Raw genomic sequence first — 57671 nt, 5'->3', positions numbered from 1 at the left:
CTCCACGGTCCAGGATACGCACGTTCTTCCGATCACTGCGGCGCCTCCGCTCACGGTTGCGGTTACCGTGATCCCCACAGCTGAACCGACCGTTGCCCCGCCGTACCGGCTCTTTTACAACAGCAGCCCGTTCTCCTATCCCCGGTTCAAGATGCCAGATAACATCTATATCTATGGCGCCGGGGATATCCCGTTCCGCGGACGCGAGATGGTGACCTTTGCCTACATCAACGAGTCAAGGGGGGGACTGACCCAGAGGTTCAGTGTTCCCTATCCGGTCTGGTCCCTGAATGCAACGGTAACGGCCGAGCGGACGCCCCAGTACGGGAACTTCAAGATGGTTCTCTGTTATGCGAACAATGGTACGGTCATCGATGGCATGGAGATCCTGAACCGGGGATCGATGACCCGGGTTATCCAGACCTACGGGGTGGACGTGTACATGATCATAACGACTGCGTATATAGACAGTTACCAGATCGATCTGGAAACGCCGCGGGACTATTATATCCAGTACACTAATCGGTAACCTTCAGTAACAGTGCTTTTTGGGATAGTCAGGATCCCTCCCGGAACACCCGGAGGTCAGAGTTTTTCAACCGTGATCCGGACCCGGTCCCCGTTTTTCAGGAAATGCCCTTTCGGGATATCGATGTTGAACCAGAGTGCTGCCGGATTATCCTGGTTTGAGTCCTGGGACATCAGGCAGTCCTTGTGTTCATTGATGTTTGCAATAAACTCGATTGCGGATTCAAATTCCAGTACTTTGGTCATGATAAAAGGAGAGATGGGTGTTCACTGACCTAGATGGCACGCGAGGTGACCATCCAGGTAGTGCTGTTCGAGTAGCTCCACCGGATAATATCCAGTTCCTTACAGATCTCGGCAAGGATTGCCATGTTGGTACCCACTTCCTTGGGCGAGAGGCCAAGGTCTTTTGCAATGTATTTCGATTTGAAATAGTGCTTGCCCTTGGTGATGCCCGAGTTGAGGTACGTCACGATCTTGTGCTGGGTCTCGTTGTACGTCTCACGTAATTTCTTAGTGGTTGACATGTTGTGCCTCAGCATTAAAAACTCATATAGATCAACTGCTATATATATATATACCTAATTCTCTTGACAAAAATGCGGTCTTCTTTTTTTCACCCGGCTGAAATTTCGACCAGAAAGATTATATTTCGCCCGACATGGGCGTGGTTTTTCAAAGATTGCTGATACGCGCGTCTTCTGTCTTTCCGGATAAAATCCATTGAGATCCCAAAAAGGTGAAGGGGTTTATTTTGGTGCCTGGACCTGGGCATCGGCTATCTTTGTGATGAGTGCCTCAAGGACAACATCGCGCATGCCCTCAACGAACTTTATGCTGCCCACGACAAGGTGCCCGCCCCCGCTGATGCCGCCTCCCGGGATCTCGACACGGAGTTCACGTACCATGCGGGGAATGTTCATGAGAACGCCCCGGGACCTGAGGACGGCAAAGTCGGGACCAAAGCCGATCGTGATAACCGGTTTTCCTGCATGCTCCCGGCAGAGCCGGTCGTGCACCTCGCCGCTGGTCTTGCCCGGGGGCGGGAAGGTAAACTTGTGCGCATGGATCTCGACATCGATGAGGAAGAGGCGGGCGTCGTTTTTCAGGACACGGGGAACAACATGGGGCATGCAGGCGCTCATCTGGTCCTCGATCATGGTGTTTGCACCGTCAACGAGCAGGGCAACGAGCTTCTTGTGGCGCTCGGTTTTGCCCGTGATGTTTAAGATGTCCTTGATGATCTCCCGGCCGTCATTGAACCGGAGCCAGAACTGCTCGTAATCAAGGGCAAGGGCGATGTCCCTGCAGGCCTCTTCGGGGTACTGGTCGCGGACAAGGTCAAGGAAGAGGACACGCTCCGGTGCCTCGCTCCGGTCGCCGACACCGGCAATGGCCGGGAGGTGGCGGATCAGGGGTTCGACTTTCGGGTTGATCAGCCGTGCAACTTCTGTCCCCAGCATCCCTGCCGTGATCCCGAAATCCCCGCCAACATGGTACGGGTTGACATGGGCGACCAGGTACTTGTCGATGGTTGTATCGGGATGGTGGTGGTCGATGACCACGAAGGGGATCTCGTATACGCTCGCGATCTTGTACGAGGGCTCATCCTCTTCGGTTGAACCGTTGTCGGTCAGGAGGACGAGCGGCATCTTCTGGCCGAACCGGACATGGTCCTTTAACGAGAAGTCGAGGTCGCGGGTGATGTCCTCGATCTCGTAGAACGGGGCCTTTGACGGTGCCCGCTTGAAGAGGAAGTAGTCGGCATCGAAGTCGCCGCCAGACTCCCGGATGAGCGAGACAACGGCCTGCTCTATCGCGACCGCGGAGCAGATGCCGTCAGCGTCGGCATGGTGCCGGAGGATGATAGGCTGGGAGGTGAAGACGGCTTTCCGGATGATCTTTGCGACCTTTTTCATGTCGGGACGGAGTTTCTCCAGGACCTCGCTCTTCACAAGGAGCGGGATGTCTTCCGGCTCGGAGCGCTTGTCGAGTGCCTGCTCGATCCGTGTTTTCACCGCGTCCGCGTCTTCCCCTTTGAGCGCGGATATGAGATCCGCCTCGATCTGGAGCTGGTTGTTTCTCCGCATCACTTCCCCGATGACCTTGACGATGTGACCGAGTTCGATCTCCGGGAATGCCCGCACGCCAGCCTCGATGAATGCAGCTGCGTTCTGGGTTCCGGTCTCATCAACGATGGTGAAGATGGTCGGTCCGCTGGTCTGCTTGATCTGGGCAACTTCGCCTTCGATGGCAACGGTCTTTCCGATCTTTCCGGCAAGATCCGCAATCCGGACGGTCGTGGACTTCCGTTCGATGTTCTGCACCTGGTAGACCTGGATCTGCACCTCTTCAAGGTCGATGTTGCCATTGGGGCGGATCTGACGGACCCGGACAAGGATCGAATCGCGTTCCTTGTGTTCGGCCTTCATGTTGCTCTTGTGGACAAGTCCTTTGATCCGGTCGTTCAGCTGGACGAACATCCCGAAGTTGGCAAAGCCCTGGACCTTTCCCTGGTACACGTTCCCTTCCTCAATGTCGGCAAGGTCGCAGCCTGCGCCAAGCCGGTACACGAGGATATCATCACTGGTATTAGACATGGTTCTCTCTCACCACACACGACGTACGGAAAAATGGTTGCGATTATGGTATGGATCGTCAACGCTCCGCGAAATGGTTGATATGATATCAATGGGTGCCTGAAAGGTTAATTTACTTGTTATCAGGATAAGGGAAAATCTGTAAAAGAATTTTTTACGGAATGCGTTGTTTCAGTCCCGGAACGGGACCTCGATCATGTCCAGGTCATTGGGAACAACAATGGTGCCGGCATACCTGCTCCGCGCTTCGGTGACATGAGTCTTGGCATCCGGGTACCGTGAGCTGGTGTGGATGAGGACGAGCGTGCCGGCATTGAGCGCTGTTGCGGCCTCGCCGGCCTGGGCAGCGGTGGCGTGGTAAAACTCGGCAGCCCGTGCGGACTCCGCCTCGTCATAGGTTGCATCGTGGATGAGAAGATCGGCATTGGCAGCGACGTCTGCAATGGTCTCGTGGATGGCGCGGGTGTCCCCCGTATAGACGATCTTCCGTCCCGGCCTCTGCGGGCCCATGACCTGGTCCGGCCTGACTTCCGTACTTGTCTCCCCGGCTTTTACGGTTACCGTCTCCCCCCGCTGGAGTTTCCCGAACAGCGGGCCCGGGGGCACGCCAAGGGCGATGGCCTGCTCGCGGTCGAACCGTCCCGGCCGCGGATCCTCTTCGAGAATGTAGCCAAGCGTGGGCATGCCATGGGAAGCGGCGAACGCGGTGACGGTATACCCTTCGAAGCGCACCCAGGATCCGGGAGCCAGCTCAACCGATTCCATCGGGAACTTCAGGTTGAAGCGTGCAACATGCCGGAGGGTCCTGACGAACTCGTGCACCCAGTCCGGGCCATAGATGGTCAGTGGCTCGGTCCGGCCGTTGAAGGACATGGTCTGGACAAGGCCGAAGATCCCGAGGAAATGGTCCGCATGCCAGTGGGTGACAAAGATGGCATTCACGGTGAACCCGCACCGGGCCCGCATCATCTGCTGCTGGGCACCTTCCCCGCAGTCGAAGAGGAGCGTATCGGAGCCCCGCCGCACCATGATGCAGGGCGGGTTGCGCGAAGGCGTGGGAAGGGCACCGGCCGTCCCGAGGAAATAGACCTGCAGGGTCTCGCCGCTCATGTGGCAACCCCCGTCACGCGAACTCCCTCCTGTAGACGGCAAGGCTCTTTTTTGCCTCCTCGATCGAGCGTCCCTCAATCACGATCCGTTTTCCCTTGTATCCGGAAGCGATTGCCCGGCCGGTACTCTTCCAGTCGATTGTCCCGTCGCCAAGGGCAAGGTGTTCGTCGGTCACGCCATGGTTGTCATGGATGTGGATATGGTCAGCCCGGTCTACGTACCGGAGGAACTCGCCGACCTTTCCTACGGTGTTTGCGTGCCCGAAGTCAAAGGTCATGCCAATCCCGTCAATCCCTTCGGTCATACCAATCAGTTCCTCGGGGAACCGGCAGAGGAACTCCTTGTAACTGATCATATTCTCGAGGCAGGCAAGCACCCCGTGTTCGCAGGCGCACTTCCCGATCTCGCGGAGTGCCTCCTTCTGGAGCGCCCACACCTTCTCCGGCATCATCTTACCGACCGGTGAGATGTACCCGGGATGGACGGTGACGCGATCGGTCAGCGGGGCAGCGTGCCTGATGCAGGTCTTGATCTGCCGGACCGACTCCCTCCAGATGGGGTCGTTGAGGGTGGCGAGGTTCAGGTCGCCATACGGGGCATGGACGGATGCCAGGAGCCGGGTGGTGGACAGGACATCCTGCACGTTCCGGAAGGAGTCCGGGTTCTCCAGCCGGTAATTGCCGTCGCTGACGATCTCCCAGCCGTCGAAGCCCGTCTCTTCGATCCCGTAGACCCATGCAATGTCTTCCCAGACCTTTGCTGATGAGGAGAAGAAGAGTTTTGCGTTCACGGATCACCCCGCAGTTCTCCGAGAAGGTGCTTCACATCCCGTTCGAACTCCTCCAGGGTTCCCTCGTTCCTGATCCGGATATCGGCCTGTTCCAGGGCTTTGCCAAGACCCCACCCCAGTTCCCGCTGGTCGCGGTTTTTGAGCGCATCAGCTGTCGTGAAATCGTCGGAGCGGGCCCGGGCAGCGATCCGATCGAGGCGCTTTTCAAACGGCGACTCGATGCTGATTAAGGTAAAGCCTTCGAAGTATTTCCGGAACAGGGCAACTTCGGTATCCCCCCGGATGCCATCCACCAGGGCGAGGGGTGCATTGAGCCGGCGGATCTCCGGGACGCAGAGCTGGGCGATGGCGTCCATGCCCCGCTCGGCCCGGAGACGGTTTGCCGTTGCCCCGAAGTTTGTATCGTTCGGTTCGAGTCCGGCCTCGCGGACGGCCTTCCTTATCATGTCACCCATGACGATGACCGGGATCCCCGCTTCCTGCGCTATCCGGGAGAATTCACCTTTTCCGCTTGCCGGCATTCCTACGACGCCAATCACTTTCATACGATATCTCCCCGATCTCCCGTGTCCGTATCCGCACTGTCCGCCCCAGTTCATCGGCGATAGCCTTGAGCTCAGGTAAGGTCAGGGGCGGATGGTTGTCCTGTAGTGTTCGACGTTTACAGATATATTCCCCATTGGTCATGTCCGGTGCGGTCTTTTGCATTCGGATGATCTTATGCTCTCCCTGCTGGAGGACGAGCGGGGTGGTCCCGATCTCCGCCGAGATTTTTTTGATGTAATCGGCATTCTCGTAGAATGCGGTGATGACAACCTCGAATTCAAAGAGAGGATTATCCCGTGCAGCGCTTTTGCAGAGACTGATGGATTGTTTTAAGCATTTCTCATAATTCTCGGCAGGCATGGAACTGTATCCTCCCTGCAGGCCGGAGAACCCCTCCCACCGCGTCTTGTAATCGATGGCAACGCGGTCCAGGAGTTTTTCTTGGAAGAGGCTCTCCAGAGTCCCCGGGAAGAGGCCGTTTGTCTGGAGGCCAACCTTCAGGTTCCGTGACCGGGCATGACGGGCAATCTCGACAACGGCCTCCTTCTGGAGCGTGGGCTCGCCACCGGAAATGACGATACCACTCACGAAGGGGGCGGACCCGTCAATCATCTCCCGGATCTCGTCCATTTCCCTGAGATCCTGCCCGGTCTGGATGGCTTCGTTCTGGCAGTAGGAGCACCGCAGGGGGCATCCCCGCAGAAAGACCGTGCAGACTGCCCGGCCCCGCCAGTCGATTGTCGAGATGGGGACAAAGCCGCCGAAGTTCACCCTGATACTATCACCGTGCCGGAATATTTATTGCCGGGGTTATTTGAGTGTATTGAGCTTGTCGATGAATGAGGCTTATTGACAGGAATAAAAAAAAGTGCGTGGCAAAATGGGGGAGGAGATCAGAACTTGAAGTGGCGGCTGACAATCTTGAGTGCGCAATAGTCGCCGCACATGGTGCACCCGTCGGTATCTGCGGGCATCCGCTCCGACCGGATCTTCTTTGCCCGGGCCGGGTTCATGGCAACGGCGAACTGGCGCTCCCAGTCCAGGTCGCGGCGGGCATGGCCCATCTCGAGGTCGAGTTCGCGGGTCTTCTTGAGCTTGATCATGTCGCCGACATGGGCAGCGATGCGGGAGCTCATGACACCCTCGTATACTTCCTCGGGGGTCGGGAGCGCGAGATGCTCGGCAGGGGTGACATAGCAGATGAAGTCCGCTCCGCAGGACGAGGAGATAGCGGCACCGATGGCAGCGACACGATCGTCATATCCGGGAGCGATATCGGTGACGATGGGGCCGAGCATGTAAAACGGCTTGTTGTTGGACATCCGCTTCATCAGGGTGACATTTGCCGCAATCTCATCAATCGGGACATGGCCCGGGCCTTCGACAATCACCGGCACGTTCTCCTGGTGCGCCTTGTCAGCGAGTTCGGCATTGATGACCAGTTCCTGGATCTGTGCCCGGTCGGTGGCATCATGGATGGCGCCGGCCCGCATACCGTTGCCCATCGAGAGGGTGACCTCGTGCTCCTTCATGATCTCGAGGAGGTAGTCGAACTCCGTGTAGAGCGGGTTCTCTTTTTCATTGTGGAGCATCCATGCGGTCATGAATGCGCCGCCCCGGGAGACAAGACCCCCGTGCCGGCCCTGGTGTTTCAGGCGCTTGACTGTCTCCCAGTTGATGCCGGTGTGGATGGCCATGAAGTTGGTCCCGAGTTTTGCCTGCTCGGCGGTGATGCGGAAGAGGTCGTCTTCCTTCATGTGGACAACGGCGCCGTCCTTGATTGCTGCCTCAATGAAGGCCTGGTACAGGGGAACACATCCGACAGAAAGCTTAGTATTTGCGATGACCTGTTTGCGGATCTCGACAAAGTCCCCGCCGGTGGAAAGTTCCATCAGGGTGTCGGCACCGGCAAGCTCGGCCTGCTTTGCCTTCTCGATCTCCTCGGGAATATTTACGATATCGGTCGAGGTCCCGATCGATGCGTTCACCTTGGTCCGGAGCCCTTCGCCGATACCGCAGATCTTCACTTTGCGGTAGGGGGAGGTCGGGATAACGATATGCCCGCCGGCAACGCCGCGGCGGACGAAGTCTTCGGTGACCCCTTCCTGCTTTGCGACGATCTTCATCTCTTCGGTTACGATGCCCTTCTTGGCATCTGCGACAATACTCATGGCATACTGGTTGCGGTAAAGACCAGATAAAGGCTTGTTTTTTCAATTCTGGACTAAATCTGGCTTGTTATGTAAACAAGTAAAGTTGAATTGGGATAACGCAGTTTATTTTGTGTTCCATCCAGCCCTCAAAATGGCATGAATGGCCGGGCTTCCCCGTATTTTCCTGCGTTGGGGGGACCCGGTTTTTACACAATCTTTATATGGTGTAAAGCACTAACTAATGGTAAACCTTGAATGAACGAGGTGCTTTACGATGACAGATAAGGATTATTACGATGTTACGGTGAAGGAAGCAGCCCACGACGACGCCGGGCGCGGCATTGCACGACTGAGTATCGAGGTGATGAAGAAGATCGGTCTCGTCTCCGGTGACGTGATCGAGATCCAAGGGAAGAAGAAGGCCGCTGCCATTGTCTGGCCGGGTTTCGCCCAGGATACCGGCTTTGGCATCCTCCGCATCGATGGCAATATCCGAGGGAATGCAGGGACCGGTATCGACGAGAAAGTCAGGATCAGGAAGTCGGAGGCAGAATATGCGAAGAAGATCGTTGTCCAGCCTACCCAGCCGATCCGTCTCGTCGGGGGTGAGCAGTACCTTTCAAGGGTGCTCCGCGGGCGGCCGGTGATCGAAGGCCAGGCCGTCCGCGTTGACGCGATCGGGAACTCCATCACGCTGGTCATCACGAAGGTGGCCCCCAAGGGCATGGTCATCGTTACCGATGACACCGAGATCGAGCTCAAGGAAGAGGCCTACAAGCCCGAAGAGGGCAAGAAGGAAGTCTCCGACATCCATTACGAGGATATCGGCGGCCTTGGCCGCGAGCTCCAGCTGGTCCGCGAGATGATTGAGTTGCCGCTGCGTCACCCGGAGATCTTCGAGCGCCTGGGGATCCAGCCTCCCAAGGGTGTGCTGCTCTACGGGCCGCCCGGCACCGGCAAGACCCTGATCGCAAAAGCCGTTGCAAATGAAGTCGATGCCCACTTCATTACGCTCTCCGGCCCGGAGATCATGAGCAAGTATTACGGCGAGAGTGAGAAGGGCCTGCGCGAGAAGTTCGAGGAAGCTGAGCAGAACTCCCCCGCGATCATCTTCATCGATGAGATTGACGCGATCGCTCCGAAGCGTGCTGAAGTCCAGGGAGAGGTGGAGCGGCGTGTCGTTGCCCAGCTCCTGGCGCTCATGGACGGGCTCAAGGGCCGTGGCCAGGTCATCGTCATTGCAGCAACCAACCTTCCGGACTCCATCGACCCCGCGTTACGGCGTGGCGGCCGGTTCGACCGGGAGATCGAGATCGGCATCCCGGACAAGAAAGGCCGGATGGAGATCTTCCAGGTACACAGCCGCGGTGTTCCCCTTGCCGAAGACGTAAAGATCGAGGAGTTCGCCAACACCACCCACGGCTTTGTCGGCGCCGATATCGCCCTGCTCGTCAAGGAAGCTGCGATGCATGCGCTCCGGAAGATCATCCCCCAGATCAAGATCGACGAGGATATCCCGGCAGAGGTACTGGATGCACTGCGGGTCACCAACGAGGACTTTGCAGAAGCCCGGAAACATGTTGAGCCATCGGCCATGCGCGAGGTGCTGGTAGAAGTACCCGATATCACCTGGCAGCAGGTGGGCGGTCTTGAGGATGTGAAGCAGGAGCTGCGGGAGGCTGTCGAGTGGCCGCTGAAGTTCCCCGATGTCTTCGAACGGCTCCAGACCAAGCCGCCGAAGGGTATCCTCATGTTCGGGCCGCCCGGCACCGGCAAGACACTGCTCGCAAAGGCCGTGGCAAACGAGAGCGAGTGCAACTTTATTGCCGTGAAGGGCCCCGAGCTCCTCTCGAAATGGGTCGGCGAATCGGAGAAGGGCGTGCGGGAGATCTTCCGGAAGGCCCGGCAGGCATCCCCGTCGATCATCTTCTTCGATGAGATCGATGCCTTGGTCCCCAAGCGCGGTAGCTATCAGGGCTCCTCTCACGTGACCGAGAGCGTTGTATCCCAGATACTGACCGAGCTCGACGGCATGGAGGAGCTCAAGAACGTCACCGTGCTTGCGGCTACCAACCGGCCGGACATGCTGGATGATGCCCTGCTCCGGCCGGGCCGGCTCGAGCGGCATATCTATGTGCCCGCTCCTGATGAAGAGAGCAGGAAGAAGATCTTCGAGGTCTACCTTGGAGGAGAAACTGGCAGCATCCTTGCAAAGGACGTTGCGATCGATGAACTCGTGAAACAGACCGAGGGCTATGTCGGTGCCGATATCGAGGCGCTGGTCCGCGAGGCCAAGATGGCCGCTATGCGTGACTTCATCGTCCAGATGGGCGACCGGACCGAGCAGGAGCGGAAGGACGCAATCAAGAACGTGATGCTCACCCGGGCACACTTCGATGCCGCGCTCCTGAAGGTGAAAGGATCGCTTGACGCAGAGACCCTGGAGAAGTCCGAACGGCAGGCATGGGAGATGCTCTACAACCAGGAGCAGCGCACAGCCCTCGACAAGGCCTCAATGCTGTTGTCCCGGGCCGGGATGGCTCACAAGAAGGCCGACGAGAAACTTGCCGCAGAGCTCCGAACGGCCGTGTATGCACGGAAGAAGGACTTTGGCGAGATCAAGAAACTCACAGAATCGCTGGAAAAGAAACTGGAGAAAGCGTAAGACAACAACAAGCAACGGGGTGATTACGATGAAAGGAGATCCCATGGATATGTTCGACCAGATGGACGAGATGTTCGCACGGCTCTTCTCGCAGATGAGCCGGGACATGTCGACCGGTGGACCAAAAATGTACGGCTACCACATTGTCATCGACAATAGCAACGGGGAGGGGGATGTGACGGAATTCCAGCCGGCACTCCCCCGCAGTGCCGGTGAGCCGGTTGCCGAAGTCCACCATATCGGTGACGAGACGATGGTTATCGCTGAACTGCCCGGCATAACAGAGGAATCGGTCCGGCTGGATATGAAGGGCACAACCCTCGTTATCGATGCAGGGGATGCAGACAACCACTACCATACGACCGCTGAAGTCACGGGTGTGGACCCGGCGACAATGAAAAGGTCGCTGAAAAACGGCGTCCTGGAAGTAACCTTTAGCAACCTGCCGGAGAATGTGAAAGAAGCAGACACTCCCGGCGAGTGACCGGGACAGTTTATTTTTCCCCCTCTCTCCACTTTTCCGTGGCCCTTCGCGTTTTTCATCAATAATAATCCTGATAAAGATCGCGGCCAAACGACTACATACCTGAGGGGTCTAAATCGACCCCCCTGCGGCTGAATGTTCTTTTGATCGGGATGGCGGTACACCATGAAACTCAAAGAATTCCTTGAACGGGAAGGAACGGAGAAGAACCTTGCGGAACTGATCCTCTTTTTAGCAAGCCGGGCCCCTGCCATCAGGAGAGGTTTCCTGGTTGCGGGAGGGAAGGCAAAGGATGGCGGGAAGACAAAGAACGTTTATGGCGAGGAGCAGCAGCCCCTCGACAAGTACGCGGACTCTGTTTTCGTAGACGGGATAAAAGAGTCCCGACTTGCCCGCTATGTTGCCACCGAGGAGCAGGAGACGATCGTTGAGGTGAAGGACCCAAAGGCGCAGTTCGGCGTGGTCATCGATCCTCTTGACGGGTCATCCCTGATCGATGTGAACCTCTGCGTGGGCACCATCATCGGGATCTATCCCGGCCACGTGCTGGCAAAGGGGTCGACGATGGTTGCGGCCATGTACCTGCTGTACGGGCCGCTCACGAGCCTTACCTATACCACGGGAAAAGGCGTCCATGAGTTCGTCCTTGACGAAACCGGCGAGTTCGTGCTCCGCCAGCGGGACCTGAAGATTCCCGAAGGCAAGGTCTTTGCTCCCGGGGCCCTGCGGAAGGACTGGCTCTCACCCCATACGAAATGGATCTGCCAGCTCGAGGAGGACGGGTATAAGCTCCGGTTCAGCGGCTGTTTTGTTGCTGATGTCCACCAGATCCTCCACAAGGGCGGTGTCTTCAGCTACCCCGGGATCAAGGGGAAGGAGAAAGGGAAGCTGCGCCTCCTGTACGAGGCAAACCCGATGGGGAAGATCCTCCACGAGGCCGGTGGCGCGATCAGCAACGGGAAGACCGATATCCTCGGCATCATCCCGTCTGCCCACGATGACGTCACGCCCATCTATGTTGGTGGCAAGAAAGAGATTGCCTTAATTGAGAAGTGTTTCCGTGAAGGATGAATTTGCGGAATGGATGACTATAAACAGAAAGGATGAACAAACTGGTGTGAAGCAGTATGTCGATGAAGAGTTTTAGTCCAGTACCGGGCTCGGCCATCCTGAATGCCGTGGCGGGCCAGAAGACCATCGTGATGGCGGCTAACGTCCGGGTCGCCACCGTTGCAAAGGGTATCTTCCAGGCAGCAAAGGACACGGACTCGGCAGTATTCATGGAACTGGCGCGTTCCGAGTGCGACTTAAAGGGCGGGTATACCGGGATGACGCCTGCGGATTTCTCGAAACGGATGAACGATGCAGCAGCAGCGGTCGGGTTCGACGCCTGGGCACTCCATGCTGACCATATCACCATCAAAAAAGGCGATGCGGCCGAGATCGAGGGCACGAAGCAGCTGATCGATGCCCAGATCGCTGCAGGATATACCTCGTTTGCGATTGATGCATCCCATCTCTTCAATTTCGAGGGCAGGAATGTCCGTGATGAACTCGACCCGAACATCCGCGTCACGACCGAACTTGCCCAGTATATCCAGAAGAAGATGAACGGGAAGGAATTCGGGCTCGAGGTCGAAGTCGGCGAGATTGGACGCAAGGACAACAGCGGGCTCGTTCTTACGAAGCCTGAAGAGGCGGTCACGTTCATCAAAGCCCTCAACGAGAACGGTGTCCTCCCCCATGTCCTTGCCATCGCAAATGGCAGCACTCACGGGCATACCTATGACGCGGCCGGCAATGTCGTTGAACAACTGTCCATCGACATCCCGCAGACAAAGGCGATCGCAAAGGCGCTCCGGGACAACAAGCTCACGGTCGGCATTGCCCAGCACGGGATCACCGGAACGCCCCGCGACCTCATCAACCTCCACTTCCCCAAGGGGGACATCATCAAGGGGAATGTCGGCACGTTCTGGCAGGACGTTGTCTTCAGCACCCTGAAGGTCTACGAACCGGCGCTCTACAAGAGCATCCAGGACTGGACGCTGGAGAAGTACCGCCCGCTCAACGCAGGCAAATCCGACCGCCAGATCTTTGACGGCAACTGCAAGATGGCGATCAAGGAGTTCTTCAAGGACCTCTACTCCCTTGACGAAAAGACCGAGCATGCCATCCAGTCCATGGCTTATGCCGAGAGCCTCGTCTTCTTCCGGGCGTTTGGCGCGTATGGGTCGGCGTCGCTTGTCCGGAAGGCAAGGAAATAACCTGCAATTCTTTTTTTTCTGTCACCCGATTTTTGTTTTGTGAATGCAATACTACACATTCCGATCTGGTGACAAGGAACACATGATGCGTTTGGGATTACAACAGAAGGAGTAGACTTTTTTCAGATCTTTTCCCAACCATAATTCCGTGCCCCTTCGGGTCTGACGACCCTCAGGAACTCGAAGAATGCCGATGCGTTCTTCTCCTCTTTCGGGTCTGACGACCCTCAAGAAGCACAAGCCTTAATAGTCTCCCATCCCAAATTAGGGCAGATGGTTAACGGAATTGTTTTGCCGATAAAGAAAGTGTTTGCGCTGGTAGATTCAAAAATTTCCGTCGAGATCAAGGATGAGGGGCGGAAGCTGCAGGGACGCCTCGTTGCGGTGGATGAATACTTAAACATCCACATGGACGAGACCATTGAGTATGTCGACAACCAGCGCGGGCGGAGCCTCGGGACGGTTGTTATCCGGGGGAATAATATCCTCACCATTGCACCGGTATTATGAGCAGGAAGAAGAGCAAGAAGGAAGAGCCCCCGGTTGAAGAAATCCGGGGGGAAGAGAACCACGGAGACCCTGTGGAGGATGGCCTGAAACTGATCCAGTCCCGTCCCGAAGGAGTTCTCCAGAGCGAGCTCTGGAAGGAACTGGGTGTCGACAGCCGGAAGTGTTCCCGGATTGTCAAGAAACTGGAGGAAAGCGGCCTCATCGAACGCATTGAGTTCAAGAAAGAGGGGCTCAAGACCTACCTCCTCAAGGCAAAGCAGATGCCGGTCAATCCAACTCACCTGCTGGCCGGCGATGAACTGATCCCCTGTATCGGGTGCGACCTCGAATGCGTTGTTGAGGAGTGCCACCCGCTGATGGACTGGATGTACCAGCTGGCGATCGTTTCTCATTCCGAAGACTGACCGGGCACCCGGCCCGACCGATACTGTTTTTCCCGTTTGTAAATCCTCGCAGATACAGGCTGATCTTGCACGATCCCGTTCAGGAATTGCCCGGGTTCGCCGTATCCTCAACAACTATTTATCGCTCCGGCATCCACCTGATAATAATTAATCTGGAACATTTGTTCCGGACGATGCACGATGATCTCGATCCTGTTTGTCGATGACAATACCGACCTGTTTACCCGCATCCGTACCTTTCTTGAAAAGACCGGGGATATCCGTATTGAACAGGCCCATTCCATCAAACAGGCGACCGAGAAACTCCGGGGGAGGATGTATGATGTTATCATCTCCTACGAGCAGCTTCCCGAAGTCAATGGCATCGAGTTTGTGCCGGATATGAACGGGATCGATTTCCTCAAGTATCTCAAGAGCCAGGGAAATTCGACGCCCATCATCCTGCTCGGGCGACGGGGGCCAAACAAGATATCCCTCGGGGAAGTGAGCAATGCCACGGAAATTACCCTGCCCTCCACCGGTGATCTCCGTCCGCAGCTGATGGAGATGGTCACCCTGATCAAGCAGACCATGCTCCGGCGGAAGGCCGAACGGGAACAGAAAGCCCAGACCGAGCAGCTCGCAACCATCCTCTCTGCAACCCCGCTCGGGATATTCCAGATCAGGAACGGGATCATCGAATGGGTGAACCGGCCCTTTGTCACCATGCTCGGGACCGATGAGGGCGCCCTTATCGGGAAGGAACTCCGCACCCTGATCCGGACCACGGAAGAGTTCGACCAGCTTGCCCGCGAGTTCCAGATCCGGAAGGATCCGGAGGGGCTTGCTCATGCAGACTGCCGGCTCGTTCGCAGGGACGGCAAGACAATCCCCTGCCATATCCAGGCCCAGGCACTCGATCCCCAGGACATAGTCCGTGGCGGGACATTCGTTGTAACGGACAATACCGAGAAACAGAAACTCACGGACGCCCTCCGTGAGAGCGAGGCAAAGTACCGCGAGGTGCAGACAAACAGCCAGAGCATCATTATCCGGATGGATATCCAGGGCACCATCACGTTCTTCAATACCTATGCGCTCACGTTCTTCGATTACAGCGCCGAAGATGTGATCGGGAAGAACGTAGTCGGCACCATCGTTGCCGAGAAGTCCCGCGTCCAGCACGGACTCTCGATGATGGCAAGCGACATCGGCTTCAATGCCGAGGGCTATGCGGTCAACATCAACGAGAATATCCGCAGGAACGGCGACCGGGTCTGGATTGCCTGGATCAACAAGGCGATCCGGGACGAGCAGGAACGGCTCATCGAGATCCTCTGTATCGGTCATGATATCACGGACCGGAAGCGGGGCAGCGGCGAGGTGCGGATCAGCACCGACACCTGGAAGGACATGGTCGTTGCCGATACAGACATAAAAGAGGAGGTCTTTGACGCAGTCTTCCATATCTGCACGGAGATCACCATCGAGGGACGGGAAGGAAAGCCCGTTGGCACGACCTTCCTTATCGGGGACACCAAGAACGTGCTGGAGAAGTCCCGCCAGATCATCTTAAACCCGTTCGAAGGTCACAAGCCGGAGCTGCGCATGGTAACGAACCCGGGGCTCAACGAGAACATCAAGGCCCTTGCGCAGCTCGATGGTGCTTTTGTTATCACGGGCGACGGGTTCATCGAGGCTGTCGGCCGCTACATCACCGTGGACTCAAGCAATGTTTCCCTCCCACCCGGTATGGGTACCCGGCACAACTCGGTAGCGGCTATCACCGCGGTCACGAATGCCGTGGGGATCGTGGTATCCCAGAGCGGGGGCGGGATCACGGTCTTCCGGGAAGGGCGGATCCTGAAGAAAATTACTCTCTGATTCACCCCTCTGCCTTGTCATCAGCCGTGCCTGCACCCCGGGAAGCCCGAGCTGCACTTATGCTGGCAGATATTCCCCACCGTCCTGAACGCATCTTCGAGATCGGGGAAGTTGGGGATCTGGGAGTCGCGGAGGATCCGGAGCGGGGTCTTCATGCTGTCGCCGCCGATCATGCAGCCCACGATCATCTTGTGGGTATGCCGGGAGAAGCGGACGATCTCGTTTGCAACGCGGAGGGGATCGGATATTGCCGAAGGGACGGCAACGATGAACGCGATGTCCCAGAGGTCCTGGCGCCGGATCATGATGTCGAACGTGCGGGCGAACCGGTCTGCGCTGGAATCCCCCACCATATCGATGGGGTTTGCCCGGCTCCAGTTGGCGGGAAGCACCGCATCCAGTTCCGAGACAAGGTCCGAGGGGAATTCCACCATATCTATGCCGAACCGTTCCGCATAGTCAGATGAGAGGACGGCAAAGCCCCCGGCATTGGTGATGACGATGGCACGCGTCCCGCGGGGATATCCCTCGGAGGAGAGGAGTTCGGCTGCCTGGAACGCCTCACGAATAGATCGGGCCGGTATCACACCGGCCTGCCGGAACGCAGCCATATACACCTCATAACTGCCGGCAAGCGATCCGGTATGGGAGGACGCGGCTCTCTGCCCCAGCCGGGAGGCGCCGGACTTGATGGCGACAACCGGTTTTGTGAGCGAGACGCGGCTGACGACATCCATAAACCGTTTTCCGAACCGGATCTGCTCGATATAGAGGATGATCGAGCGGGTTGCGGGATCGTCACCGGCGTACCGGACGAAGTCCTCGAACGTGAGGTCTGCCTGGTTCCCGACGCTGATGACTGAGGAGAACCCGATCTCCTCCGGCAGGCTCCAGTCCACGATGGTGGTGATGATGGCGCCGCTCTGGGAGATGAATGCAATCCGCCCGGGCCGGGGGGATACCGGGTCGAAAGTAGTGTTGATCCCCTTGTGGGGGAGCATCAGCCCGAGGCAGTTCGGCCCCATAATCCGCATACCATGGCGCTGTGCGATGGCAAGGATGTCCTCTTCCAGGTTCCGGCCTTCGCCCCCTCCCTCCCGGAACCCGGAGGAGATGATGATGGAGAGCGGAATCTTCTTCTTTCCTGCCTCTTCAATAACGCCCGGGACTCCGGCCGCTGGGATGGCAATCACGGCAAGGTCAACCTTCCCCGGTAGGGAAGCCAGGTCCGGGTATGCCTGCCGCCCGAGAATCATGGGTGACTTTGGATTGACCGGGTAGAGCGAGCCGGGGAATGTGAGAAGGTTCCGGCAGATGGCATACCCGATCTTGCCCGGGTCCTGCGATGCCCCGACAACGGCAATGGAAGAAATGTCGAGAAGGCTGTTGTCCATCCCTGCGGAAGATACTGTCTCCAGGGGGATCTCCCGGTCCTCCCGGTAAAACCGGGCATCGACAGCACATGCCCCGTCCCTGTACAGGACGAGTGGGTTGATGTCGAACTCTGAAAGCGTGAGATCGGACAGAAAGAGGTCCGCAGCTGACCGGATGATCCTTACCAGCGCCTTTTTGTCGCGGGGTGGCTCGTCGCGGTAGCCGGTGATCAGGGGATATCCTTTCAGTTCCCCGACTATGTCGTTGATCTCGTCGTCGCTGACCGGAAGGACCCGGAGGGAGACATCCCGGAGCAGTTCCACCATCTTCCCGCCAATCCCTACGGTAAGTATGCGGCCAAACGCCGGATCGATCTTTCCGCCGATGATAAGTTCCAGCCCGGGTGACAGTTGCTGCTCGACAAGGATCCCGGTGATGCGGGCATCCGGGGCACGGGAGTGCGTACTGTCCTGGATCTGTGTAAATGCAGCCCGCACCGCGTCCCCAGAACCGATGCCTGTTATGACCCCGCCAACATCGCTCTTGTGGACGATCTCCGGAGAGACAACCTTCATGACAACCGGATACCCGATTGCATCGGCAGCCCTGACGGCTTCTTCCGGTGTCGTAGTAAGCGAATGGTTCGGCACCGGTATTTTATGGGCGGCAAGCAGAGCATAGCCTTCGGCTTCAGAAAGGAGTGTCCGGGTCATCGCAACCTGTCCTGAAATAGAATAGTCGGGAACGGTTTAAAGGGTGATCGCTTGAGGCCCTTCTCATTGCGGCACATCAGAGCCCGTACGCCCGGTTCTCCCTCAGGCAGGTTTCCATATCGGCAAGCACGGTTGTCAGGGCCTTCCCCCGGGAAATCCGCCCGGCGATCCGCTCCGCAAGGCACCCGTTTTCGATCCGGTCCCGGACTATCGGGAGGTACCCGCGTTCATCGGGAGTAGCGTTCCGCCAGGCAAGATCGTACATCTGTCGCAGTTCATCTTTCAGGCCGGAGGTCCCTCTCTGCACTGCCAGTTCTGCCAGTTCCAGCAGGGCATCCTGGCCAGTCTCCACCGGCAGGGTATGGCAGCGGAGGAGCGGACGGACAAACGCAGCAAACGCCATATCGGAACGGATCGACTCCTGTTCATCCAGCGCTTTGATCTCCAGGCACTTGCGTGAAAACCGTACAATGACACCGGCCGAGTCCACCCATTCCTCGCAGAGGATATCCGCATCGCGGGACCGGAGTTCACGCCAGATGCTCTCCATGCGGCGTTTGTGATCGGCAACCGTCCGGATCTTCTCCGGGATGATCCCGCTGCATATCGCCGGGAGCTCTTTCTGGTTCTGCCGGTAAAAGAGGAGCCGGTTGTCGCAGGACCCGGTCAGCTTCCCTTCCACTACCGGTGATGAGGCCGTGATCGCAATGAGGTACGGGAGCAGGGAGCGGATGCGGTTGAACAAAAAGACCAGTTCGCTGCTGTCCTGGAAGGAGAGATTGATCTGGAGGGCCTGGATGTTCAGCCACCCGTGCTGCCGGATATCAAAGAGCCGGTCATAGGTCCGGTAATATTCCCCCTCGTCATGGTCCCAGACCGGGATCTCGTGGACCCGTGCAGTCGGGTGCATCCCGAGACCGAGAAGACGGTACCGGTTGCCGAAGATCCGGTAAAACCGTGACAGTCCTTGTGTCAGCTGCGATTCCAGCGCCGCGATCTCCACTGCCGGTGATCGCGGGACCATCTCGATCACGGTCTTCTGGAGTTCCTTTGCAAGCCAGACGTCCCCGAACAGGATCTCACTCTCGAAGCTGCCGCAGATCTCTTTTAAGATCTGGTCGGATACCGGGAGCGGATGAAATTCGCTGTCGTTAATTGAAAATTCGTGTTCAGTGCCGATTGTCATGCTGCACCGGGTATACGCGCGGGATCTCCGCGATTTTCTCTGTTTCCGGCTCCTCAATCCGGCAGATTGCGGCCAGTTCATTCTCGCGCAAGTCCGACACGAGGCGGGTGATGCTCCTGACTGCCGCGGCATACTGCTGGTCGTATACTTCCGGGAACTCTTTTAACAGCCGTACCAGCGGGCAGATGGTCTCGTATTTCAGGAATATCCGGATGGTATCGGCGGTCACATCGAACGTGAACGGGCCTGCGATGCAGGTCTCCGGCTTGAAGGCATGGATACTGCATTTCCCCCCTTTGCAGAGCATGCAGGTCCCGTCATCCCGGGTCTTTACGAAGCGGTACCCGTCCTGCCCGAATACTGCGTCAGGAACTCCCTGTGCGACCAGCCTCCGGTAGCAGTCTTCCGAGATCGGGGGCTGTGCACCATTACAGCAGTGCCCTCCGCAGAGCATGCAGATGGCCTCTGCACGTGTCATCCAGTCGTCAGTCATGGTATCATCAGGCAGTGAGGCGTTCTACGATCTGCTCGAAGACGCGGGGATAACAGTCATCCTCCCCGCTCTCGATGGAGGGATTGTCGTTCACCTCGATCACGTACGCGTCGCCGTTCGTATTCTTGATGTCAACCCCGTACAGCCCGTGGCCGATGGCATTTGCAGCCTCGATCCCGAGCCTGAGGACCTGGGGTGGGACATCCTTTTCCGGTACGCTCTCGACCCCGCAGTACACGATATGCCCGTTCACCGATGCCTGGATTTTGAAGGTCACCGAGGGGATGGTATACTTGCAGGCATAGAGGAGTTTCCCGTCGAGGACCCCGACCCGCCAGTCATATTTGCTCTCGATGTACTGCTGGACCACGATCCAGTCCGAAAGCCGGATGAACCGTCGTGCAACCCGGAAGAACCCGGCAATGTCGTTCACCTTCTCGACCCGGAGCGAGAACGATGTCGAGGGTTCCTTGAGGATGAGAGGAGATCCCATCTCATCGAAGAGATGGGTGACACACTCAACGGTCAGGTCCTGCTTAGCGAGAAAGGCTGTTTTCGGGAGCGAGACTCCGGCCCGGATCAGGTGGGAGTACATGTTGATCTTGTCCGAGCAGATACGGATGGACTGCGGGTCGTCGATGACCGGTATGTTATGGAACGCTGCCATCCGTGCCGCGACAAATGTGACATTCATCGGGTCGGTCCGTGCCCGGATGAAGAGCGCATCCTCTTTGGGGATCTTGCCGATATCCACCGGAAAGATAAAGTCAACGTCATGCCCCATCTTCTCCGCTACGTCACGGCACCGGATAAGAGCACCCAGTTGTTCCGCGTTTGACAGGGTTTTCCGGTCAACAAAGATCCCGAGCCGGCTCATAGGAACTCCTGCTGCGAGAGATATGCGGAAAGGATCGCCCGCTCTTCCTCAGACAACTGCGAGGATTTGACCGGCGAGAGCGAGGAGAGGAGGTACCGCTCCCCTGCTCGGACGTATACGATGGTGACAAGCGGGATATGGAAGAGCTCGTAGACCTGCCCTGCGAGCTCCGCAACGCGGCTGCACCTGCCCGCAGTCCTGCCGAAGATGGCTGTGCAGGACCCGATCTCCGCACCTTCAGGCAGTTTCTGGTAGCAGAAAGGATATTTCCCCCGGTTGGTGATATGCTTCACGAACTCCTTTGCCTTCAGGGTGTCCCGGACAACTGCATATTCCAAAGCCGTTGCATAGTAGTTCAGCCCGTAGAGGATGGCAGGAAGGGGGGTGTACACCTGCGAGATGCCCCACTCGCAGACCGGGATGCCGGCAAGGTGCGCCCGTTCGAGACAGACCGGGACTACGTAGGCGTCGATGACGGATGCACTGGACGGGAGCACGGCCTTTCCTTCCAGTTCGAGGCGGAGGATCGTGTAATAGGGTTCGGTCTTGTAGGAATAGTTCGCGCTCACCACGTGCAGGACATGGTCACGCCGGATAGCGTAGAGCGCGTCACGCGAGAGGAGGGGCTCCCTGCGTGCCGGGTTCCGCATGGGCTGTGCCTGGCTATCGGCTCTGGGTGACGGTAGCTTCGCATCCGGCCGTATGAGGGGGACACAGGAGCCGGGTGCGGGGGGAACGCTGATAGATCCTCCGCGATGGCTCCCGCTGAATGGTGAGTTCATGGGATGATCCGCTCCCGGATGGCCGCTTGCGCCACGTGTCTCCTGGGCCGGCAAACAAAACAGTCAACATCTCTACCGGTTACAAAAGAGAACCGCCGATGGTTCTCTTCATCATCATCGTTTGTCTCGGACTCTGTCATAGAGAACACTAATCCGGCATCAGGACGCCGGATTATCGTTACCAACTCTTTACCAGCAGAGGTTTAAAAGAATTATGCATGCGGATGGAAAAGACGGTGCCGGAACAGGAAAAAAATCACTGCCAATAATAGGCAAACACGCAGGCCCCGGGTTCCGGCCATCACTTTCCCCTGCCAGACTCATGATGTTTTATGGGAGAGTTGCACGCGTGTTCCGGTCCCGGGGGAAGGTTGATATCATCTTATAACCAGTAGTAATCAGCAATGCACGTACCAACTCCCGATGAACTCCGGGCACGCCGCGAGGCGCTCGGTATGCGCCAGACCGAGCTGGCACGACGCGCCGGCATCAGCCAGTCCATGGTTGCGCGGATCGAGGCAGGTAATGTTGATCCCCGGGTCAGCACGCTCAACAAGATTATTGTCGTCCTCAACAGCGCGGAGCCCAAGAAGATCCGTGCCGCCCAGATCATGCACACCCCCGTCCTCTCGGTCCAGCCGCAGGACGCGATCAGCCGTGCCGTAGAGATTTTCGAGAAGAACAACATCTCCCAGCTGCCGGTCATCGAGCGCGGCATCCCGGTGGGCTGCATATCCGAGGCCGTCATCGTCAAGGCCATCGAGCAGCAGCGCCTCCACAAGACCCACCTCTTCTTTGTCCGGGACTTCATGGAGCCCGGCTTCCCCACCGTTCCCCCCGATATGGATGTCGAGACCGTGGTGAACATCCTGCAGCAGAACCACGCGGTGCTCGTTGTTGACGGGAGGATCGTAAAGGGGGTCATCACCAAGCACGACCTCATCTCCCTCATCATGTGAAAAGGCCGGTTCTTATCTTCTTCTTTTTATGAGTGGAACTGGCACCATTTCCCGAAAAACGCGTGCTGCACCACACAAAAGTATTTAACGTATATTACCAAGCGATTATTATCGTGGTAACCTGACCGCGATGAGGAGTTTTACATGGCGGAAGAATCATCCGAGATCAGCAGCATGACGGTAATCGGAATTGGCGTTGTCTTGTTCATCATCATCGTGGGAGTCTGGTACCTCTTCCTGAAGTGACCGCGCCTTTTAAAAAAGATCAGAGTTTTGATACAAGGTCGCGGAGGATCGCGGCCGGTTCTTTTGATTTTACCACGCTTGAGGCAAGGAGGACACCGTCCGTTCCGAGGTCCACGGCGATCTTTACGCACTCTCCTGACTGGATTCCCGCCCCGGTGAGCACCCTGACGTTTGGATTGACGGCATGAACGGCTGCAATGGACCGTTTGATGATCTCGGGGTTCGCCTTCGAGACCGAGACCCCGCTGCCGATCAGTTCCGGGGGTTCGATGGCAACGTAATCGGGGGCAAGGGCTGCAGCACCGGCACTTGTGCTCTCGTTGTTCGAGCAGACAACCGAGATGAGTTTCTGGTTCCGGAGGCCGCGGATCGATGCCTCGATGTCGGCGATGGTCAGCCGCCGTTCGGAGTGGTTGACGAGGGATCCTGCCGCACCGGCTGCACGGATGGCTTCGACCGTGGTATGCCCGGTGTTCGCCCCGGGCTCGCAGCCGTCGACATGCTGGGCATAGACCGGGATGGAGAAGTGGTGGCAGAGGGGATGGAGGTCGATGTAACCCGGAGCAACCCCGATGGTCACCCCGCTCTCCTGGCTGACGGCCTGCGCAGCCTGTGCGATCATGTGGGCCCGGTTGCCCATCCCTTCTTTGTACGTTTTCAGGTTAACGAGAATCAGTGGTGATGACATGCCAAACGTCCTCCGCTCTTTATTCAGGGGAATAATTACACCTTTTGGCTGGGGAATGATGAATATTTGGAATTGGAGCAGGAACCGGAGGTCCCGGCAGGTTATTCCTTCAGCCCGCGGATGAAGTGGCCCGCGGTGATGCCGCCAAGCGAGAGGGCCTTTGCCCGCTCCTTCAGATCCCGCAGTTTTACATCCCGGGGTGCGCCGGGTTCTCCGAGGGCATCGACTGCCTCGCGGTACAGGCGGGTCATGGCGGCTGTATATGCCGGCGGCCGGAACCGTGCATCGACGATGATCTCTGCTATGCCCGCATCGCGGATTTCTTTGAGCATGTCGATAAGGCAGAGTTCGGCGGCATTCGCGATCCGTGTCCGGCAGTCTGCGGCCTCATGGAGGGGAAAGACCCGCCCGGTATCATCCCGGAGCGCAAATATCCTGCCCTTGTCCCCGCGGCACTGGCGCACGAGACGGGGGATACAGTCTTCGGTTACCAGCGCTTCGCTGCTCCCCTGCACAATGAGGGCGAAATCCGGAACATCTCCGGAACCAACAGATGATGCAATCAGTTCCGCAATCTCATTACGGGACAACTCGGAGGAGAGGGTCAGGAGCCGGTACCGCGGTGCGCTCCGGGTGGCTGCTGCATGGTTGAAGATATTCAGCCCGGCACCCCCGAGAAGTGCCATGCCGGGAATGGTTCGTGCGACAGTGTGCGAGATTCCCGGGTTTTCGGACATGCAGAAAGCGAGCCCTTCACGCTCTGCTTCCGTGATCTCAGCAAGGATCTTCTCCAGCTCGCCATCGTGCAGGATGCGGGGGAGCTTCAGGACGAAACGGGCACGGGTATTCCGGCAGGCATCCATCGCCTCCCGGATCTGCATCCGCAGGAAGCCGTCGGGAACCCTGCCTGCGCAGGTGTGCCGTTCCGACGGGACGGCGGGTTCGAACAGGATCGTATCGGCGCCCCCGTCCCGGGCCCCGCGAACCTGGTCAGGGATATCTGTAATCACCGCAAGCCGGAGCCGGTCCGCACCATTGCGCCCGCCCCGGCGGGTATGCGGGGAACGACCGGACACCCGGGCCTGCAGGGCTTTCCGCGCCTTCCCGATATCTTCCGGAGACGGGCGGTACGAGGCATCGAGCAGCTCGCCGGCCCTGCGGAAGAACTCCCGCCGCATGTCATTGAGGAGGGCCATCGGGGCGAACAGGCCGCCATCATAATGAATGGTGCACTCACCGACAACAAACGGCGTTCCCCCGGTCTTCCTGAACTGCTCCTCCAACTGGCCGGCGGTGAGGGGGCGGGTTGTGGCCGGTTCCAGCGCCCGATCGGGCTGGTACGAGACCGGGATGGTGGTGCCATCGGGGCGCGTCACGGGCCCGTCGATGGCAACAGACCCGCTGCTGCTTATGGTGATTTCCATGTCGGCAGGCAGCGGGCGCAGCAGGTCGGCCGGGGGTTTTGCGATAATCCTGCGTGCCCGTGCATCGAAGCCGGGGGAAGAGGTGATGTACACCAGTGCGCCCTCCGGCACCGGGGCCGGGACAGGGAGAAGGTATCCCCGGGGGGACGGTTTTGCAGCAGCATTCAGGGCAAATCCGAGATCCCGGCCCGCCTCCCCGGGCAGGGTGATGAGGAGCCCGTCCCCGGGGACCGGAGTAACGAGGCAGGACGGCCGGACAAATGCGGTCTTGCTCTTCCGGTCGTACCGTTCTACCCGGCCAACGGCAAGCCCCCGGTTGTCCGGTGCATCCCGGCCCATCAGTTTCCCGTACCGGTCACCGAAGAGGTACCCGTCCGTGAACTCCCGGTTGAACGCCATGAGGAGGTCGCGGTAATCTTCCCGGGACGGCTCCCAGGTCCCGGCCGCAATGGCATCGAGAGCCCGCCGGTACGTGGAAACGACCATGGCCACATACTCCGGCGACTTCATCCGCCCTTCGATCTTGAGCGATGCGACCGGTGATTTGACCAGTTCCGGCAGGTGATTGTACGTGCAGAGGTCTTTTGGCGAGAGGAGATACTTCTCCTTTTGCGCAACTTCCTTCAGGTTCTCCGGCCTGCCATACGCATCGGTCTCTCCCTGCACCAGCGCATACGGCTTCCGGCACGGCTGGGCGCACATCCCCCGGTTCCCGCTCCGTCCGCCTATCACGGACGAGAGGAGGCACTGGCCCGAGTAACCATAGCAGAGCGCCCCGTGGGCGAAGACCTCGAGCCCGGTGCCGGTGTCACGCGTCTCTTCTGCGATCTGTTCCACTTCATACAGGGAAAGTTCCCGGGCAAGGACGACCCGTGACAGCCCCTGCTCCGCGGCCCAGCGGACGCCGTCGCTGTTGTGGATCGTCATCTGGGTCGATGCATGCAGGGTGAGGCCGGGGAGGAACTCGCGTGCCAGCGCGGCAAGCCCGGCATCCTGCACCAGTACTGCATCCACGCCAATGGACCAGAGCCACGAGAGGTACTCCAGCACCCCGTCGAGCTCGCGGTCGTGGATGAGCGTATTGACCGTGACGTACACGCAGATACCGTACGAATGGGCGTACCGCACCGCTTCTTCGATCTCCTTGTCCGAGAAATTGGCAGCGTACTTCCGTGCGCCGAACCGTTTCCCGCTCAGGTACACGGCATCAGCGCCTGCAGCAATAGCAGCACGCAGGGCTTCCGGGGAACCGGCCGGGGCAAGGAGCTCGGGGAGGGTGCGGGCCCGGGGGTTCATGGGTGCACCAGTCCGGGCAGCGTTACCTGCAGCAGGCCTACCGTGAGGACAACCATGATGGCAAGGGCAATGACATACCCGATCATCGTGACAAGAAGGGCGTGGTCCTCCCGCCAGCCAAGCACCCACGATGCCGGGGCATTGATGTAGACACCGAGGAGAATCTCGCAGGGGATGAGGGCGAGGATCCCATACTTCTCGATGCTCTTCGACTGGTGCACATATTGCCGGCTCTTCTCAAGGAACTGCCGGACCGGTTCTGACGTGTGGCCAATGGTGTCGAAGATGTCGTACAGTGCAAGGAAGATCCCGATCTCGGTGCAGATAAGGACAAACGAGACAAAAAGCGGGGTGAGACCGAACACGATGCCGACCGGTACCGCCCCGTACTCGATGATGAGCCCGCTGCCGATGAGGGCAAGCGTTGCATGAAGGGGGATGGAAAAGGCAACCGCGACAGCAAGCGGGATGATGAGTGCGACGAGCACGCCGCGTCCAAAAGCCGCCACCACGTGTCGCAGGAATGTCTGCCGGTCCCAGAGTTCCATTGCGTATCATGGTATGGTTACCCTGCCGGGCATAAACAGGTTTCATTTCCCCATGATGCCGGGCGCAGCCGAACCAGTACATGGCGAGCAGACGGGCTCCACCACCGGCACCTTGAGGCATCTTTTTGTGAAACGCCCCCCAACCATGAAGTACATGAAGATCGTTGCCGCCCTCACGGACCCCGCGAAAGCAGCGCTGGCAGAACGGCAGGGCGCCGATCTGGTAGAACTGCGCATCGACCTGTACGAGGGAGACCTTGTGCAGCAGGTCAGGGACGCGAAAGCAGCAACGTCGCTTCCCGTTATCCTCACGCTCCGCTCCGCGCAGGAAGGGGGTCGCTTCTTTGGAACACCAGAGGAGTGGATGAAGAAGGTCGAACCGCTCCTTGCCTTCGCAGACTACGTTGATGTCGAGCAGCCCTTCGCGCAAGCTGCCCCCCTGATCCGTGAAGCGGGAAAGAAGATCATCGCCTCGCACCATACAGCCCGGATGGTCCCACTCTGTGAACTCTTCGCCATGGAGCGCGATCTCCGGGCGTACGGCGACATCCCCAAGATCGTGGTCACCCCTCAGGGCGATGCGGATGTGATCGAACTCCTCACCTTCACACAGGCAGCAAACAAACCGATTTGTACCGGTGTCATGGGCGCGCAGTTCCGCCACGCGAGGGCCGTGCTCCCGCTCGTTGGCTCCGAGTTCGTGTACTGTCACATGGGCGACACAACGGCCGAGGGTCAGTACTCGGTGGAGGAGTTCGTGCAGCTCCGGAAGATCCTGGGCTGCTGACATCCGTTCCCGTTCCCCAGTCGAAAAGGCGAATCTCTGATCTCCTGCCTCCGGCGTAATAGGGTTTTTCCCCGTACGGGCTCCTGCGCCCCCTCTTACCGGACCCGGTATTGCTTCGCCAAACGATAATAACCCCGGTTTTTCACAGGGTGATTTCCCGCATCAAATAAAAGTAAAATGAAAATCTGGTTGTATGGCAGATCCGTCATCCGGCACAACGTACATGGGATTTTCGGGAGGGTTCCCGGATAGAAGACATTCGTAATTTTACAGCATTTCAGATATTCATAATAGACAATTTTATCTATTTTCATCTACTATGATTATTCAAATGTGGTGATTATGACTGTCCGCGACACTCTTCTTGTCCAGCAGCGTGACCTCCAGAGAGCACTGGCCGAGACATATGTCGAGAGGGATACGAGGATTGCCGGGTCCGGCACGTCTCTCATCAAGGTGATCACCGGCCCGCGCCGGGCCGGAAAGTCGTTCTTCGCCATCCACCACCTTGCCCGGAGCAGCGACCGATCGTTTGGCTATGTCAATTTCGATGACGAGCGGCTCACGAATCTTCTGGATTATGATGAGATCATTGCAGCAGTCGATTCGGTGTACAATAAACCCAAAGTCCTGCTCCTTGACGAAGTCCAGAATCTCCCGGAGTGGGAACTTTTTGTGAACCGCCTCGCCCGCCAGGGATATGACCTCGTGATCACCGGCAGCAATGCACACCTGCTCAGCGCGGAACTCTCAACGCACCTCACCGGCCGCTATCTCCAGACGTTCATCCTCCCCTTCTCCTTTGCCGAGTTCCTCCGGCTCACTTCCCGCGAACTCACCATGCAGGAGAAGATCGCCGCGCTCCCCGCGTATGCTGAGGGTGGGGGGTACCCGGAACCGCTGGTGAAGAGGTTTTCCTCCCGGGATTATCTTGCAACGCTCTTCGACTCTATCGTGTACAAGGATATCGTGAAACGCTTCCGGGTCCGCTCCGTGCAGGGTATCGAGGACCTTGCCCGGTATCTCCTGTCCAATACTGCATCCGAGTACTCCTATGGCTCACTGGCCCGGATCACGCGGAGCAAAAGCCCGATGACCGTGCAGAAATATCTCGGGTACCTTGAGGAGACCTTCCTCTTTTTCTCCCTTCCGCGATTCTCATTCCGGGTGAAGGATCAGGTCGCGTCCAACAAGAAGATCTACTGTTCGGATACCGGCTTTATTGCCGCAAAGGCCTTCCGCTTCTCCGGGAATCGGGGGAAGATGTACGAGAACCTCGTTGCCATCGCGCTCTGGAAGCTCCAGTTGCAGGGGCAGGCCTCGGTCTTTTACTGGAAGAACGCCCAGCAGGAGGAAGTGGACTTTGTCATACAGAAAGGTGGGCAGGTCACAGCCCTCATCCAGGTCTGCACCGATCTTACTGTCGAAAAGACCAGATCCCGCGAGATCCGGGCGCTCCTGAAGGCATCGCGTGAGCTCAAATGCGATAATCTTGTTATCCTGTCTGAGAGAGTGGAGAAGATCGAAACGGCCGAATGGTTTGGGATGGTGGGGACGGTGCACTATATCCCGCTCTGGAAATGGCTGGTGGGACCGGGAGATTCGTCAGGTTCTTGAAAAATTCCGAATTTACTTATTAAATATTGTCCGAAAACATACTTTTTTGCGTCCTGGGCCGACACCCGGGTTACGTATGAACGCCAATAAGAATGCAATAACACTGAGCGAATAATTTCCAGAAAAACAAGTTTGTTCAATACACAATGGTGTATGGATATTTTATGGAAATTTTTACGCGATCAATAAATAATGCATATATATTTGAATAAATGTATTACTTCGTAAGAGATCAGCGTTCATATTCGGGGCCGGGTAATGGATCCGAAACTGAGTGAAGGTAACTCAATGTTCCGGTGCTCAGGAACGGAGATATATCCTGCTGCCATGAGTGTTTTCAGATAGGTGATCTGATCCTGGTGATCGGTTTGTTCGGCTGATGTGGATATGTGCGGAAGAAGTGAACCTATGTCAGAATATCTGTTATCCAATAAGCGTCGGAGGAGTCCTGTTTGCCCAGCTGTTGCCTTGTGCATTGTGCTTGTCAGCCTGCTCCTGGTGGCAGCATGCACATCTGCGCAGGGTCCCGGAAATCTTGCAACGGAAAACCAGACTCCGGTGCCGATAACCACAGCTACTCCGGAATCCAAAGCCCTCTATAAAGTCACGATAGCCCAGCCAAACGATACGACCCATCCTGATTATATCATAATGGATTCGGATATCTACAATCAGGGAGAGGTTGTCGAGTTTTATGTTGTGAACAAAGGCACAGATACGCTCACCTGTACAAATAACCGTGCGTCATACCTGATCATCTTTCAGAATGAAAACGGCACATGGGAGTATCTTCCTGAAGTTGGCCCACCGATGCTCCCCAAAATTTCGTACCTGAAACCCGGGGAAACATTACCTCCAAGGCGGTTTGTGACAACGGGATGGATTCCAGGTCGTTATCGGATCGTGTTCGATTGCGGCATTATGAGGGAGTTTGAGATTCGGAGTGTCACAACGTAGTACTCAATTATTATGTTTATGGCGAGCCCGATGTCAAAAAAATCCTAGAGCCTAACAGAAAAGATCAAACTCCCAGTCATCAGCGGTATCGGATATTACAATCTGTCTTGTATTTTTCATCTCCATACTTGTTATTCCAAAATATCGACAAGGAAAAATCCGGTGATCACGGATATGATTCACCATAATATTGCTTCCAATGCTCCCGGCATAAAAAATCCCAGCATCACAATCAGATTTTTCCCAGCATATATTTCACAATCTATATGTGTTATCGCACAGAATTTTCCTAAGGCATGACCATACGCCCTGTTATTCCAAAAAGCTGGAAGAGGCCGGTAAGCGCAACGGCTATTCTCATATTGGTACTTGTGGCAACTGTACTCTCTGCAGGATGCGGCGGATGGAACGGCGGAAGATATGTGCGGGATCAGGATGTTCGGATCACGAAACTGAATTCTGATGGCGTGATGGAATGGACAAACGTGATTGATTCAGGAAACTATGATTTCGGCCTGGACTTCACGCAGACTCCTGACGGGGGATTCGTGGTTGTCGGCGGGACTACAAAACTTGCCTGCCTGAATTATCCGGCAGCACCAGATACTCCCCGATTGACAAAAATGTCTGCCACGGGTGAGGCCCTCTGGACACGGGATTACCCCGTTCACATCGTGGAAGTAATTCCAAACCGGGGTGGAAGCATATCCGCAGTGTCAGATGCCGGAACGATACTGCAACTGGATTCCAATAGTTCTGTTATAAATGAATATGATCCGGAAATAAGCCTGAGTGCGTCGGGAATATGGAAATATAATCGTTCTTTTGCAGGATTGGAGGATGGAGTTTATCTCTTTCCGGGACCTGCAATAGTTAGGGTAAACAATCCGGAAAATCTTTCCTGGCTGAAAATCAACAGGTCGGCAATCGACAGAATCGTATCCGTCGCGGAAATATCCAATACCGGGGGATATCTTGCTCTCGTAAATGATAATGCCGGTGCGGAGATTCTTCAACTGGATTCCGATGGGAATGTAATACTGGCGAATCCTGTGAGCCTCTTTTACTATACCCCAAAACCGAAGATATACTCAACTATACATGGGTTTTCAATCGTGCTTGACATATTTGGATCGTTCAGAGGATATGTATTCGATCAGAACGGAACGATGACGAATAATATATCGATTTCAACTAGAGATGCTGTAATACCTTCAGAGGATGGAGGTTTTACCAGTATCGGCATTACCGATCCCGGTGACCGCATCACCAAGGTAAAATACATGCCTGATGGGATGATTGCTTCGGAGAACACAACACTGTGTTCGGCAAAAGGGTGCCCGAAATTATATGGCGATATCATCCATACGTCCGATGGCGGATATGCCATTATGAGCACGGTCGAGAAACAAACACGATGTTGAATTTGGAATGTAAATAATTAGAAAATTGCTTACTAAATTTATTGAATAATACATACTTGTTCAAGCAACCCACTATCATAAATTTTTCCAGAATGAAAATGGGACATGGGAATATCTTCCAGAAATTAGCGGGATAAAGATTCCATGGATTTTGTATTTGAAACCAAGAGCGACATTGCGCCTACACACCGGTTTATAATGATAGGACGGTGGCTGGGCCATTATCGAATAGTATCTGATTGTGGCATTGTTCGGGAGTTTGAAATACGGACGATTTAATTAAAAATCGATTGCAGAACCGGAATTTTGTACAAGTCCCGTTCAGGAGTCATTCCAAAGAAGCCTTCGCACGCCCGGTATTTGTATCAGATGCGCGAATTCCCAAAGGAATACCGCTGATTAAACCAAATTGTCGTTTGCAATGATGAATAGAGTATGGTAAAGATCCGGATAATATGTACTATAATATCAATACTTAATCAACTGGTACAATAAATCGAAATCATTTAACAACAAATATATCTGAGAATGTAAAATAATCCCTGTGTTGTGGGATGGGTTCACCCCAGTTTGGCGACTAGATGAACCCAATCCTGCCCGAAGGCATGAGTTAGATCTACTTTCAACCAGATGAATGTTCTGACCGTGCCTCTTTGAAAAACCATCTTAAGGGAGGCATAGATTCGAATGAAGTGTTTAAAAATTTCTTTCGTCGTGTTACTTGTAATATTAGCATGCATAACGGTAGTAAATGCAAGTCAAGTGAAGAATAACAATTCCATTTCGACTTCCCATGATTTACCAGAAATGGATATGACTGGGTTGAATACAGATCTTGAATTAATTGAAGTCGATCCGGAAATCATGAATTCAACACCGGACTGGATTGTCCTGGCTCATGATGATGCTGGTAAAAAATCTCTGATCGATGATATCGACAGATCAGATCTCTCTTCTGAAGAAAAATCGGTTATGAAAAATTCTGTTGTTTCTCTGTGGGATACCTATCCGGTAAAATCAGTTGATGGCGGTCAGAAGACCATAGAATTAACCAACCAGGTAGATGGATCAAATAAGATAGTTACCATACCTATCGGGCATGTCACCCGTATCCAATTTGACAAGGAAAAAATAAATCAGGCTGCCCAAAAAAGCAGAAATGCCGTACAGGCAATAAAACAACAGACTGTTTCTCCTGCATCTGTGATTGCCCTTTCCGAAGAAGAAAACAAGACTGTTAAAAATGTTACCGATTTACGGTCCAAGTTATATAAGAAAGATCAAATTTCACAACAGCAGTTCCGTTCATCAGGCAAATCATCGCAGAATGTTAATCCGGTAAATTCGCATATGGCAAGTAATTCTTTCCCTTCAGGTCTTTCGGCATCATCCAGTTTCCCTGATGTTCCGGTCTATTATTCCGATTCTGGAAAAAAGAGCGAATTGAAATACAATGGATTGAGAGCCTGGGCAGGGGATCCTGGGATATCCCCTCACGGATCCCATGTATCAGATCCGGAAAACTATCTTGGTCACAATGCCTTTGTTTACTGGGCCTGTGTTAACCGCGGATTTCCATTATCATCCAATGCAGCAGATGCTGCAACCGAACCTGACGGATGACCACAAGATGTAACTGAAAGTGTTGTTCTTCCTTTAAATGATGAAGAAAAAACGCTATTTGAAGCTGTTATTCATAGTTGGGACCATTATTATAATCCAGACTGGGAGACTGGGTTTGCGCCGTTATTTACCCACTACTGGGCATCTCAGGCTCAGGGTAATTACTCATCAAATCGACCGAGTTCTGCCTTGTATCTGGGATGGGCAAGCCATTTTATGACGGATGTTGCAAATCCTGAACACACCGGTTTTGAGTTCGAACAATATGCTGATGTTGCGCTACCGGGAGGCTACGATACCCATTCGGCGTATGAAGGATATGTAAGTACAATGTGGAATCAGACACATGCAGGTCAGACAGGGGCCAATACATTTCATCAAATCGTGAAAAACCAGGAAAATGTTAATTATCGTATCACGAATCCGAGTACTGCCACAAAAAATATCGCAAAATTTTCCCATGCTTATTTACCAACACTGTATTACCGGGTTGCTAATCAACCATATATCGATAGCAATCACCGTGGGTTTTATGATGATCCAACAGTCGGAAAAATTACTGAAAACTGCCTGAAAATCGCAGCCAGATATACCGGCGGATTAGTTGAATATACCATGGGTAATTCAATTAACGAAGTTCCGATAGCAGATTTTACAGGAAACCCGGTATTCGTAACGCCCGGTGGATCTGTTCAGTTTCTCGACAAAACGCAATATTCCGGACCATTAACAACACACGTTGACTGGAATTTCGGTGATAACACTCCTCATTTTACCGCAGATGATCCATCACCATACACACCTGAGAATCCCTATCCTCACCAATATTCGACGCCGGGAATTTATACCGTAAATCTGACGGTATCGAATTCAAATGGCGCAACATCGAAAACGATGGACATCATAGTCGGAAACTGGCCCGTTGCAGACTTCATGGCAACTGCCGTTGTTACTGATTCCGAATATACGTTCCATTTTACTGATCTGTCGACAAATTCCCCGACACACTGGACGTGGGATTTTGGGGATGGAAATACATCTACCGAGCAGAATCCCTCCCATCGATTTGCAGCAGTCAGACAATATGATGTGACAATGACCGCATCGAATGCCGCAGGCCCGGGGAAAATAACAAAGACGATTCTTACCCTTCCTCCGAATCCTATCGTTGAATTCCTTATCAACGAAGGTCAGCATGGGCCGGCTCCATTGGTAACTTCATTCAAGGACGATTCAGTCGGATGGACAGACAGCAGGACGTGGGATTTTGGTGATAATACAACATCAAATGAGAAAGATCCCGTCCATGTTTACCAGTATCCTGGAAGTTATGTCGTGAGATTAACTGTGGTCAGTAATGGAATAGGATCTAATTCCACAACTTCAACGGTGGTTGCCACACCCCCACTCCCGTTGATAGCCAATTTCACCTCAACCTCTCCCAATGGCACTGCCCCACTCACCGTTCAATTCACCGATACCTCCACCGGTTCCCCGACAAGCTGGAACTGGAGTTTCGGGGATGGCAGTTATTCATCTCTGCAGAATGCAAACCATACGTACACGCAGTATGGAAATTTTGACATCTCGCTGACCGTCTCGAATGCCACAAGTTCCAATACAACGATTTTGCAGTATTTCATAACGGTAACTCCAGATGAATCACTGAAACCAACCATTACCTCTATATCTCCCGGGATGGGTTTCAATTCAGGGACCGTTTCCATCACGGACTTGACCGGAACAAATTTCACAACGGGTTCGACCGTTGCATTAGTGAATTCCAGGCTGAATCATGCAGGTTCCATTACCTACGGCATGAGTAACGTTACCATGGATATCCCGACAGATGTCTTCGTTTCAGGGAATTACGCATACGTAACAAGTGAAGAGGTTAGCGGGCTTGAAATCTTCGACATATCGGATTCGGCACACCCGGCCCATAAGGGAAGTATATCCGACGGCACAGGTGGAGCCCACCTTGCAGGACTCTATGATGTCTACGTATCCGGCAATTACGCGTATCTTCCGGACTTTTACAGCAATGCGCTGGAGATAGTTGACGTGTCAGATCCGGCAAACCCGGTCCATAAGGGCAGCATTACCGATGGTACTGGTGGAGCCCAGCTGGCAGGTGCGTATGGTATCTATGTTTCCGGCAATTACGCATATGTTGCAAGTCAAAGTAGTAATGCATTAGAGATCGTGGATATATCGGATCCGGCAAACCCGGTCCATAAAGGAAGTCTAACTAACGGTGCAGGTGGTGCAAATCTCTATAAGCCCTATGATGTCTTCGTATCCGGAAATTACGCTTATGTCATAGGCACCGGGGGGCTTGAGATTGTGAATGTGAATAATCCGGCAAGTCCGTTCCATAAAGGCAGCCTGACTGACGGTGCCGGAGGCGCTCTTCTCGGGGCTCCGACGGATATCTATGTTTCAAACAACTATGCCTATATTGTATGTGAGGGCAGTGGTGCACTGGAGATCGTTGATATCTCGAACAAGGTAAACCCTGTGCATAAAGGTAGTTTAACGAATGGAGCCGGGGGTGCGTTATTGTATGGCGCGGAAGACATATCCGTCTCCGGTAACCTTGCGTATATCGTCAGCTATTACGGTAGCTCGCTTGAAATCGTTGATATATCTGACCCGGCTCATCCGGTCCATAAAATCGGTCTGGTGAATGGTGAAAACGGTACTCTCTTGAAAAATCCCTACGGCGTTCACATTTCCGGAAATCATGTTTATATTGCAAGCCTGAATAATGGCGGCGCGCTGGAGATCCTCGAGACCGGGACTGTGACGATCCCCGCATCTAACGTCACACTGATCTCACCCACGAATATTTCCTGCACGTTCGATTTGTCGGGTGCAGCCGCCGGAACATATGATGTCAGGGTGACAGGTGCAAATGGACAATCCGGGACCCTTACGAACGCATTCATTGTTTCCAACAGGCTCCCGAAAATTACAGGAATCACACCCTCCAGCGGGACACGAGGAACAACCATTGCCGTGACTAATCTTACCGGCACTGGTTTTCTCCCGGGAGCATCGGTGCAGATGACCCGGGCGGGCAGCTCGCCAATTTCGGCTTCCAATGTCGTTATTGTCTCGCCAACGAAAATTACTTGTAACCTGCCCCTCCCCTCAACGGAAGGGGTATGGGATATAATTGTAACTAATCACGATGGACAGAATAGTTCGCTTGTGAACGGATTCTCTGTTACCAATGTCTCACTGTCAGTTACAGGAACCACTCCTGCAAGTGGGGCACGCGGGGCAACCATTGCTGTTACTGACCTTTCTGGTACTGGTTTCCTATCCGGTGCATCAGTACGGCTGAACCGGACAGATTCCCCGCCAATTTCCGCCACAAATGTTGTCGTTGTCTCAACAACACGGATCACATGCGATCTGATTCTTCCGGCCAATTCAACAGAGGGGATATGGGACGTCGTTGTGACAAATCCCAACATGCAGAGTAGCACGCTTTCGAATGGGTTTACGATCACGTCAATGTCGGAATCTGAACTTACCGTGACATCGATTACTCCTTCGATAGGTGTTAATACAGCAGCAGTGTCGATAACAAATCTTTCCGGAACAAACTTCACTGAAAATGCGAAAGTTTTACTGTCACGGGTAAATTCCAATCCGGTGCATAAAGGTAAATTCCTGTACGGTACTGGCAATGCTCTTATGGAATGGCCGGTGAGCGTTTTTGTCTCAGGAAATCACGCATACATCGCCAGCTATGATAGCTGGGCATTAGAGATCCTGGACATATCGAACCCGGCAAATCCCGTTCATACAAGTTATATTACAGATGGAACTGGCGGCGCTCAGTTAATGAATCCGAACGGCGTTTATGCTGCTGGTAACTATGCATATGTTGCCAGTTATGGTAGCAATGCGCTGGAAATCGTGAATGTAACAGATCCGGCAAGCCCAACCCATAAAGGCAGTATTCATGTCGGGGGTGCTCGGAGTATTTATGTTTCAGGCAATTATGCATATGTATTGAGTACCGATGGGCTTACGATCGTAAGTATATCAGATCCAGCCAATCCGGTTATTACAGGCAGCATCGGAGTCGGAGGCTATGGTGTCTACGTATCAGGTAATTTTGCGTATATTGCAAACCGTGATGGGAATTCCCTTTCGATTGTAGATGTATCGAACCCTGCCCAGCCGGTACTAAAAGGGAGTCTATCTGACGGCACCGGTGGAGCCCATCTGGCAGGTGCTTACGGAGTATATGTCTCCGGTAATCACGCATATGTCACAAGTGCATGGAGCAACGCGCTGGAGATCGTGGATGTATCAGATCCGGCTCACCCGGTTCATAAGGGGAGTATAACTCATGGTACTGGTGGCGCTATCCTGAATGAGCCGACCAGTGTCTATGTCTCAGGAAATTATGCCTATATCGCAAGTTACCAGAGTGACACACTTGAGGTCGTGGATGTATCGAACCCCACAAATCCCGTCCATAAGAGCAGTTTATCAGATGGTACTGGCGGTGCAATATTCTCACATCCGATCTGTGTCGTCGTTTCTGGTAGCAATGCTTATGTGCTGAACAATGGCTTAGAATCCCTTGAGATTGTGGACATTGGAACAATTCCCGCAACCGGTGTTACGGTGGTTTCGCCCACAAAAATCACCGGGGCATTTAACCTGACAAACAAGATTCCCGGCCTTTACGATGTAGTTGTCGTAAACCCAGAGGGGATGATAGGAATATTGGAGAATGGGTTCATGATCACAGGGTAACCACAATTCCCAAATAGGAAAAGCCACAAGCCTTCCGGTATGAAACCAGTACCCATTTTTCTTGCCAGCCTGTTCCTCCTGGCCTGTGCTCTCATTGCCGGCTGCACCTCCGGCACCACGACCGCACCGGAAACAACCGTCCCGGTAACCACCGCAACGCCCGTCCCGACAACTCTTGTTGCAACGCCCCAGCCGACATCGGCCAGCCCGGCCGATGCCGAGATCCAGTCCCTGCCTGAGGCCCAGATGGTCTCGTTCGAGCTGACCAAGGACCGCCCGACCTCGAAGATCCACCTGCTGTACCAGGGCGGACCCGGCACGGTCTTCACCCAGAAAGTCGCCCTCTGGGTGTACAAAGAGGACGGCACCTACCAGGAGTACCTGATGAAGGACGGCAAGCGCCCGTCGGCAGGCGACGAGGTTGTTGCGAAGGGTACGCGGGGCGGCGACCGGTGCGTGGTGTTCGTGACATCGGGCGGGGTTGTGTACAAGGTGATTGACAAGAAGCTGTACTCGGATATCTGAGGGATTAAAAACTAGAATTTAAAAGATTATTTATTGTAATGATCGTCCCCCCATTGCGCCATCACTAATTCGAAGAACCTTTCAGATTCTTCTCGTGTCTCATCTCTGACGAGATTCGACACCCCCTGGGGCAGGGGGCGCTGGCGATGTCTCCTCATTACCAGTATAATTGATCTTAGTGAGGAACTGTTCCATATTTGTATGAAGGTAATACGGCATCATCGCAATTCGTGGGATGCCCACGCGGCGGGGGCAGAGCCGAAGGCGGAGCCCCCAAGAGCGTCAGAATACTACTAGAAAAAAACCGTAAATGATTTTTTTACTTATTCCCGGTACTTCCTCTGCTCCAGCACAGCATCGATAAGCACCAGCGCGAGCATCGCCTCGGCCACCGGGATGATCCGCGGGACGATGCAGGGATCATGACGGCCTTTTACCGTAATGGAAGCATCATTCCCGCCTGCATCGATCGTCTTCTGGGGCTTGGCGATGGAAGCCGTGGGTTTCACCGCGATGCGGACAACGATCTCCTGCCCCGATGAGATGCCCCCGAGGATGCCCCCGGCATTGTTGGAGAGGAACCCACTCTTTGTAATCGGGTCGTTGTTCTCGCTGCCGAACCGGCCCGCAACGGCAAAGCCGGCCCCGATCTCCACGCCTTTCACGGCGCCGATACCCATCATGGCGCCCGCGATGGCCGCATCGAGTTTGCCAAAGACCGGATCGCCAAGTCCTGCGGGACAGCCCTTTGCCGTGATCTCGGCAATGCCGCCAACCGAGTCGCCTGCGTTCTTTGCTGCAAGGATCTCGGACTCGATCTCCTGTGCTCCCGTCTTTCCGTGGACGGAGACGACATGCCCCTTGATCGTGATCCCCAGTGATGTGAGGTATTTCTCCGCTACTGCACCGGCCGCGACACGCCCGATGGTCTCGCGCCCGGAGCTCCTGCCACCGCCGCGATAGTCGCGGATCCCGTACTTCTGCTGGAACGTGAAATCTGCGTGGCCCGGCCGGAAGAGATTCTTCATCTTTTCGTAGTCATGCGAGTGCGCATCATGGTTCCGTACGAGGAGGGCGATGGGCGTGCCCGTTGTCTTCCCGTCAAAGACCCCGGAGAGGATCTCGACCCTGTCGCTCTCCTGCCGGGGCGAGACCAGCGGGGAGGTGCCCGGCTTTCTCCGGTCAAGGGCCGGCTGGATATCCGATTCGGAAAGGGTCATGCCCGGGGGGCAGCCGTCAATGACAACGCCGAGTGCAGCGCCGTGGCTCTCGCCAAACGTGGTGATGCGGAAATTGGTTCCAAAGGTGTTCATGGGAGATACTTCCTCATCGTTTCATCGGGGACATCGATCCCGAACCAGAGGTAGAACTGCTCTTTTGCCTGTTCCAGAAAGAGGCCGGTGCCCGTGATAGTCGTACAGCCTTTCGCCCGCGCCATCTCGATGAGCGGGGTGATGGGAGGCGTGTACACGAGGTCGTAGACCGTGAGATCGGGATAGAGCTGGCTTTCGTTCAGCGGGCTCCGGGTGTCCGGCTCCATGCCAAGCGGGGTTGTGTTCACGACAAGGTCCGGCCTGATGGTATCGAACGTGTCCCAGGCAGCCCAGCGACAGCCGAAGCGCTTTGCCAGTTCCTTTGCCCGTTCGGGCGTGCGGTTCAGGATGGTGACATCCATGTTGAGATCCGTTAGTGCGTACGCTGCTGCCGATGCAACGCCGCCGGCCCCGAGCAGCACGACCTTTGCACCCTTCATGCCCACGAGCGGCTTTCGTATGCCGAGCCAGTCCGTGTTGTACCCGATCGCGCTCCCGCAGGCAAAGACCACGGTGTTCACGGCCCCGATCTGCTGAGCGGCGTGCTCGTCCACTTCATCGAGATAGCCAATGACGTCCTGCTTGAACGGGATGGTGACCGAGAGCCCTTTGGCATCGATTGCCCGTGCTACCTGCATGATCTGGCTGAGTTCGGGGTCCTCAAAGAGCGTATAAAAGTTGTTGAGCCCGTACTCGGCAAAGAGGCCGTTGAAGAGCGTGGGGCCCCGGCTGTGGGCGCAGGGGTAGCCGGCAACGCCGAGGATGCGGGTCTGAGGATCAGATGGCGGGTTGTTCAGGAGTTCCTCCAGCCGTCGGAGTGCGGGTGCGGGAATCCTCCCGCTGCGGAAGAACGCGAGCGCATCTGTCCGTGCTGCCGGGGTTGCTGTTCCCGCCTGGATCAGTCCGGCAATCTTTTTTGCCGCGATCTCCGCGGTGGTGTCGCTGGTGTCGAAGCAGAGATCGGAAGATGCGTAATAGTTCTGCCGCCGCCGGTCCATCATGACGGCGATCTCCTCTCGGAGGGGAAGGCCCGTGAGCGGTGGCCGGGACGAGTGGTTGATACGCCGCCCGATCGTGTCGATGTCAGCGGTGAGGAGTACGACCGTGCTGCCCCGCCGGAGGTTTTCCATGTTGCGCGGGTCCGTGACGATTCCGCCGCCGGTCCCGATAATCACGTCTGCTGCCGGGAGTGAGGCAGTCACCTCACGCTCGATGTCGCGGAAGCGCTCTTCGCCGTCCTCGTGGAAGATGTCAGGGATGGACCGGCCGGTCCTCTGCTCGATGAGGGCATCGGTATCGATGAACGGCACTGCGTAGATCTTCGCCAGCTGCTTCCCGATCTCGGTCTTGCCGGTGCCCCGGTAGCCCGTCAGCACGATCCGTCTCATGGTATGAGGTCCTGCATTGCGTCCCAGAACCCCGGGAACGACTTGTTCACGCACTCCGCGCCCGTGATCTCGATCCCGCCGACAGCAAGCCCGAGGATGGCAAAGCTCATCGCGGTCCGGTGGTCGTTTGCGGGATCGATGGTGCCCCCGTGGAGCGGTGCGGGGCGGATGGTGATGGAATCATCATCCACGCTCACGTCCCCGCCCAGCGCTCTGAGGCGTTCCGCGGTTCCATTGATACGGTCGCTTTCCTTGAACTTTAAATGACTGATTCCCGTGATGGTGGTCGGGGTCGTTGCCCGGGCCGCAACCATGCAGAGGGTCTGGACGGTGTCGGGCGATGCGGACATATCGAACGTGATCCCGCTGAGCTCACCGGTACTTTCGACTGTTGCCTCGTCCTTCCCGTACATGACCCTGCAGCCCATGGCCGCGAGAGCGTCAAGGAACCGCCGGTCGCCCTGCACGGAGTCCGGGGCGAGTTTTGTGACGGTCACCTTCCCGCCGCAGAGCGCTGCGATGGCAAAGAAATACGAGGCCGAAGAGTAATCGCCCTCAATCGCGTAGCGCCGTCCCGTGTAGTGGTGGTGGTTGCTGACCGCGAACTGCTCGTACCTGTCCCGTGTGACCTTTGCGCCGAATGCCTCCATCACCGAGAGCGTGATATCGAGGTACGAGGCCGATGCCGGGGGCGACGGGATCGTTACAACGACCTCCTGCTCCGCGCAGGGAGCGGCCATGAGGATGGAGGAGATGAACTGGCTGCTGACCGAGCCGTCGATGGTGACCGGGCCGCCGCGGAGCTTCCCGCTCACTTCAAGCGGGGGGTATCCCGGCTGGTTCCGGAATCCGACCGTTCCCCCGATGGCGGGCAGTGCCTCGGCGAGTGGCCCGATCGGGCGCTCCTGCATCCGTGCGCTGCCCGTGAGAATGACCGGGTTGTTGCAGAGCAGGGCGAGCGTTGTCAGGAGCCGGAGGCTGGTTCCCGAGTTGTCGAGGTCGAGGGTTGTTGGGTTTTTGTCTTTGAACGCGCCGTTGCAGCCGGTGACGATGAGCCGGTTCGGCTGCTCTTCGATTGCTATCCCGAGGCGGCGGAGGGCCGTTGCTGTCAGCCGCGTGTCCTCGGCATCCAGCGGGCGGAAGATCGTTGTCTTCCCGCTGGCAAGTGCTCCCGCGATCAGGGCCCGGTGCGTGAAGCTCTTCGAGGGCGGGGCGGCGAAGGTGAGGTCGACCTTCCCGTGCCGCTGCACGCTCTTGTTCATGGCTTTACCTCGATCTTCTTGTAGCAGCCGAGCTCTTTGATCTCCGTGATCTCCTTTAAGGCAGCGAGTGCTTCCGGAGTTTTTTTCGTCCACGCAAGATCGAGGAAGAAGACATAGTTCCCGATCCCCCGTTTTGACGGCCGCGACTCGATGCGCGAGAGGTTGATCCCGCGGGAGGCAAAGACTTCCAGCAGGTCATGGAGGAGCCCGGACCGGTCGGTGCTCGGGTCGATTAAGACGCTGCACTTCTCCGGCCTTCTGTCGCGGGCCGGCTCGCGTGCGATCCGGACAAAGCGCGTGGTGTTGGTCCTGCTGTTCTCGGTGTTCCGTACGATAACGGGCATCTTGTAGATCGCTGCTGCCGTCTCCGAGAGGATGGCGCCGGCATTGGGCGTTTTTTTTGCCTCGCGGGCGCTCGATGCATTGCTGCTCGTGTGGATGACCGGAAGTCCCCACTGTTCGATCTTGTCGCTGCACTGCTCGTGCGTCTGCGGGTGGGCATAGATCACCCGCATCTTTTTCATTGACACCAGCGAGGCGAGGTTGTGGTGGACAGGCAGGTACATCTCTGCCGTGATAAAAAGTGGCGACCGTGCCAGGCCGTCCTGCGTCTCGCCGACACCGCCCGCTTCCGAGTTCTCGATGGGTACGATCCCCTCGCCGTCCCCACGTTCCACCGCGGCCATGATGCTCCGGATGGTGGGGAGGAGGACGATCTCGTCCTTTTTCTTTTTTAGCTTCAGCGCCAGTTCGTGCGAGAAGGTCCCCTCGGGCCCGAGCGTGAGGATCTTCATTTCTCCACCATGCAGTCAATCAGGGTATCGGTCATCTTCTGGCCTTCCTGGCAGTAATTCCCGAGATGCCGGCTGTTCCGCTCAAAGAAGCTGCGGAAGAGTTCCGGATCCTTACTGTTCACGACTTCCGCAAGCTCGGTTGCGGATGCCCGGCACCCGGCAAGCACGTCCGGCACGAACGGGTTCTGCTGGAGGATGTCAGCGTAGAGCGCGGGATCCTGGGAGAGGAGCCGGCCCATGAGCGAGAGCTCGATCTGGTACACGGGGCTCGTGAATGCCTGCGTTGCGCGGATGTCCATCCGCAGCCTCCGCACGGTGTCGGCCATGCAGAGCGTGACATAGTGCGTGAGGCCCTGGACAACGGCAACCATCCGGTCGTGGTCCTCCGGCGTCGTAATGGTGCACGTGGCGCCTTCGTCCCGGAAGACTTTTAGCAGGGACCCGGTCCGGGCTTTTCCGGCACGGGCCGGGCAGGCGATGATGGTCTGGCCTTTGATCGAGCTGACCGTGGGGCCGAACATCGGGTGGAGCCCGATGACATCTGCCTTCGACGCGAGCATGGCTTCCACGGGCTTCACCTTGAGCGATGTGAAGTCGCAGAGGAGCTGGTCTTTTTTCATAAGCGGGGCGATCTCCGCGATGATGCGGCAGGTATCGTGAATGGGAACCGAAACGATCACGATGTCGCAGGTCGTTGCAAGGTCCGCGTTCTTCAGAGCGGTTTTCCGTCCCGACACGAGGACCTCGAAGCCCGCCCGCTCAAAGACCGGGACAAAGAGCCTCCCCATCTTCCCGGTGCCGCCGATGATTCCGAGTTTCATGTTATTTCTCGCGGATCGTCTCTTTGACCGCCATGCCAAAATGCCTGCCGCCTTCGAGCACGGTCCCGAGGATCTTGTCGCCGGTCTTCAGCTGGACGACAGAAATTGCCTTCCCATCCTCGCCCACGAGCCGGATCGTCTCGGCGTTCTGAAGGATGAGGCTCACCTTGTCTTTTCCTGATGCTGCTTCCACGAGGAGCAGCGGCCTTCGCTCGATCTTGGTCCGGCCGATGATCGCGGAGTGGGCTTTTCCATCAGCACCGGATACGAGCACCGACCCGCCGATCGCAAGGTCGGAGAGGTACGCGGTCTTCCCGTCCGGGAGCAGGATGTACGCATGGACTGCGCCGGCGTTCACGCGGAACGGGCGCGGGGCAACGTACGGGTTCTCGAGCGTCTCGGCATGGACGAGGAGCATCGCGGACGAGGTGTTCCCCATCAGCATGCCATCGCCATCGGAGAGGATCGAGCAGGTGTCCACACAGACCCGGTCGCCCATGCCCACGGGATGGATCTTCGTGACCGTGAACGGCACGAGCCCGACTTTGCCGGTGCCGGCTTTGACCATGGCCGCGACTTCCTTGACTACTGCCGGTTTGTCTGTCGCGAGCAGGATGCCGTACGTCCCCTTCTCCAGCACGTTGAGCGCAAGGGCCGCTTCCTTTGCATCCTTCACCCGCGCCACGATCTTGTCGGACTGCGCCACGAGGTTTTCGAGCGGGATGACCGTCCAGTCGCTCGTGGTGACGATGACCGGCTTGTGCTTTCCCGCTTCCGCCGCCTTGTTCTCGCTTGCCTTGTCTGTGATCGTGCACTCGCCGATGTCTTTTCCGGGTTGTATGTCGCCGTCCGGGGCGATGGTCGTGATCCGGCCGAGACGTTTCACGTCCTCTGCCTTGTCCACAAGGATTGCATCCGCCCCGCTCTCGATTGCCGTTGTCGCTACTTCCTTGTTCCAGGGCCGGCACTCGACCCAGAACTGCTTCATTTGTGCTGCTCCAGCGCTTTTGCCGGGTCAACATTGTGGTGCACGACACGGCAGAGCGCATGGACGAAGGCCTGCGTGTCCTTTCTCTGGAACGCGTTCCTCCCCACGCAGACACCGGCGCCGCCGACACTGACCGCGTCGCGGATGATCTTCAGCGAATCGAGGTCGCCCGTCTTCTCGCCCCCCGCGATGAAGACCGGGACCGAGCAGGCCTTCACGATCTTTTTGAAGGACTCGGGATCGCCCGGGTAGTTGGTCTTGATCATGTCCGAGCCGAGCTCTTCAGCCACCCTGACCGCGTGGCCCACCGCCTGCGGGGAGAACGGGTCGATGCCCTTGCCCCGCGGGTAGATCATGGTCAAAAGCGGCATGCCCCAGCGGGTGCAGTCCCTTGTTACTTTCGCGCCGATCTCGAGCATCTTCGACTCGTTCGGGGCCCCGAGGTTGATATGGATCGAGACCGCGTCAGCGCCGAGCGCAATGGCCTCTTCGACCGTGCAGACCTGAACCTTGTCGTTCGGGTCCGGGTTGAGCGAGGTCGAGCCCGAGAGGTGGATGATGAGCCCGATGTCCCGGCCGTGCCTGCGGTGCCCGCGCTTGATGAGCCCCTTGTGGAGCACGATGGCGTTTGCGCCCCCGTCGCTCACCTCCGAGATGACTTTTGTCATGTCCAGGAGGCCGTCAATCTGTCCCATGGAAAACCCGTGGTCCATCGGCACGATGACCGATCTTCCCGTGTTCCTGTCCATTATCCGTTCGATCCTGATGTCCTTTCCAATCATGTCAATCACTTCAGAATTTCCAGTGCTTCTTCTACGCTCTTGTTATGGTGCACGATACATGCTGCTGCCCGCACGAACCTGTCGGGGCTCTTGTGCTGGAAGGCGTTCCTGCCGATCGAGATCCCGGCAGCACCGCCCGCCATCGCGCCTTCGATCAGTTCCAATGTTGTGCGGTCATCGGTCTTACTTCCTCCGGCCACCACGACCGGTACCGGACAGCCCCGGGTGACCTCACGGAAGCTCTCCGGATCTCCCGTATAGACCGTTTTGACAATGTCGGCCCCGAGCTCGGCTGCAACCCGGGTCGCGAGCTTGACGTGGTCGAGGTCGTTTGCCTGTTTGATGTTCTTTCCCCGGGGGTACATCATCGCAAGGAGCGGCATTCCCCACTCCATGCACTCCACGGCAACCAATCCCAGGTCCGCGAGCATCCGCGCCTCGGACTCGGCCCCGATGTTGACGTGCATCGAGACCCCGTCGGCCCCCATCTTGATGGCGTTCTGCACGGTATTGACGAGCACCTTCTCGTTCGGGTCCGGTGCAAGCTTCGTGCTGCCCGACAAATGCAGGATGAGCCCGATGTCCCGGCCGCCCTGCCGGTGGCCGTGCAACGCAAGGCCTACGTGCCCGATCACCGCGTTCGCCCCGCCGTCCGCCACCAGGTTGACGGTCTGGCCCATGTCGATGAGCCCGGGGATCGGGCCGTCCGAGACCCCGTGATCCATGGGCACGATGATGGTCTTCTTCGTATTGCGGTTCATGATTCGTTCCAGACGGATTTCCTTTCCTCTCATAGTAGTAACAACAACACCTCCCCCTGCATTCACACGCGTTGAGTTGTGCAAACCAGAGGGCTTGATCAATACCAGTAATAAAACCGGTAATAAACGCTAAAATTGCTAAAAAAGCCGGAGACCCGGGACCAGACGGTACCGTGGCCAGGCAATCTCTCAGAAATGCGGTTCATGCATTGGACAGAGGGCTGACTAGTTGAGATAAAGACATTCACGGGCGAAAAGACCCTCACGAATGCTGTGGCACTCTTCCTGCATGCTTATTGGGTTGGAGCTGGTTGGATATAAAGGTGTGTGCTAGTGGTTAGCATGGTCCGACAGGTCATCAGACCTGGAGGAAGAGAAGAACCCGAAGGGTTCTTCGAACTCCCGTTCTTTCAGGAAGGACGAGTAGGAGAAAGGAGGCGAAGACGAATCTTCGACTTGGTTCAACTGGTTTGCGAAAACCTCGAGGAGAGTAGTATAGAGTTCTTCCTGTCTGGAAATTCCCTGAAAAAAAGAGCTACGGCTGGGGATAATTCTCTACAGTATCGTAAATCAGTTTTTTTCTATTTCTTTCCGGATGGCTTGTGCTTCAGCAAATTCACGTTCGGCCAGATCTGTTTTATTTATTGTCTCATGCAAAATCGCGAGGTTGTTGAGGGTCTTTGCAACATATAGCAGATAAACGGATGGATTTGAATTGGCGAGGTTCCGGTACAATGTCAACGCTTCCGAGAATTCGTCTTCTGCTCTGCCGAACTCGTTTTTCGCTTTATGTAAAATTGCAAGGTTGTTGAGAGTCAAAGCACGGTTTTCTAGCGGTAACGTATTCCCGAGTTCAGAAAAAATTCGCAGATACGTGGCTTCTGCATCATCAAACCGGTTATATCTCTGATGATAGTAAGCGAGACCAAATAAATTGTCGTGAAATGCACAGCTCCGGATGGATTGAAGATAATAAGTTTTCGTTTCCTCAAACCGGTTTGGATTCGATAAATCAAGTTCAGTTGCCTGGGCCTTGATCAGGTATTCTGTTGCATTGTGGCGGAGCTGGTTATCGAGTTCGTCCTTTTTTCTTCTGCGCTCTTCTTTCAGGGCAAGAAGGCGTTCCTGATCGGATTCAAGATCCGTTGCATTGAGCAGTTCACCCGTGCGTTTAAAATCACCGCTTTCAAACGCTGCCTGCGCCTGCCGAAGGCGTTCACTATCAATTGTGATTTTGCTGAATGTTTCTGCCATTCGGAGTACATCCTGTCGGAATGCCTCAATTGCCTGCTTCTGGCTCTCAATCTGCTTACTGATCCTGATTCGTACCTGACTATTACTATCAGGAATCGCATTGTATGCTTCTTCGAGTTCCGCCAGTTCTTTTGTCAGTTGAGAATATTCCCCGGATTTTCCCAGGATTGCCCTGATATTTTTAATATCTCCCTTGATATCGTCCAGTTTTTTATTTACTTCATCCACTTTACGATCAATATCGCACAGGTATTTCCTGAACTCATGAATTTCTGGCGCGAATTGCTGTAAAACGAGAACTGTAGCCTTGATGGTTTCAAGATTAGCCTTGATTTCTCGAGAGTTCTTGGCATTTTTTTCAAGTTCTGCTTCATTCCTGTCGAGAGTGTCCTTTGCCTCCCGGAAAAATGCTTCAGGGGATTTTTTTATACACCTATCAATCACTTCGAAAGCATTCTTCGAAAAATTCTCTACGAGTTTATCCAGGACTTCGTCAGGGAGATCATCAACTTTTTACCGGACATATTCCCGGAATGCGGCACTCGCTTCTTCTTTACGCTTATTGAATGCCAACTCGTGTAACTGGTTGAATTTTCCAATGAACCGGGAGAAATCATCGAAAAAAAGAGTTGATGTGAAAAGCTGCTCACGTATTTGTTGTTCAATTGTCAGAGTCTCATCTGCTAGTGTCTTCTTGACCGCATTTGTATAGATATTCCGAAGTTTTTCAGCGGTAAGCCGCTTTTGAAAAAAACCAGTCAAGGCATTTGTTGCTCCAGAAATAACAAGCGACTGGGCAAATGTGCCCGTGGCTTCAGCAGCAAAAAGACCGGCAGGTGCACCGAGCGAGGTGATGAAAGCAATTGCCGAAGGATTAAGAAAGGCATCTAACATTTTATCAATCCGTAATTTTTTGTTATTTTCATGTTCGAATTGAATAATTCATCATTTCGGCAAATCGTCTTCGATGATTTTAACTCAACACGTTAATTTCTTTCCCTTTTACAATCCGGTAATCCCAATGTTCTTCGATATTTTCGAATTTTGTAGATTTAAAAACCGCCCAATTATTACGAATAGCGAGTGTCTTGAAAATTAATTAAGCATGTTCCCCTCTCTCCAAACAATCAGTTTTATCATATTTATATTTCTTATTTGGCATTAATCAGGTATTAGGTTGGATCGAATAATCAAAATTTCTGATTACCTAAATCCTTCCCTTCGGCAACGGCCCCATCCCCCCCTCCCCCACCATAGCCATCCCATCAGCACAATCCGGACATCCCCCGTCGATCCCCGCACTTCCGCATGCCAGAAAACAGCGGGTACCCCCCTCCCTTCTCATTGATCACGGGAGGGGGGTCACCCCCTCCGGAAAAATTTGAAGAGGTGGGGTATGCCGGATACCCCCCCTCCTCAAAAATGGTATGAACGCACTATTGCCCGCATCTCCGCCCGCACGGCCGGGTGCTGCTCCGGCGTGAAGGGGCCGCGGGAGGGTTACGCGAAAATGGCAAGGGGGGCCGGTCCGGGCCGGAGGGGGGAGGGGGCTCCTAGAGACCTCCCCCCCCATGCGGGTGGGAGGGTTGGATCGATTTGTGGGATATGGGGGGAGGGGGTACCCCCCACCCTGGGCAACGCCCCCACCGCAGCACAAGCGGGCAGGGTCGGGCGCGGGACGACGGCCGCTCATCGTAATTCGAATTCTTATCACAGCTCCGCTCATGAGGCTGCCTGCTCTCTCTATCAAAGGGTGGGTCCAGGGCGTTTCATCCCTCACCAAGCATGCAGAATTTCATTTAGATATATTTATTATCTTTCAAAAAAATTCCTCTTTGTTAAATCATTAATTTAATAAAAACTAAAATCAGAATGACATTCGATAATAATGACAATTATTTATTGATGTTGTTGTTTTTAGGTTGGATGGAGATATCATGATTGGAAAAAAATTACATCAATTTGTCTGTATCCTGATTATTTCTGCAATGTTTACAATCACAATGTCGCCAGTATTGGCAGCAGATTCCGAGAATAGCAGCGTGAACGCAACTGGTGACAGTAGTACGGGCACAATTAATAACAGCAGTATGAGCGTAACGAGCGGGTCCGATAATCTATACGGATTCGCGAGCAGTCCTCCTCCCGATAACGAGACGCTTATTTCACAAGGTGGCCTCTCCCGGGTTTCGCCCAAGGCACGAATGGCAGCTTTCTCATCGGCATCCCCTTCCTGTGTTGGAGATGGCGTTAACAGGGGACTCATGGAAATCCGCGCTCCAGTAAATTCAGGCTGGGCAGGAATGGGACCCTGGGGATGGTTCAGTGGTGTTGCCAATGGGATTCCAATTTTTCGTCCGACAGATCCGAGTGGAGTGACATGTGTTATTGTCGATGTATGTGGATGGTATGGCTCACCATGGCGGATCGCAGTCCGGCTGCCTGATGGGTCCATTAAAGATAGTGACATATTTGATTTCTCCCAATATCCGGCACCTCCCGGAAGTAATGCGCAATGCTATTACGTATTCGAAGCCTCGTCGGGTTTACCATCCATAAATGTACAGTCATTATTTGGTTCACCATCATCCAATCGTTATTCCGCATATTCCTATGAGCCGATAAACCTGGCAACGGGTAATTATTTTTACCAGCACCAGGACCTGTCCATCCCGGGTCGCGGATTGCCCCTGACCATTGACCGTTATTACAATTCTCTGGATTCATCGAGCTCGGCTTTCGGTTCCGGATGGACGTTCAATTACAACATGAACCTGACTGTCATCGCCGGCAGTGGAAATGTACTTGTGAAAAGAGAGGACGGCCGCGTGGATACTTACACCCGTAAATCTGATGGTACCTATTCTCCACCACCAGGAAATTTTGATAATTTAGCGAGAAATGCTGATGGCTCCTATACCCTTGAAACGAAAAATCACATTACGTATCACTTCACACCTGCCGGTCAACTGATCGATATCGTGGATAACAATGGAAATACGATAAGTCTTACGTATACCGGAAATTATCTGACCAAAGTGACGGATTCCTCCGGGAGAGCGCTGACCTTAACATACGATGCAGCAGGACGGATCGTTTCCATCACCGATCCAATAGGCAGGACCATACGATATACGTACGATGAAAAAGGCAACCTGATCCGCTTTTCCGATGCCATGGGCGGGGAATTCAGCTATACGTATGATGAGAAGCACCGGATGACCTCGATAACGAATCCCCGTGGCAGCACCATGCATAATATCTATGATGCAGATGGGCGTGTTACCAGCCAGAGCAACGCCATGGCCGCCGTATACAGCTACAATTACGATATCGATAAGCGGATGACAACCGAAACCGACCCTCTCGGAAGGAAGCACATTTACACCTTTGACACCAGGGGTTGGGAACTTAGTGAAACTGATGATCTGGGAAATACCATCTCGTACACGTATGATAATGGAAACAGGATCAGTGCAACCGATGCTATCGACCGCACGGTCGGGTTCACCTACGATGCTGTTGGAAATGTAATCCAGGTTATTGATCCGCTGGGACAGAGCTCAACACTGAATTACGATGCGAATAACAATCTCGTCAGCGCGACAAATGCACTGGGACGTCAGGTAACGTTCAGCTATGACGCGAACAACAATCTGCTCTCGGTTACCAATCCGGCGGGATCGGTCTCCACATTTACGTATGATCAATACGGACAGCTGGTGAGCGGAACTGATGCCAACGGGCATGGTACAAGCCTCGTGTATGACAACAACGGCAATCCGACTGCCATCACCGATGCCCTTGGCAACACAATCATGCTCTCCTATGATGGCGTCGGGCGCCTGACTGGCTTAACTGATGCCAAAGACGGTACCGGCTCGTTCAGCTATGATGCACTTGATCGCATGGTGACGGTTGTCGATCCGTCTGGTAACAGCGCAAGTATCAGCTACGACAGTGCCGGCAACCGGATCAGCACTACCGATGCCCTGGGGAGAACGACAAGGTATTCATACGATTCCATGGACCAGCTCACGACTGTCACTGATGCCACGGGCGGAGCTGTGAATTATGCCTACGACACAGTGAATAACCTGGCATCAATGACCGATGCAAACGGCCATACAACAACCTATGCCTACGATCGCCTGAACCGGATGAGCAGCGTCACAGACCCCTTAGGACGTATTTCAAGGAACAGCTACGACGCAGTCGGTAATACGATTAGTGTTACGGACGGTAATGGAAACACCACCGGGTTCACGTATGATGCACTGAACCGGCTCACGGGCATAGCCTACGCTGATGCAACCACTGTGGGCTATACCTACGATGCCATCGGCAACCGGTTATCGATGACTGACAGTCTGGGGACAACGAGTTACGCTTATGACAGCCTGAACCAGCTCACCAGCGTTGCCAGTCCCAGCGGCAAAACGGTAACTTATGGTTATAATGCAGTTGGCAATACCATCAGGATGACCTATCCGGATGGCAAGGTGGTTTCGTACGTATATGATGATCTTAACAGGCTCAGCTGGGTAACCGACTGGTCAGGGAATGTCACAAGCTATGGATATGATGCGAACAGCAACCTGGTAAAGATGACGTATCCCAACGGGGCGAGGACAGAATACAGCTACGATAAGAATAACAGACTGGTCACCCTGGCCAACAAGGGCGCGCACGGCATGGTCTCCAGTTATGAATACACACTGGATGCGGTCGGGAACCGCGTCCAGGTCAAGGATAAGTATGATTATGAATTCTCAAAGGAATTACGGGAACAGGGCCTTGATGAACCCTATGCGGGATTAGCCGACGCACCAAAGCCGAAGGATAAGGAGTCCAAAGGCGGCATGTCCTTTGTTACCTCCTATGCATATGACAACCTTAACCGCCTGAGCAAGGTTACCTATCCCTATGGGAACACCGTTGCGTACACGTACGATCCTATGGGCAACCGCCTGATTATGGTTTCAAAAATTGGAAAAATGAGCTCGACAACCAGCTACAGTTACGATGCTGGCGACCAGTTACTGAGTACGGGCAAGGCTTCTTACGCGTATGATAACAATGGAAATCTTGTCAAAAAGACCGGACCGGCGGGAAAAACAACAACCTATGGATATGATGCTGCCAACCGGCTGAGCACAATAACCCAGTCGCAATCTTCAGGACACCGCATGTCTGGCTCGGAAGATTCCGGGAAAGACAAAAATACAGATACTTCCCAGGATTTCCAGAACGTGAAGAATACCGGTGCTCCCAAGAATTCCCCGAAAGTGACAAACCAAACCACCGTGATTCGTTTTACCTATGACGGGGATGGTAACCGTATCGACAAATCCGTAACCAGCCGTAGTAAAACTGAATCCACATCATATCTCTGGGATGTCAACATGGGGCTGCCGCAGGTCCTTTCCGAATCGGATGGAAAAGGAACCGCCTTATACTCGTATGGCCTGGGCCGTATCTCCATGACCGATCCCCGCAAGGCACAGATGTATTACCAGTATGACGGCCTCGGAAGCGTACGCAGCCTGAGTGACCGCAAGGGAACTATAAGGGCCATGTATTCGTATGATGCATTTGGTATGCCCCTTCTCACCACCGGCCGTGCCGATAACGATTTCCTGTTCACCGGGGAACAGATGGATATTGAAACCGGATTGATTTACCTGAGATCACGGTATTATGATCCCGAAACCGGACGGTTCATCAGTAAGGATCCCTTCGCCGGTTTTGATACCAATCCCCAGAGTATGAACAGGTACACGTACGTTCAGAATAATCCTGTTCTGTATTCTGATCCGAGCGGGAAAGTGGCTTGGGTTCCTGGCGTTATCGGCGCTGTTGTTAATACAGGATGGTATGTAGGGATGGATGTTATAATTGGAGGTCAACCGTTCAGTGCGGTTACATTTGGAGGCCGTGCAGTTGGAGGAGCTGCTGGTGCCTACGCGGCTGTAGGTGCGGCTGTATTGACCGCTAATCCCTATATTATTGGTTCTTCCGCAGGTGGAACTTCGTATATTGCTGATAAGGTAATAACCCAACCGGCGCTTTCTGCACTAGGAGTTCCAGGAACAAGGGAAAATCCTTCAGTGGAAGGTTTTACACTTGCTACTGGAGGTGCCGCTGTCATGAATAAAGTTAGTAGTATCGTATTTCCTTCAAATACAAATGCAGCCGGAACTTCAGCCGCAACTTCTATAGCGAGGCAGGTTGAAACAAGCATTTTGAAGAAAACCGGTGTGAGTGGCATCGGGAGTGGCTATAACTATGCCATATCTAACCAAGGACCGCCAATTCGTCTTGGCCACGGTTCGCTCGCGCTCCCGGGTCAAAAACTATACTGAATTACCAGAAAGATTCCCTGAATGGGCAACTGAAGAATAATATATATTTTTAAAATAAGAGGCGGTTGAAGATGATGAAGAGGGAAGAAATTATTAAGAATTTATCAATCATTTTCTGTGTAATCATACTTTTGATTATTCCCTGGGCCTCTGTTATTGGCATACAAGACCCGGTTCTTGTCGGAGCATCTGGTGAAATTCAGCGCATTGCGTTTTTTGTAATCGTAACTTCCCTGCTTGTTAAACTGGTTTTTCAAATTTATAATAAACCCCTGATGCAGGAGATGAAGAAAGAAGAGGTCAGGGAGGCTGAACAAAAAGACAGGAAACAATTGCTATTTAAACCATCAACGGGGGTAATTATTTTTTTTCTGTTTTTGATACTTCTAAGTATATGGGGGATTATCTATGGACTCTTTCTCAGAAAACCCGATGAAGACATGTTTGTTTATATCATAGGTTCTTCCTTCCTGATTGTACTTTTTACTTGGATATTGTATGCAACACCAGTTTTCATCTTTGCAGGTGATTCGGTGCAAATCAGATCACATCTGTTGTATCTTTTTGGCATTGACAGGAAAACAATTATCAGATATGCAGATATAACATCGGTGCGACCTGATGCAGAATTCGAATCTGACGAATCGAATACGTATGGGTATGACCGCAAACATCGGATTGTGATATCAATGAATGGAACAACACAAAAATATGGTTTAGTTTTTTTTAATACCGATACAATTGTAAAAATCTACTTGCGGTTCAAAGAAAAACTGGGGGATAAGGTAAGATTGGAATAAATAATACAAGAGAACGTTTTTTCTCATCAGTCTTGTTGCACCACTCACCGCTTCTTCTTCATCCACATCACGTACGGAAAACCGATCCTGGCCCGGCCGGTGCCCGCACCGAATACGGAGACACGGACTTTCTTCCAGATCGACGTCGCCCTGGTGTCAGCAGGCTCCTGCGTCATCTCTCCAGAAGGGGGAACAAATGCCCGGTGCATATGGGTAGTGAGGGTGTCTCCCGATAAATAGGTATGCGGGGTGCGTGTCGCCCCATAGAATCCCGCAGTTCAATCATTCAACCGACAACATATTATTCAAATATATCATTTTTTATACAATGAAATTCACCGCACTCCCCCAGGCTCTTACAACCCCGGGAGAGCGGCCCGTTCGCACCGACCACCAGACCATAACGAAGTCTGAACAATGGAGATGAAAGCATAAGCACAACCTTCAATCAAAACACCCGGCCGGCTGGAACATTTCCCCGCGAGCCGAAATCAAAGAATGCATCGTTGAACAATCCGCAGGTTCCGGGACGGGCCCGCGAAATCTTTCGGGGCCGCCCCTCATGATCCACCGCAGGGCTCGCGCCCACCGGGCACTCCGGGACGCGATCCCGATCGCCAAAGCCCGTGGCCTCATCCAGCTGGCAATGGGCGGACCGGAGAGGATCTATGATCTCTCCATCGTTTCGAAGATCCCGATTGTGTTCGCGACTATCATGTTTGCGCCAAAAATTCTCGCACCGGTCCCCGAGCTTGTGGAGTATTACGCAAGCGATCTTGCCCGGCTCCGGGTCATCGCCCGCGACGCTGCGATTGTGACCGAGCTTTGGATCCGATCACGGCACGGCACGTGGAGATTTTTCCAGGTCACACCGTCCACAATCGTGGAGATCGACCGCGACGGGAACCGGCTCGAATCCGGAAAGACGATCGAGTACCTTGCCGGAGTCGCAGAGAGGGAGAAGAGTGGGGGGGTTACCCCCTCTTTGTAATACTCCTGTTTTCCCTTCCATACGGGGTAGAAACTCCGGGCCTGTATTATGCCCGGTTGTATGCGTTTTGCCTCACCACCCTTTTTTGATGAGGCAATGATTCCGGAAAACACGGTAATTGTTCCGGAATTGATCAGGGTTTTACGACGGGAATTGGTGAGGTAATGCACGGCAACGTTACAATCGCGGTTGGCCGGGGCACCCCCTATATCTGTCCGTTAGTTGACCGGCCATGCGGGTGTTCCGGACCCCCCTCCGTCGGAAGCCCTGACCCCCGGTCACCCTCTCCCCCACACTCCGGCAACGGCCACCCTCTTCATCCCTTTTTAAAGTGGTTCGGCGGAAATTACCCGATCATATGTATATGTCTGCCCGATAATCTCACGGAGGATATCGATTCGTGATGCAAGACTGGCCGGTTCTGCTGTTCCATAATACACAATATAATGTTCGTTATTTCCGGAATATTGTATCTCACCGGGTTGTACCCCGTACCCGGAAATTTCAACCGTGAAAAACAGTCCCGCAGTACCTAAACTCTCATACCCGGTTGTATTCAGTCTGACAGGCAGCAGGTCATTGTTCCCTGAATCCATGTCCGTGTAACCTGGCTGATCTATAGCCAGAGATCCGGAAAAATTCAAATCAATATCCGTGATCGTTCCTGAAGATACGAGAAATTTTTTCAGTTGTTCGCGCGATGCGAGAAACCTGCTCTTCTCGTAAAAGTACCATACTGCAATCATGTACCTGTCATCGGTATTCTCCTGAGTATAATTCTCATACCGGCAATACGGTGATAGTGCAGGAAATTGTGGAGCCGGTCCATCGCGTACTCCTGAAAGGACGAAATGTTCACGGGATGAAGGATTTGTTCCGGATCCGGGACGCGTCCATACAATATCCTGCTGGGGAAGATACCATCCTGCCCGGATCTGGGGGGGCACGGGATCTGTCCTCAATCCCGTGAGGACTCCCAGAATGATCGCTGATCCCAGGATTACGAGTCCGATAAAGATCAGAATTTTTTTCCTGTTTACGATCATCGTTTCAGTCCATATTTAGTAAAAAAATTACGTGGGTCGGGAATAATCCGCAACCGCACCAAGCCAGCTGTCAAACTGCAGTGAAATTGATGTCAGGGGAGTCCACGTGTCCTGGATAACGACATAGTCACCGGACAAATAGGATTCATAGCCAACAACGGCTACACTATGATCCCCATATGCCTGCGACCGACCGTATCCTGTGCCACCTCCCAGCATATTGAGAACGAAAGGCTTGTTTGCATTGACCTCCGTTTTTACATCGGCGAATGTCACCCAGCCATCTTCATTAAAAGTGAGAGAACTTCCATATCCATGGTTGGAACTGACTGTGTTCATGCCATCATCCACATTATATATGTAAGTCCCGGTACTTGTCGATGTACTCATCGCTGTGGCGAGTTCAGTGACGAGAGTATATGAATTGTCAGGTATATTGGGATATCCATGTGAATCCCAGTAGGAAAGTACCATTCCCGCTGATGTTGGCGAACAATAGTTATTCAGAGGCTGACTGTAGAGTGGAACTCCCTGGATGTATTTTGATCCATACGTTTTGGACATGCCCGATACTGACGCAGGGGCAGGATTATCATAAGAGTCCCACATCTGATTTGCCTTCTTGATTCTCGCAGCTTCACGGTTTTTTTGTTCTTCTCTGTCCAGAGGATACTTTTTTGCTAAATCCTGCAGGTCAACGATGGAATTGTCAGAGAGATCAACGAACTTTGTTTCAATGGTACTGCCTTCGGAATCCGTTACAGGATATTGGGCAAAGTAAAAGGTACCGCCCAGGTAGAGGAGCCTGGGTGATCCAACATTCTGCGTTTTCGTATCAACTGAAGACTGGACTGCCTGTTGAGCCCGGGATAGCGTCTCAGG

Annotated in this window: 48 protein-coding genes (2 of these 48 only partly in view); 19 read left to right on the top strand and 29 right to left on the bottom strand. The window is 54.6% G+C overall.

Annotated elements, in window-relative coordinates:
- Positions 1-529, top strand: partial view of a hypothetical protein gene (locus METFOR_RS08020; protein ID WP_015285622.1) — the 3' portion only. The gene continues 140 nt to the left of window position 1, outside the view; the window shows 529 of its 669 coding nt (coding positions 141-669); the start codon falls outside the window, past its left edge; it ends in the stop codon at positions 527-529.
- Between the two features lie 56 nt (positions 530-585).
- On the opposite strand, the gene METFOR_RS08015 is transcribed toward METFOR_RS08020, so the two are convergent.
- The 8 genes from METFOR_RS08015 to thiC all read right to left on the bottom strand — a co-directional run bounded on the left by METFOR_RS08015 (position 586) and on the right by thiC (position 7745).
- Positions 586-774: a hypothetical protein gene (locus tag METFOR_RS08015; protein ID WP_015285621.1), complete on the bottom strand. Its 189-nt coding sequence runs from the start codon at positions 772-774 to the stop codon at positions 586-588.
- Between the two features lie 29 nt (positions 775-803).
- A complete protein-coding gene (locus tag METFOR_RS08010) occupies positions 804-1055 on the bottom strand; it encodes a DUF7123 family protein (protein ID WP_015285620.1) in 252 nt (83 codons plus the stop codon).
- Positions 1056-1277: 222 nt separating this feature from the next.
- On the bottom strand, positions 1278-3128 hold the full coding sequence (locus tag METFOR_RS08005) for a DHH family phosphoesterase (protein WP_015285619.1): 1851 nt from the start codon (positions 3126-3128) through the stop codon (positions 1278-1280).
- A gap of 171 nt (positions 3129-3299) precedes the next feature.
- Complete coding sequence (gene rnz / locus METFOR_RS08000; RefSeq protein WP_015285618.1) at positions 3300-4238, bottom strand: ribonuclease Z; 939 nt, start codon at positions 4236-4238, stop codon at positions 3300-3302.
- 13 nt (positions 4239-4251) lie between these two features.
- Positions 4252-5028, bottom strand: coding sequence for a sugar phosphate isomerase/epimerase family protein (locus METFOR_RS07995; protein ID WP_015285617.1), 777 nt, complete (start codon positions 5026-5028; stop codon positions 4252-4254).
- On the bottom strand, positions 5025-5573 hold the full coding sequence (locus tag METFOR_RS07990) for a dephospho-CoA kinase (RefSeq protein ID WP_015285616.1): 549 nt from the start codon (positions 5571-5573) through the stop codon (positions 5025-5027). Before METFOR_RS07990 ends, METFOR_RS07995 begins: the two co-directional genes overlap by 4 nt.
- Positions 5527-6345, bottom strand: a complete 819-nt coding sequence (locus tag METFOR_RS07985; RefSeq protein WP_015285615.1) for an anaerobic ribonucleoside-triphosphate reductase activating protein — start codon at positions 6343-6345, stop codon at positions 5527-5529. The genes METFOR_RS07990 and METFOR_RS07985 overlap by 47 nt, the downstream gene beginning before the upstream one ends.
- 122 nt (positions 6346-6467) lie before the next feature.
- Positions 6468-7745 carry a phosphomethylpyrimidine synthase ThiC gene (gene thiC, locus METFOR_RS07980; protein WP_015285614.1) on the bottom strand — a complete coding sequence of 426 codons (1278 nt, stop codon included), beginning with the start codon at positions 7743-7745 and terminating at the stop codon, positions 6468-6470.
- 256 nt (positions 7746-8001) lie between these two features.
- On the opposite strand from thiC, the gene METFOR_RS07975 reads away from it, so the two are divergent.
- The 7 genes from METFOR_RS07975 (at position 8002) to METFOR_RS07945 (ending at position 15920) form a co-directional block, all read left to right on the top strand.
- Positions 8002-10392 carry a CDC48 family AAA ATPase gene (locus METFOR_RS07975; RefSeq protein ID WP_015285613.1) on the top strand — a complete coding sequence of 797 codons (2391 nt, stop codon included), beginning with the start codon at positions 8002-8004 and terminating at the stop codon, positions 10390-10392.
- Between the two features lie 28 nt (positions 10393-10420).
- Positions 10421-10876, top strand: a complete 456-nt coding sequence (locus METFOR_RS14555; RefSeq protein WP_052310775.1) for an Hsp20/alpha crystallin family protein — start codon at positions 10421-10423, stop codon at positions 10874-10876.
- Between the two features lie 165 nt (positions 10877-11041).
- Entirely contained in the window at positions 11042-11947 is a 906-nt protein-coding gene (locus METFOR_RS07965) for a class 1 fructose-bisphosphatase (protein WP_015285611.1), read from the top strand.
- Between the two features lie 56 nt (positions 11948-12003).
- Positions 12004-13143 (top strand): class II fructose-bisphosphate aldolase, encoded by a 1140-nt coding sequence (locus METFOR_RS07960; RefSeq protein WP_048110886.1) that lies wholly within the window; start codon positions 12004-12006, stop codon positions 13141-13143.
- 273 nt (positions 13144-13416) lie between these two features.
- Positions 13417-13653: an LSM domain-containing protein gene (locus METFOR_RS07955; RefSeq protein ID WP_015285609.1), complete on the top strand. Its 237-nt coding sequence runs from the start codon at positions 13417-13419 to the stop codon at positions 13651-13653.
- A complete protein-coding gene (locus METFOR_RS07950; protein ID WP_015285608.1) occupies positions 13650-14057 on the top strand; it encodes a helix-turn-helix transcriptional regulator in 408 nt (135 codons plus the stop codon). The genes METFOR_RS07955 and METFOR_RS07950 overlap by 4 nt, the downstream gene beginning before the upstream one ends.
- A 180-nt stretch (positions 14058-14237) precedes the next feature.
- Entirely contained in the window at positions 14238-15920 is a 1683-nt protein-coding gene (locus tag METFOR_RS07945; RefSeq protein WP_015285607.1) for a PAS domain S-box protein, read from the top strand.
- A gap of 20 nt (positions 15921-15940) precedes the next feature.
- Here METFOR_RS07945 and METFOR_RS07940 read toward each other — a convergent pair whose 3' ends face one another.
- From METFOR_RS07940 to METFOR_RS07920, 5 genes are all read right to left on the bottom strand, one after another.
- On the bottom strand, positions 15941-18007 hold the full coding sequence (locus METFOR_RS07940) for an acetate--CoA ligase family protein (RefSeq protein WP_015285606.1): 2067 nt from the start codon (positions 18005-18007) through the stop codon (positions 15941-15943).
- A 76-nt stretch (positions 18008-18083) separates the two neighbouring features.
- On the bottom strand, positions 18084-19193 hold the full coding sequence (locus METFOR_RS07935; RefSeq protein WP_015285605.1) for a glutamate-cysteine ligase family protein: 1110 nt from the start codon (positions 19191-19193) through the stop codon (positions 18084-18086).
- The gene (locus METFOR_RS07930) at positions 19177-19686 is read right to left on the bottom strand and encodes a YkgJ family cysteine cluster protein (protein ID WP_015285604.1); all 510 of its coding nucleotides are present in this window, start codon (positions 19684-19686) and stop codon (positions 19177-19179) included. The genes METFOR_RS07935 and METFOR_RS07930 overlap by 17 nt, the downstream gene beginning before the upstream one ends.
- Before the next feature lie 7 nt (positions 19687-19693).
- On the bottom strand, positions 19694-20563 hold the full coding sequence (locus METFOR_RS07925) for an ATP-grasp domain-containing protein (RefSeq protein ID WP_015285603.1): 870 nt from the start codon (positions 20561-20563) through the stop codon (positions 19694-19696).
- Positions 20560-21345 carry a RimK-like ATPgrasp N-terminal domain-containing protein gene (locus tag METFOR_RS07920; RefSeq protein WP_199483981.1) on the bottom strand — a complete coding sequence of 262 codons (786 nt, stop codon included), beginning with the start codon at positions 21343-21345 and terminating at the stop codon, positions 20560-20562. The genes METFOR_RS07925 and METFOR_RS07920 overlap by 4 nt, the downstream gene beginning before the upstream one ends.
- A gap of 404 nt (positions 21346-21749) precedes the next feature.
- On the opposite strand from METFOR_RS07920, the gene METFOR_RS07915 reads away from it, so the two are divergent.
- Positions 21750-22304: a CBS domain-containing protein gene (locus tag METFOR_RS07915; RefSeq protein WP_015285601.1), complete on the top strand. Its 555-nt coding sequence runs from the start codon at positions 21750-21752 to the stop codon at positions 22302-22304.
- Positions 22305-22569: 265 nt separating this feature from the next.
- On the opposite strand, the gene tpiA is transcribed toward METFOR_RS07915, so the two are convergent.
- The 3 genes from tpiA to METFOR_RS07900 form a co-directional block, all read right to left on the bottom strand.
- A complete protein-coding gene (gene tpiA, locus METFOR_RS07910) occupies positions 22570-23238 on the bottom strand; it encodes a triose-phosphate isomerase (protein ID WP_015285599.1) in 669 nt (222 codons plus the stop codon).
- Between the two features lie 101 nt (positions 23239-23339).
- Positions 23340-25958, bottom strand: coding sequence for a DUF3656 domain-containing U32 family peptidase (locus METFOR_RS07905; protein ID WP_015285598.1), 2619 nt, complete (start codon positions 25956-25958; stop codon positions 23340-23342).
- Positions 25955-26506 (bottom strand): small multi-drug export protein, encoded by a 552-nt coding sequence (locus METFOR_RS07900; RefSeq protein WP_015285597.1) that lies wholly within the window; start codon positions 26504-26506, stop codon positions 25955-25957. Before METFOR_RS07900 ends, METFOR_RS07905 begins: the two co-directional genes overlap by 4 nt.
- A 52-nt stretch (positions 26507-26558) precedes the next feature.
- On the opposite strand from METFOR_RS07900, the gene METFOR_RS07895 reads away from it, so the two are divergent.
- From METFOR_RS07895 to METFOR_RS07860, 7 genes are all read left to right on the top strand, one after another.
- Complete coding sequence (locus METFOR_RS07895) at positions 26559-27293, top strand: type I 3-dehydroquinate dehydratase (RefSeq protein WP_233504372.1); 735 nt, start codon at positions 26559-26561, stop codon at positions 27291-27293.
- 342 nt (positions 27294-27635) lie between these two features.
- Positions 27636-28910 carry an ATP-binding protein gene (locus METFOR_RS07890; RefSeq protein WP_015285595.1) on the top strand — a complete coding sequence of 425 codons (1275 nt, stop codon included), beginning with the start codon at positions 27636-27638 and terminating at the stop codon, positions 28908-28910.
- A 477-nt stretch (positions 28911-29387) separates the two neighbouring features.
- A complete protein-coding gene (locus METFOR_RS07885; RefSeq protein ID WP_148277635.1) occupies positions 29388-29867 on the top strand; it encodes a hypothetical protein in 480 nt (159 codons plus the stop codon).
- Between the two features lie 296 nt (positions 29868-30163).
- Positions 30164-31291 carry a hypothetical protein gene (locus tag METFOR_RS07880; protein WP_015285593.1) on the top strand — a complete coding sequence of 376 codons (1128 nt, stop codon included), beginning with the start codon at positions 30164-30166 and terminating at the stop codon, positions 31289-31291.
- 687 nt (positions 31292-31978) lie between these two features.
- Positions 31979-32914: a hypothetical protein gene (locus METFOR_RS07875; RefSeq protein WP_015285592.1), complete on the top strand. Its 936-nt coding sequence runs from the start codon at positions 31979-31981 to the stop codon at positions 32912-32914.
- A gap of 216 nt (positions 32915-33130) precedes the next feature.
- Positions 33131-37699, top strand: coding sequence for a PKD domain-containing protein (locus METFOR_RS14855; protein ID WP_015285591.1), 4569 nt, complete (start codon positions 33131-33133; stop codon positions 37697-37699).
- Between the two features lie 39 nt (positions 37700-37738).
- The gene (locus METFOR_RS07860; RefSeq protein ID WP_015285590.1) at positions 37739-38224 is read left to right on the top strand and encodes a hypothetical protein; all 486 of its coding nucleotides are present in this window, start codon (positions 37739-37741) and stop codon (positions 38222-38224) included.
- A 323-nt stretch (positions 38225-38547) separates the two neighbouring features.
- Here the strand turns inward: METFOR_RS07860 and aroC are convergent, their stop codons facing one another.
- The 10 genes from aroC to METFOR_RS07810 all read right to left on the bottom strand — a co-directional run bounded on the left by aroC (position 38548) and on the right by METFOR_RS07810 (position 48481).
- Positions 38548-39537: a chorismate synthase gene (aroC, locus tag METFOR_RS07855; protein ID WP_015285589.1), complete on the bottom strand. Its 990-nt coding sequence runs from the start codon at positions 39535-39537 to the stop codon at positions 38548-38550.
- A complete protein-coding gene (aroE, locus tag METFOR_RS07850) occupies positions 39534-40925 on the bottom strand; it encodes a shikimate dehydrogenase (protein ID WP_015285588.1) in 1392 nt (463 codons plus the stop codon). The genes aroC and aroE overlap by 4 nt, the downstream gene beginning before the upstream one ends.
- Positions 40922-42187, bottom strand: a complete 1266-nt coding sequence (gene aroA, locus METFOR_RS07845) for a 3-phosphoshikimate 1-carboxyvinyltransferase (RefSeq protein WP_015285587.1) — start codon at positions 42185-42187, stop codon at positions 40922-40924. The genes aroE and aroA overlap by 4 nt, the downstream gene beginning before the upstream one ends.
- Positions 42184-42981, bottom strand: coding sequence for a prephenate dehydratase (locus METFOR_RS07840; RefSeq protein ID WP_015285586.1), 798 nt, complete (start codon positions 42979-42981; stop codon positions 42184-42186). The genes aroA and METFOR_RS07840 overlap by 4 nt, the downstream gene beginning before the upstream one ends.
- Positions 42978-43802 (bottom strand): prephenate dehydrogenase/arogenate dehydrogenase family protein, encoded by an 825-nt coding sequence (locus tag METFOR_RS07835; protein ID WP_015285585.1) that lies wholly within the window; start codon positions 43800-43802, stop codon positions 42978-42980. Before METFOR_RS07835 ends, METFOR_RS07840 begins: the two co-directional genes overlap by 4 nt.
- Position 43803: 1 nt before the next feature.
- Entirely contained in the window at positions 43804-44790 is a 987-nt protein-coding gene (locus tag METFOR_RS07830) for a 3-dehydroquinate synthase II (protein WP_015285584.1), read from the bottom strand.
- Entirely contained in the window at positions 44787-45572 is a 786-nt protein-coding gene (locus METFOR_RS07825; RefSeq protein ID WP_015285583.1) for a 2-amino-3,7-dideoxy-D-threo-hept-6-ulosonate synthase, read from the bottom strand. Before METFOR_RS07825 ends, METFOR_RS07830 begins: the two co-directional genes overlap by 4 nt.
- A gap of 5 nt (positions 45573-45577) precedes the next feature.
- On the bottom strand, positions 45578-46366 hold the full coding sequence (locus METFOR_RS07820; RefSeq protein ID WP_015285582.1) for a 2-amino-3,7-dideoxy-D-threo-hept-6-ulosonate synthase: 789 nt from the start codon (positions 46364-46366) through the stop codon (positions 45578-45580).
- Between the two features lie 537 nt (positions 46367-46903).
- Entirely contained in the window at positions 46904-48031 is a 1128-nt protein-coding gene (locus tag METFOR_RS07815; RefSeq protein WP_015285581.1) for a tetratricopeptide repeat protein, read from the bottom strand.
- Positions 48032-48100: 69 nt separating this feature from the next.
- On the bottom strand, positions 48101-48481 hold the full coding sequence (locus METFOR_RS07810; protein WP_015285580.1) for a hypothetical protein: 381 nt from the start codon (positions 48479-48481) through the stop codon (positions 48101-48103).
- Between the two features lie 1043 nt (positions 48482-49524).
- On the opposite strand from METFOR_RS07810, the gene METFOR_RS07805 reads away from it, so the two are divergent.
- Entirely contained in the window at positions 49525-53952 is a 4428-nt protein-coding gene (locus tag METFOR_RS07805) for an RHS repeat-associated core domain-containing protein (protein WP_015285579.1), read from the top strand.
- 71 nt (positions 53953-54023) lie between these two features.
- Positions 54024-54752, top strand: a complete 729-nt coding sequence (locus METFOR_RS07800; protein ID WP_015285578.1) for a hypothetical protein — start codon at positions 54024-54026, stop codon at positions 54750-54752.
- A 44-nt stretch (positions 54753-54796) separates the two neighbouring features.
- On the opposite strand, the gene METFOR_RS15565 is transcribed toward METFOR_RS07800, so the two are convergent.
- Positions 54797-54961 (bottom strand): hypothetical protein, encoded by a 165-nt coding sequence (locus tag METFOR_RS15565; protein ID WP_015285577.1) that lies wholly within the window; start codon positions 54959-54961, stop codon positions 54797-54799.
- Between the two features lie 353 nt (positions 54962-55314).
- Here METFOR_RS15565 and METFOR_RS07795 point away from each other — a divergent pair, with 353 nt between their 5' ends.
- Positions 55315-55743, top strand: a complete 429-nt coding sequence (locus tag METFOR_RS07795; RefSeq protein ID WP_015285576.1) for a hypothetical protein — start codon at positions 55315-55317, stop codon at positions 55741-55743.
- A gap of 326 nt (positions 55744-56069) precedes the next feature.
- Here METFOR_RS07795 and METFOR_RS15945 read toward each other — a convergent pair whose 3' ends face one another.
- Both METFOR_RS15945 and METFOR_RS07785 read right to left on the bottom strand, forming a co-directional pair.
- Positions 56070-56489, bottom strand: a complete 420-nt coding sequence (locus tag METFOR_RS15945) for a hypothetical protein (RefSeq protein ID WP_233504370.1) — start codon at positions 56487-56489, stop codon at positions 56070-56072.
- 327 nt (positions 56490-56816) lie between these two features.
- Positions 56817-57671 carry the 3' portion of a C39 family peptidase gene (locus METFOR_RS07785; RefSeq protein ID WP_015285574.1) on the bottom strand. Its footprint extends 351 nt past the window's final position, so only the last 855 of its 1206 coding nucleotides appear in the window; its start codon lies beyond the right edge, outside the window; its stop codon occupies positions 56817-56819.

This window comes from Methanoregula formicica SMSP, from assembly GCF_000327485.1.
Classification (GTDB): Archaea; Halobacteriota; Methanomicrobia; order Methanomicrobiales; family Methanospirillaceae; genus Methanoregula; species Methanoregula formicica.
The sequence above is the reverse complement of the archived record's forward strand: the minus strand, read 5'-3'. Positions and strand labels throughout refer to the sequence as shown.

Excerpts from the sequence above, each read along its gene's own strand:
- METFOR_RS08015 (WP_015285621.1), bottom strand. The coding sequence starts at position 774 with ATGACCAAAGTACTGGAATTTGAATCCGCAATCGAGTTTATTGCAAAC.
- METFOR_RS08010 (WP_015285620.1), bottom strand. The coding sequence starts at position 1,055 with ATGTCAACCACTAAGAAATTACGTGAGACGTACAACGAGACCCAGCAC.
- METFOR_RS08005 (WP_015285619.1), bottom strand. The coding sequence starts at position 3,128 with ATGTCTAATACCAGTGATGATATCCTCGTGTACCGGCTTGGCGCAGGC.
- rnz (WP_015285618.1), bottom strand. The coding sequence starts at position 4,238 with ATGAGCGGCGAGACCCTGCAGGTCTATTTCCTCGGGACGGCCGGTGCC.
- METFOR_RS07990 (WP_015285616.1), bottom strand. The coding sequence starts at position 5,573 with ATGAAAGTGATTGGCGTCGTAGGAATGCCGGCAAGCGGAAAAGGTGAA.
- thiC (WP_015285614.1), bottom strand. The coding sequence starts at position 7,745 with ATGAGTATTGTCGCAGATGCCAAGAAGGGCATCGTAACCGAAGAGATG.
- METFOR_RS07975 (WP_015285613.1), top strand. The coding sequence starts at position 8,002 with ATGACAGATAAGGATTATTACGATGTTACGGTGAAGGAAGCAGCCCAC.
- METFOR_RS14555 (WP_052310775.1), top strand. The coding sequence starts at position 10,421 with ATGAAAGGAGATCCCATGGATATGTTCGACCAGATGGACGAGATGTTC.
- METFOR_RS07965 (WP_015285611.1), top strand. The coding sequence starts at position 11,042 with ATGAAACTCAAAGAATTCCTTGAACGGGAAGGAACGGAGAAGAACCTT.
- METFOR_RS07960 (WP_048110886.1), top strand. The coding sequence starts at position 12,004 with ATGTCGATGAAGAGTTTTAGTCCAGTACCGGGCTCGGCCATCCTGAAT.
- METFOR_RS07955 (WP_015285609.1), top strand. The coding sequence starts at position 13,417 with ATGGTTAACGGAATTGTTTTGCCGATAAAGAAAGTGTTTGCGCTGGTA.
- METFOR_RS07950 (WP_015285608.1), top strand. The coding sequence starts at position 13,650 with ATGAGCAGGAAGAAGAGCAAGAAGGAAGAGCCCCCGGTTGAAGAAATC.
- METFOR_RS07945 (WP_015285607.1), top strand. The coding sequence starts at position 14,238 with ATGATCTCGATCCTGTTTGTCGATGACAATACCGACCTGTTTACCCGC.
- METFOR_RS07940 (WP_015285606.1), bottom strand. The coding sequence starts at position 18,007 with ATGACCCGGACACTCCTTTCTGAAGCCGAAGGCTATGCTCTGCTTGCC.
- METFOR_RS07935 (WP_015285605.1), bottom strand. The coding sequence starts at position 19,193 with ATGACAATCGGCACTGAACACGAATTTTCAATTAACGACAGCGAATTT.
- METFOR_RS07930 (WP_015285604.1), bottom strand. The coding sequence starts at position 19,686 with ATGACTGACGACTGGATGACACGTGCAGAGGCCATCTGCATGCTCTGC.
- METFOR_RS07925 (WP_015285603.1), bottom strand. The coding sequence starts at position 20,563 with ATGAGCCGGCTCGGGATCTTTGTTGACCGGAAAACCCTGTCAAACGCG.
- METFOR_RS07920 (WP_199483981.1), bottom strand. The coding sequence starts at position 21,345 with ATGAACTCACCATTCAGCGGGAGCCATCGCGGAGGATCTATCAGCGTT.
- METFOR_RS07915 (WP_015285601.1), top strand. The coding sequence starts at position 21,750 with ATGCACGTACCAACTCCCGATGAACTCCGGGCACGCCGCGAGGCGCTC.
- tpiA (WP_015285599.1), bottom strand. The coding sequence starts at position 23,238 with ATGTCATCACCACTGATTCTCGTTAACCTGAAAACGTACAAAGAAGGG.
- METFOR_RS07905 (WP_015285598.1), bottom strand. The coding sequence starts at position 25,958 with ATGAACCCCCGGGCCCGCACCCTCCCCGAGCTCCTTGCCCCGGCCGGT.
- METFOR_RS07900 (WP_015285597.1), bottom strand. The coding sequence starts at position 26,506 with ATGGAACTCTGGGACCGGCAGACATTCCTGCGACACGTGGTGGCGGCT.
- METFOR_RS07895 (WP_233504372.1), top strand. The coding sequence starts at position 26,559 with ATGATGCCGGGCGCAGCCGAACCAGTACATGGCGAGCAGACGGGCTCC.
- METFOR_RS07890 (WP_015285595.1), top strand. The coding sequence starts at position 27,636 with ATGACTGTCCGCGACACTCTTCTTGTCCAGCAGCGTGACCTCCAGAGA.
- METFOR_RS07880 (WP_015285593.1), top strand. The coding sequence starts at position 30,164 with ATGACCATACGCCCTGTTATTCCAAAAAGCTGGAAGAGGCCGGTAAGC.
- METFOR_RS07875 (WP_015285592.1), top strand. The coding sequence starts at position 31,979 with ATGAAGTGTTTAAAAATTTCTTTCGTCGTGTTACTTGTAATATTAGCA.
- METFOR_RS14855 (WP_015285591.1), top strand. The coding sequence starts at position 33,131 with ATGACGGATGTTGCAAATCCTGAACACACCGGTTTTGAGTTCGAACAA.
- METFOR_RS07860 (WP_015285590.1), top strand. The coding sequence starts at position 37,739 with ATGAAACCAGTACCCATTTTTCTTGCCAGCCTGTTCCTCCTGGCCTGT.
- aroC (WP_015285589.1), bottom strand. The coding sequence starts at position 39,537 with ATGAACACCTTTGGAACCAATTTCCGCATCACCACGTTTGGCGAGAGC.
- aroE (WP_015285588.1), bottom strand. The coding sequence starts at position 40,925 with ATGAGACGGATCGTGCTGACGGGCTACCGGGGCACCGGCAAGACCGAG.
- aroA (WP_015285587.1), bottom strand. The coding sequence starts at position 42,187 with ATGAACAAGAGCGTGCAGCGGCACGGGAAGGTCGACCTCACCTTCGCC.
- METFOR_RS07840 (WP_015285586.1), bottom strand. The coding sequence starts at position 42,981 with ATGAAGATCCTCACGCTCGGGCCCGAGGGGACCTTCTCGCACGAACTG.
- METFOR_RS07835 (WP_015285585.1), bottom strand. The coding sequence starts at position 43,802 with ATGAAACTCGGAATCATCGGCGGCACCGGGAAGATGGGGAGGCTCTTT.
- METFOR_RS07830 (WP_015285584.1), bottom strand. The coding sequence starts at position 44,790 with ATGAAGCAGTTCTGGGTCGAGTGCCGGCCCTGGAACAAGGAAGTAGCG.
- METFOR_RS07825 (WP_015285583.1), bottom strand. The coding sequence starts at position 45,572 with ATGATTGGAAAGGACATCAGGATCGAACGGATAATGGACAGGAACACG.
- METFOR_RS07820 (WP_015285582.1), bottom strand. The coding sequence starts at position 46,366 with ATGAGAGGAAAGGAAATCCGTCTGGAACGAATCATGAACCGCAATACG.
- METFOR_RS07810 (WP_015285580.1), bottom strand. The coding sequence starts at position 48,481 with ATGTTAGATGCCTTTCTTAATCCTTCGGCAATTGCTTTCATCACCTCG.
- METFOR_RS07805 (WP_015285579.1), top strand. The coding sequence starts at position 49,525 with ATGATTGGAAAAAAATTACATCAATTTGTCTGTATCCTGATTATTTCT.
- METFOR_RS07800 (WP_015285578.1), top strand. The coding sequence starts at position 54,024 with ATGATGAAGAGGGAAGAAATTATTAAGAATTTATCAATCATTTTCTGT.
- METFOR_RS15565 (WP_015285577.1), bottom strand. The coding sequence starts at position 54,961 with ATGCACCGGGCATTTGTTCCCCCTTCTGGAGAGATGACGCAGGAGCCT.
- METFOR_RS07795 (WP_015285576.1), top strand. The coding sequence starts at position 55,315 with ATGATCCACCGCAGGGCTCGCGCCCACCGGGCACTCCGGGACGCGATC.
- METFOR_RS15945 (WP_233504370.1), bottom strand. The coding sequence starts at position 56,489 with ATGATTGCAGTATGGTACTTTTACGAGAAGAGCAGGTTTCTCGCATCG.